This window comes from Geodermatophilus saharensis, from assembly GCF_900188205.1.
Lineage (GTDB): Bacteria > Actinomycetota > Actinomycetes > Mycobacteriales > Geodermatophilaceae > Geodermatophilus > Geodermatophilus saharensis.
In genome coordinates this window covers 171,930-229,600 of sequence record NZ_FZOH01000009.1, presented here as the reverse complement: position 1 = coordinate 229,600, position 57,671 = coordinate 171,930, and the positions used below count along the sequence as shown (strand labels likewise).

General features: G+C 74.5%; 44 protein-coding genes, 2 pseudogenes and 1 other annotated feature (1 of these 47 only partly in view). Of the genes and pseudogenes, 29 read left to right on the top strand and 17 right to left on the bottom strand.

Annotated features, from left to right (window positions below; translation table 11 throughout):
• The 3 genes in view from CHC04_RS20130 to CHC04_RS20120 are tightly spaced (at most 4 nt apart) and all read left to right on the top strand, a layout consistent with a single transcriptional unit that may run on beyond the window.
• On the top strand, positions 1 to 1,809 hold the 3' portion of the coding sequence (locus CHC04_RS20130) for a 2Fe-2S iron-sulfur cluster-binding protein (RefSeq protein WP_089405721.1). Its footprint begins 1,059 nt before the window's first position; 1,809 of the gene's 2,868 nt are visible here — the last part of the coding sequence; its start codon lies off the left edge, out of view; the stop codon is at positions 1,807 to 1,809.
• A complete protein-coding gene (locus tag CHC04_RS20125) occupies positions 1,802 to 2,392 on the top strand; it encodes a sarcosine oxidase subunit gamma (protein WP_089405720.1) in 591 nt (196 codons plus the stop codon). Before CHC04_RS20130 ends, CHC04_RS20125 begins: the two co-directional genes overlap by 8 nt.
• A 4-nt stretch (positions 2,393 to 2,396) precedes the next feature.
• Entirely contained in the window at positions 2,397 to 4,862 is a 2,466-nt protein-coding gene (locus tag CHC04_RS20120) for a GcvT family protein (RefSeq protein ID WP_089405719.1), read from the top strand.
• Positions 4,863 to 4,960: 98 nt separating this feature from the next.
• Here the strand turns inward: CHC04_RS20120 and CHC04_RS20115 are convergent, their stop codons facing one another.
• Positions 4,961 to 5,626: a GntR family transcriptional regulator gene (locus CHC04_RS20115; protein WP_245817533.1), complete on the bottom strand. Its 666-nt coding sequence runs from the start codon at positions 5,624 to 5,626 to the stop codon at positions 4,961 to 4,963.
• A 139-nt stretch (positions 5,627 to 5,765) separates the two neighbouring features.
• Between CHC04_RS20115 and CHC04_RS20110 the strand changes: the two genes are divergently transcribed.
• Together CHC04_RS20110 and purU are read left to right on the top strand one after the other, a co-directional pair.
• Positions 5,766 to 7,139 (top strand): L-serine ammonia-lyase, encoded by a 1,374-nt coding sequence (locus CHC04_RS20110; protein ID WP_089405717.1) that lies wholly within the window; start codon positions 5,766 to 5,768, stop codon positions 7,137 to 7,139.
• Between the two features lie 10 nt (positions 7,140 to 7,149).
• Positions 7,150 to 7,998 (top strand): formyltetrahydrofolate deformylase, encoded by an 849-nt coding sequence (gene purU, locus CHC04_RS20105; RefSeq protein ID WP_089405716.1) that lies wholly within the window; start codon positions 7,150 to 7,152, stop codon positions 7,996 to 7,998.
• Between the two features lie 51 nt (positions 7,999 to 8,049).
• On the opposite strand, the gene CHC04_RS20100 is transcribed toward purU, so the two are convergent.
• Together CHC04_RS20100 and CHC04_RS20095 are read right to left on the bottom strand one after the other, a co-directional pair.
• Entirely contained in the window at positions 8,050 to 9,450 is a 1,401-nt protein-coding gene (locus tag CHC04_RS20100) for a threonine/serine exporter family protein (RefSeq protein ID WP_089405715.1), read from the bottom strand.
• 60 nt (positions 9,451 to 9,510) lie between these two features.
• Positions 9,511 to 11,364, bottom strand: coding sequence for a glycoside hydrolase family 15 protein (locus tag CHC04_RS20095; RefSeq protein ID WP_089405714.1), 1,854 nt, complete (start codon positions 11,362 to 11,364; stop codon positions 9,511 to 9,513).
• A 229-nt stretch (positions 11,365 to 11,593) separates the two neighbouring features.
• Between CHC04_RS20095 and CHC04_RS20090 the strand changes: the two genes are divergently transcribed.
• From CHC04_RS20090 to CHC04_RS25095, 6 genes and pseudogenes are all read left to right on the top strand, one after another.
• Entirely contained in the window at positions 11,594 to 12,316 is a 723-nt protein-coding gene (locus CHC04_RS20090; protein ID WP_089405713.1) for a PASTA domain-containing protein, read from the top strand.
• 139 nt (positions 12,317 to 12,455) lie between these two features.
• A complete protein-coding gene (locus tag CHC04_RS20085) occupies positions 12,456 to 13,619 on the top strand; it encodes an ABC transporter ATP-binding protein (protein ID WP_089405712.1) in 1,164 nt (387 codons plus the stop codon).
• 149 nt (positions 13,620 to 13,768) lie between these two features.
• A complete protein-coding gene (locus CHC04_RS20080; protein WP_089405711.1) occupies positions 13,769 to 15,292 on the top strand; it encodes an amino acid permease in 1,524 nt (507 codons plus the stop codon).
• Between the two features lie 89 nt (positions 15,293 to 15,381).
• Entirely contained in the window at positions 15,382 to 15,909 is a 528-nt protein-coding gene (locus tag CHC04_RS20075) for a hypothetical protein (protein WP_089405710.1), read from the top strand.
• A 340-nt stretch (positions 15,910 to 16,249) separates the two neighbouring features.
• A pseudogene (locus CHC04_RS25620) lies at positions 16,250 to 16,630 on the top strand (enoyl-CoA hydratase/isomerase family protein); the annotation flags it as partial.
• A gap of 32 nt (positions 16,631 to 16,662) precedes the next feature.
• Entirely contained in the window at positions 16,663 to 16,830 is a 168-nt protein-coding gene (locus tag CHC04_RS25095; protein ID WP_245817531.1) for a hypothetical protein, read from the top strand.
• Positions 16,831 to 16,860: 30 nt separating this feature from the next.
• Here CHC04_RS25095 and CHC04_RS20065 read toward each other — a convergent pair whose 3' ends face one another.
• Positions 16,861 to 17,142, bottom strand: a complete 282-nt coding sequence (locus tag CHC04_RS20065) for an IS3 family transposase (RefSeq protein ID WP_089405709.1) — start codon at positions 17,140 to 17,142, stop codon at positions 16,861 to 16,863.
• Positions 17,067 to 17,181 (bottom strand) — a sequence feature (AL1L pseudoknot). It overlaps the preceding gene by 76 nt.
• Positions 17,139 to 17,459, bottom strand: coding sequence for a transposase (locus CHC04_RS20060; RefSeq protein ID WP_176450110.1), 321 nt, complete (start codon positions 17,457 to 17,459; stop codon positions 17,139 to 17,141). (Overlaps the previous feature by 43 nt.) Before CHC04_RS20060 ends, CHC04_RS20065 begins: the two co-directional genes overlap by 4 nt.
• A gap of 538 nt (positions 17,460 to 17,997) precedes the next feature.
• Here CHC04_RS20060 and CHC04_RS20055 point away from each other — a divergent pair.
• Positions 17,998 to 21,513, top strand: coding sequence for an NACHT domain-containing protein (locus CHC04_RS20055; protein ID WP_089405707.1), 3,516 nt, complete (start codon positions 17,998 to 18,000; stop codon positions 21,511 to 21,513).
• A gap of 191 nt (positions 21,514 to 21,704) precedes the next feature.
• On the opposite strand, the pseudogene CHC04_RS20050 reads toward CHC04_RS20055, so the two are convergent.
• The 6 genes and pseudogenes from CHC04_RS20050 to CHC04_RS20025 all read right to left on the bottom strand — a co-directional run bounded on the left by CHC04_RS20050 (position 21,705) and on the right by CHC04_RS20025 (position 28,025).
• Positions 21,705 to 22,666: pseudogene (locus tag CHC04_RS20050) on the bottom strand (IS481 family transposase).
• Positions 22,667 to 23,431: 765 nt separating this feature from the next.
• Positions 23,432 to 23,707 (bottom strand): type II toxin-antitoxin system RelE family toxin, encoded by a 276-nt coding sequence (locus tag CHC04_RS20045; RefSeq protein WP_089405706.1) that lies wholly within the window; start codon positions 23,705 to 23,707, stop codon positions 23,432 to 23,434.
• Positions 23,704 to 24,051, bottom strand: a complete 348-nt coding sequence (locus CHC04_RS20040; protein WP_245817529.1) for a type II toxin-antitoxin system Phd/YefM family antitoxin — start codon at positions 24,049 to 24,051, stop codon at positions 23,704 to 23,706. Before CHC04_RS20040 ends, CHC04_RS20045 begins: the two co-directional genes overlap by 4 nt.
• A 191-nt stretch (positions 24,052 to 24,242) precedes the next feature.
• Entirely contained in the window at positions 24,243 to 25,310 is a 1,068-nt protein-coding gene (locus tag CHC04_RS20035) for a DNA polymerase domain-containing protein (RefSeq protein ID WP_089405705.1), read from the bottom strand.
• Between the two features lie 23 nt (positions 25,311 to 25,333).
• Entirely contained in the window at positions 25,334 to 26,905 is a 1,572-nt protein-coding gene (locus CHC04_RS20030; RefSeq protein WP_089405755.1) for an alpha/beta hydrolase, read from the bottom strand.
• A 49-nt stretch (positions 26,906 to 26,954) separates the two neighbouring features.
• A complete protein-coding gene (locus CHC04_RS20025) occupies positions 26,955 to 28,025 on the bottom strand; it encodes an ATP-dependent DNA ligase (RefSeq protein ID WP_089405704.1) in 1,071 nt (356 codons plus the stop codon).
• Positions 28,026 to 28,133: 108 nt separating this feature from the next.
• Here CHC04_RS20025 and CHC04_RS20020 point away from each other — a divergent pair, with 108 nt between their 5' ends.
• A complete protein-coding gene (locus CHC04_RS20020) occupies positions 28,134 to 30,695 on the top strand; it encodes an ATP-binding protein (RefSeq protein WP_089405703.1) in 2,562 nt (853 codons plus the stop codon).
• Positions 30,696 to 30,698: 3 nt separating this feature from the next.
• Here the strand turns inward: CHC04_RS20020 and CHC04_RS20015 are convergent, their stop codons facing one another.
• Positions 30,699 to 31,064, bottom strand: a complete 366-nt coding sequence (locus tag CHC04_RS20015; protein WP_089405702.1) for a DsrE family protein — start codon at positions 31,062 to 31,064, stop codon at positions 30,699 to 30,701.
• A gap of 188 nt (positions 31,065 to 31,252) precedes the next feature.
• Here CHC04_RS20015 and CHC04_RS20010 point away from each other — a divergent pair, with 188 nt between their 5' ends.
• Both CHC04_RS20010 and CHC04_RS20005 read left to right on the top strand, forming a co-directional pair.
• Complete coding sequence (locus tag CHC04_RS20010; protein ID WP_089405701.1) at positions 31,253 to 31,486, top strand: type II toxin-antitoxin system Phd/YefM family antitoxin; 234 nt, start codon at positions 31,253 to 31,255, stop codon at positions 31,484 to 31,486.
• Complete coding sequence (locus tag CHC04_RS20005) at positions 31,483 to 31,869, top strand: type II toxin-antitoxin system VapC family toxin (RefSeq protein ID WP_089405700.1); 387 nt, start codon at positions 31,483 to 31,485, stop codon at positions 31,867 to 31,869. The genes CHC04_RS20010 and CHC04_RS20005 overlap by 4 nt, the downstream gene beginning before the upstream one ends.
• A 9-nt stretch (positions 31,870 to 31,878) precedes the next feature.
• On the opposite strand, the gene CHC04_RS20000 is transcribed toward CHC04_RS20005, so the two are convergent.
• The 4 genes from CHC04_RS20000 to glgX form a co-directional block, all read right to left on the bottom strand.
• Positions 31,879 to 32,601, bottom strand: a complete 723-nt coding sequence (locus tag CHC04_RS20000; protein WP_089405699.1) for a dihydrofolate reductase family protein — start codon at positions 32,599 to 32,601, stop codon at positions 31,879 to 31,881.
• Positions 32,601 to 34,349 carry a malto-oligosyltrehalose trehalohydrolase gene (treZ, locus tag CHC04_RS19995; protein ID WP_089405698.1) on the bottom strand — a complete coding sequence of 583 codons (1,749 nt, stop codon included), beginning with the start codon at positions 34,347 to 34,349 and terminating at the stop codon, positions 32,601 to 32,603. Before treZ ends, CHC04_RS20000 begins: the two co-directional genes overlap by 1 nt.
• A gap of 101 nt (positions 34,350 to 34,450) precedes the next feature.
• Positions 34,451 to 36,775, bottom strand: a complete 2,325-nt coding sequence (treY, locus tag CHC04_RS19990; RefSeq protein WP_089405697.1) for a malto-oligosyltrehalose synthase — start codon at positions 36,773 to 36,775, stop codon at positions 34,451 to 34,453.
• A 2-nt stretch (positions 36,776 to 36,777) separates the two neighbouring features.
• Positions 36,778 to 38,892 (bottom strand): glycogen debranching protein GlgX, encoded by a 2,115-nt coding sequence (glgX, locus tag CHC04_RS19985; RefSeq protein WP_089405696.1) that lies wholly within the window; start codon positions 38,890 to 38,892, stop codon positions 36,778 to 36,780.
• A 505-nt stretch (positions 38,893 to 39,397) separates the two neighbouring features.
• Between glgX and uvrB the strand changes: the two genes are divergently transcribed.
• The 9 genes from uvrB to CHC04_RS19945 all read left to right on the top strand — a co-directional run bounded on the left by uvrB (position 39,398) and on the right by CHC04_RS19945 (position 50,749).
• The gene (gene uvrB / locus CHC04_RS19980; RefSeq protein ID WP_089405695.1) at positions 39,398 to 41,509 is read left to right on the top strand and encodes an excinuclease ABC subunit UvrB; all 2,112 of its coding nucleotides are present in this window, start codon (positions 39,398 to 39,400) and stop codon (positions 41,507 to 41,509) included.
• Between the two features lie 365 nt (positions 41,510 to 41,874).
• Positions 41,875 to 42,972 (top strand): TerC family protein, encoded by a 1,098-nt coding sequence (locus tag CHC04_RS19975; RefSeq protein ID WP_089405694.1) that lies wholly within the window; start codon positions 41,875 to 41,877, stop codon positions 42,970 to 42,972.
• Positions 42,973 to 43,219: 247 nt separating this feature from the next.
• The gene (locus CHC04_RS19970; RefSeq protein ID WP_089405693.1) at positions 43,220 to 43,801 is read left to right on the top strand and encodes a TerD family protein; all 582 of its coding nucleotides are present in this window, start codon (positions 43,220 to 43,222) and stop codon (positions 43,799 to 43,801) included.
• Between the two features lie 199 nt (positions 43,802 to 44,000).
• The gene (locus tag CHC04_RS19965) at positions 44,001 to 45,383 is read left to right on the top strand and encodes a VWA domain-containing protein (RefSeq protein WP_089405692.1); all 1,383 of its coding nucleotides are present in this window, start codon (positions 44,001 to 44,003) and stop codon (positions 45,381 to 45,383) included.
• 71 nt (positions 45,384 to 45,454) lie between these two features.
• On the top strand, positions 45,455 to 46,657 hold the full coding sequence (locus CHC04_RS19960) for an HpcH/HpaI aldolase/citrate lyase family protein (protein WP_089405691.1): 1,203 nt from the start codon (positions 45,455 to 45,457) through the stop codon (positions 46,655 to 46,657).
• A complete protein-coding gene (locus CHC04_RS24630; RefSeq protein WP_217897467.1) occupies positions 46,654 to 47,925 on the top strand; it encodes a phosphoribosyltransferase domain-containing protein in 1,272 nt (423 codons plus the stop codon). The genes CHC04_RS19960 and CHC04_RS24630 overlap by 4 nt, the downstream gene beginning before the upstream one ends.
• Entirely contained in the window at positions 47,922 to 49,049 is a 1,128-nt protein-coding gene (locus CHC04_RS24625; RefSeq protein WP_217897466.1) for a cysteine protease StiP family protein, read from the top strand. Before CHC04_RS24630 ends, CHC04_RS24625 begins: the two co-directional genes overlap by 4 nt.
• Positions 49,046 to 49,852: an HAD family hydrolase gene (locus CHC04_RS19950; RefSeq protein ID WP_089405689.1), complete on the top strand. Its 807-nt coding sequence runs from the start codon at positions 49,046 to 49,048 to the stop codon at positions 49,850 to 49,852. Before CHC04_RS24625 ends, CHC04_RS19950 begins: the two co-directional genes overlap by 4 nt.
• A gap of 21 nt (positions 49,853 to 49,873) precedes the next feature.
• On the top strand, positions 49,874 to 50,749 hold the full coding sequence (locus CHC04_RS19945) for a proline dehydrogenase family protein (RefSeq protein WP_089405688.1): 876 nt from the start codon (positions 49,874 to 49,876) through the stop codon (positions 50,747 to 50,749).
• Between the two features lie 8 nt (positions 50,750 to 50,757).
• On the opposite strand, the gene CHC04_RS19940 is transcribed toward CHC04_RS19945, so the two are convergent.
• On the bottom strand, positions 50,758 to 52,029 hold the full coding sequence (locus CHC04_RS19940; RefSeq protein ID WP_089405687.1) for a hypothetical protein: 1,272 nt from the start codon (positions 52,027 to 52,029) through the stop codon (positions 50,758 to 50,760).
• Positions 52,030 to 52,265: 236 nt separating this feature from the next.
• On the opposite strand from CHC04_RS19940, the gene CHC04_RS19935 reads away from it, so the two are divergent.
• From CHC04_RS19935 to CHC04_RS19915, 5 genes are all read left to right on the top strand, one after another.
• Positions 52,266 to 53,372, top strand: a complete 1,107-nt coding sequence (locus CHC04_RS19935; protein ID WP_217897465.1) for a DUF475 domain-containing protein — start codon at positions 52,266 to 52,268, stop codon at positions 53,370 to 53,372.
• 141 nt (positions 53,373 to 53,513) lie between these two features.
• Positions 53,514 to 54,131, top strand: a complete 618-nt coding sequence (locus CHC04_RS19930; protein ID WP_089405686.1) for an AIM24 family protein — start codon at positions 53,514 to 53,516, stop codon at positions 54,129 to 54,131.
• A gap of 3 nt (positions 54,132 to 54,134) precedes the next feature.
• Positions 54,135 to 54,779, top strand: a complete 645-nt coding sequence (locus CHC04_RS19925; RefSeq protein ID WP_089405685.1) for an AIM24 family protein — start codon at positions 54,135 to 54,137, stop codon at positions 54,777 to 54,779.
• A 10-nt stretch (positions 54,780 to 54,789) separates the two neighbouring features.
• Positions 54,790 to 55,776 carry an AIM24 family protein gene (locus CHC04_RS19920; protein WP_217897464.1) on the top strand — a complete coding sequence of 329 codons (987 nt, stop codon included), beginning with the start codon at positions 54,790 to 54,792 and terminating at the stop codon, positions 55,774 to 55,776.
• 72 nt (positions 55,777 to 55,848) lie between these two features.
• Positions 55,849 to 57,612 (top strand): S9 family peptidase, encoded by a 1,764-nt coding sequence (locus CHC04_RS19915; RefSeq protein WP_089405684.1) that lies wholly within the window; start codon positions 55,849 to 55,851, stop codon positions 57,610 to 57,612.
• Positions 57,613 to 57,671 lie beyond the last annotated feature (59 nt).

Sequence of the window (57,671 nt, the reverse complement as noted above, 5' to 3'; positions counted from 1 at the left end):
GGCGCCTCGACCGCGATCGGCTGCGACCTGCTGCTGGTCAGCGGGGGCTGGAACCCCGCGGTGCACCTGTTCAGCCAGGCCCGCGGCCGGCTGCGCTACGACGAGGTCCTCGGCGCGTTCCTCCCCGGCGAGGAGCTCGACGGCCTGGCCGTCGCCGGCTCGGCCGCCGGCGTGTTCGACCTGGCCGGGTGCCTGGCCGACGGGCAGCGGGTGGCCCGCGCCGCGCTGAGCGCGCTGGCCGTCCCGCCGGCGGCCGACGACCGGCTGCCCGCCGCCCCGGCGCCCGTCGTCCCGGCCGCGCCCGTGGTGCTGTGGCGGGTGCCGGACACCTCCGGTGCGGAGGGGACCACCTCGTTCGTCGACCTGCAGCGCGACGCCACGGTCGCCGACATCGTCCGCGCGGTCGGCGCGGGCCTGCGCTCCCTCGAGCACGTCAAGCGGTACACGACCATCGGGACGGCGCACGACCAGGGCAAGACCTCCGGCGTCCTCACCTCGGGGATCGTCGCCGAGCTGCTCGGGGTCCCGGTGCAGGACACCGGGACGACGACCTTCCGGCCGCCCTACACCCCGGTCGCCTTCGCCGCGCTGGCCGGCCGCGACCGGGGCCGGCTGTTCGACCCCGAGCGGGTGACCGCCCTGCACGAGTGGCACGTGGCGGCGGGCGCGGTCTTCGAGGACGTCGGCCAGTGGAAGCGTCCGCGCTACTACCCGCAGCCCGGCGAGGACATGGCGGCCGCGGTCCTGCGGGAGTGCGCCGCGGCCCGCACCGGCGTCGGGATCCTCGACGGATCCACCCTCGGCAAGATCGACGTCCAGGGCCCGGACGCCGCCGTCCTCCTGGACCGGCTCTACACGAACCTGATGAGCAGCCTGAAGGTCGGCTCCGTGCGCTACGGGGTCATGTGCGGCGTCGACGGCATGGTCATCGACGACGGCACGGTGCTCCGCCTGGCCGAGGACCGCTTCCTCGTCCTCACCACCACCGGGGGCGCGGCCACGGTCCTCGACTGGATGGAGGAGTGGGTCCAGACCGAGTGGCCCGACCTGCGGGTGCACTGCACCTCGGTCACCGAGCAGTGGGTCACCTTCCCCGTGGTCGGTCCCCGCTCCCGCGACGTCGTCGGCTCCCTGTTCCCGGACGTCGACGTCTCCACCGAGGCGTTCCCGTTCATGACCTGGCGGGACACCGCCCTCGAGGGAGTGCCGGTCCGGCTGGCCCGGATCAGCTTCTCCGGCGAGCTGGCCTACGAGGTCTACGTCAACCCCTGGTACGCGGTGGCGGTCTGGGAGCGGCTGCTCGAGGCCGGCCGGCCGCACGGCATCACGCCCTACGGCACGGAGACGATGCACGTCCTCCGCGCGGAGAAGGGCTACCCGATCATCGGGCAGGACACCGACGGCACCGTCACCCCGCACGACCTGGGCATGGCGTGGGCGGTCTCGAAGAAGAAGCCCGACTTCATCGGCAAGCGGTCCTTCACCCGCCCGGCCAACGCCGACCCGCTGCGCAAGCAGCTGGTCGGGCTGCTGCCCGTCGACCGGCAGACGGTGCTGCCGGAGGGCTCGCAGATCGTGGAGTTCCGCGCCGACGGCGAGCTGCCGCCCCCGCCGGTGCCGATGCTCGGCCACGTCACGTCGAGCTACCGCAGCGCCGAGCTCGCCCGGCCCTTCGCCCTGGCGCTGGTCAAGGGCGGCCGGGAGCGCATCGGCGACACCGTCCACGTGCCCGTGGGCGGCACCCTCGTCCCGGTCGAGGTCACCGGGGCGGTGCTGGTCGACCCCGAAGGAGCCCGTCGCGATGGCTGAGCTGCTGCGCACCCACCCGCTGCAGGCGTGGGCCGGCGCCTTCGAGCGCCTGCCCGACACCGTGCGGCTCACCGCCGAGCCGTACGTCGCGATGGTCGACGTCCGGCTGAGCGCCGTCGGCGCCGAGGCGTCGGCCGCGCTCGGCCTGGACCTGCCCACGGCGGCCAACACCTGGGTGCCGACCGACGACGGACGCGCGGTCTGGCTCGGCCCCGACGAGTGGCTGCTGACCAGCACCACGGAGGCTCCCGAGGAGCTCGAGGCCCGCGTCCGCGCGGCGGTCCTCCCGCTGGGTGGCTCGGCGGCGGACGTCTCCGCCCAGCGGATCGGGCTCCGGCTGACCGGCGCCCGGGTGCGCGACGTCCTCGCCACGGGCTGCTCGATCGACCTGCACCCACGCGTGTTCGGCCGGGGACGCAGCGCACAGACCACGCTCGGCCAGGCCGGCGTCGTGCTGCTGTCCCTCTCCGACGGCGGTGACGACCACGTCGTCCTCGTCCGGTCCTCCTTCGCCGGCTACCTCGCCGACTGGCTGCTCGACGCGGCCCTCGAGTTCACCCCCACCACCGCCCGTCAGGAGTAGAGCCATGCCCACCACGCCTCGTGTGGTCGTCATCGGAGCGGGGATCGTCGGCGCCAACCTGGCCGACGAGCTGACCGCCCGTGGCTGGGACCGCGTCACCGTGGTCGACCAGGGGCCCCTCCCGCTGACCGGGGGCTCCACGTCGCACGCGCCCGGGCTGGTCTTCCAGACCAACGCGTCGAAGACGATGACCGCCTTCGCGAGCTACACGGTCGAGAAGTTCCTGGGCCTCGACGTCGACGGCGCCTGGTGCTTCAACCAGGTCGGCGGACTGGAGGTCGCCACCACGCCGGAGCGGCTCGCCGACCTGCACCGCAAGCAGGGCTGGGCCACCTCGTGGGGCGTCGAGGCGCAGGTGGTCGACGTCGACGAGTGCGTGCGGCTGCACCCGCTGGTCGACCGCGACCGCATCCTCGGCGGCCTGCACATCCCCAGCGACGGCCTGGCCAAGGCGTCCCGGGCGGTCGTCGCCCTGGCTCGCCGCGCCGAGGCGCGGGGCGCCCGGTTCCAGGGCTCCACCCGGGTGACCGGCATCGAGCAGGCCGGTGGCCGGGTGACCGGCGTCCGCACGTCGGACGGGGTCATCCCCGCCGACCTGGTCGTCTCCTGCGCCGGCTTCTGGGGCGTGGAGCTCGGCGCGATGGTCGGGATGGACGTCCCGCTGCTGCCGCTGGCCCACCAGTTCGTCTGGACCGGCCAGGTGCCCGACCTGGTCGGCCGCAACGACGAGCTCAGCGAGGCCAGCCTGCCGATCCTGCGCCACCAGGACCAGGACCTCTACTACCGGGAGCGCGCCGACCGCCTGGGCATCGGCTCCTACGCCCACCGGCCGATGCCGGTCGACCTGCGCGAGCTGCCCCAGGGGGACGGCGTGCGGGAGTCGTCGATGCCCTCGATGCTGCCCTTCACCGAGGAGGACTTCGCCCCGGCCTGGGAGCAGAGCCGGTTGCTGCTGCCCTCGCTGCGCGCCTCCAAGATCGACACCGGCTTCAACGGGATCTTCTCGTTCACCCCGGACGGCGGCCCGCTGATCGGGGAGTCGCGGGACGTGGCCGGCTTCTGGATCGCCGAGGCGGTCTGGGTCACCCACTCCGCCGGGGTCGGCCGGGCGGTGGCCCAGCTCCTCGTCGACGGCCGCTCCGAGATCGACCTGCACGGCTGCGACGTGCACCGCTTCGAGGACGTCCAGCTCGCCCCGGAGTACGTCAGCGAGACCTCCCAGCAGAACTTCGTCGAGGTCTACGACGTGCTGCACCCGCTCGAGCCGCGGCGGTCCCCGCGCGACCTGCGGGTCAGCCCCTTCCACGCCCGGCAGCAGGAGCTCGGCGCGGTCTTCCTCGAGGCCGCCGGCTGGGAGCGGCCGCACTGGTACGAGGCCAACGCACACCTGGTCGACGAGCTCCCCGCCGAGTGGGTGCCGCCGGAGCGTGACGACTGGTCGGCGCGGTACTGGTCACCAATCGCGGCGGCCGAGGCGTGGCGGACCCGCACCGCCGTGGCCCTCTACGACATGACGCCGCTCAAGCGGCTCGAGGTCAGCGGCCCTGGCGCCCTGGCCCTGCTGCAGCGGCTGACGACCGGCGAGATGGACAAGTCCGTCGGGTCGGTGACGTACACGCTCGCCCTCGACGAGGCCGGTGGCATCCGCAGCGACCTCACGGTGGCCCGGCTGGGGGAGCAGCTGTTCCAGGTCGGCGCCAACGGCCCCCTCGACCACGACCTCCTCCTGCGCGAGGCGCCGGACGACGGCAGCGTGCAGGTCCGCGACGTCACCGGCGGCACCTGCTGCATCGGGCTGTGGGGTCCGCGCGCCCGCGACCTGGTCCAGCGGGTCAGCGCCGACGACTTCACCGACGACGGGCTGAGGTACTTCCGCGCCACGCGGGCCCGGATCGGGGGAGTGCCGGTCACGGCGATGCGGCTGTCCTACGTCGGCGAGCTCGGCTGGGAGCTCTACACCAGTGCCGACCACGGCCGGCGGCTGTGGGACGTGCTGTGGCGGGCCGGTCAGGACCTCGGTGTCGTCGCGGCGGGCCGGGCCGCGTTCACCAGCCTGCGGCTGGAGAAGGGCTACCGCGCCTGGGGCCACGACATGACCACCGAGCACGACCCCTACGAGGCCGGTCTCGGCTTCGCCGTCCGCAGGAAGAAGCAGGGCCACGTCGGCCAGGCGGCTCTCGCCGGGCGCAGCGCCGACACGGTGAGCCGCCGGCTGTCCTGCCTGACGGTCGACGACGGCCGCAGCGTCGTCCTCGGCTCCGAGCCGGTGTTCGTCGACGGGCGGCCGGCGGGCTACGTGACCAGCGCGGCCTTCGGGCACACCGTCGGCCGGCCGATCGCCTACGCCTGGCTGCCGGCCGCGGCGACGGTCGGCACGGGTGTCGAGATCGAGTACTTCGGCCGCCGCATCCCGGCCACCGTCACCGCCGAGCCGCTCGTCGACCCGGAGATGACGAGGATCCGGCGCTGACGGAGGACCCCCCTTCCCCCGGGTGACGTGCTGGAACGGTCCCGCTTCAGGGTCCCGCGCCGAACGGAGTGAGGCGTGGGGGGAAGGGGGGTCCTTCCTCAGATGACCGCGCGGATCGCCCGCTCGAAGCCCAGGACGTGCTCCCTGGCGAGGTCGTCGGCCCGGTCGGCGTCGCCGGCCGCGATCGCGCGGAGCAGCTCGACGTGCTCCCCGACGTGCTCGTCGACCGTGGGCAGCCGGTCCAGGAACAGGCAGAAGATCCGCGTCGCCAGGTTGTCGTAGCGGATCAGCACGTCCTCGAGGTGGGGGTTGCCGGAGGCCCGGTAGATGGCCCGGTGCACCGCGAGGTCCCACCGCATCAGCTCGGTCCGGTCGGTCCGGTCGACGTCGAGGTGCTGGATGCTCCCGGCCAGCTGCTCGAGCTCGGCCGGCGACGTGCGGGCGGCCCGCTCGGCGGCACGGCGGGCGGCCAGCGGCTCGAGCTGGGCGCGGATGTCGGAGATGTGCGCCAGGTCGGAGATGTCCATGCCGGTCGCGAAGGTCCCGCGCCGGGGGTAGGAGACCACGAGCCGGTCACCCTCCAGGCGCTTGAGCGCCTCCCGCACCGGGGTCCGGCCCACCCCGAGGTCCCCGGCCAGCTCGTCGTCGTCGATCGGGTCGCCCGGGCGGATGTCGAGCATGATCAGCCGGTCCCGGATCGCGACGTAGGCCTTGTCCGCCAGGGAGACGACGGACGAGTCCAGGTCCACGGGGGCAGCGGTCACGGGGGGATCGTAGACGGTGATCGCCGCAGGGCCTTGCCTCGTCAGAGGGATCGACATACCGTGAGCATACCTCTGATATACCACTTGTGTACCTGACGGCGCAGTGGGTGTCGGCGGACCACGGGAGAGGGAGGCACGGGTGACCATCAGCGCCTTCGACCTGTTCACGGTCGGCATCGGCCCGTCGAGCTCGCACACCGTCGGCCCCATGCGCGCGGCCTGCACCTTCGCCTCCCGGCTCCGCGACGAGGGCCTGCTGGCACGGGTCGCGGGGGTGCGCTGCGAGCTGTTCGGGTCGCTCGGCGCCACCGGGCACGGGCACGGCAGCGTCCAGGCCGTCGTCCTCGGCCTCGAGGGGGAGCAGCCCGACCTGGTCGACCCGGTCGCCGCCGGACCACGGGTCGAGGCCGTCCGCCACGAGGGCGAGCTCCTGCTGGCCGGCGAGCAGCCCATCGCCTTCTCGGTCGCCGACGACGTCGTGCTGCACCGCCGCAGACGGCTGGACTTCCACAGCAACGGCATGCTCTTCCGCGCCCTGGACGCCGAGGGCGCCGAGGTCGAGCGGCGCGAGTACTACTCGGTGGGCGGCGGGTTCGTCCTCGACGAGGACGACGCCGGCAACCCGGCGATCGTCGAGGACGCCACCCCCGTCCGGTACCCGTTCCGCACCGGTGAGGAGCTGCTGGCCCGCACCCGGGAGACCGGCCTGCGGATCAGCGACGTCGTGCTGGCCAACGAGCTGGCCTGGCGCAGCGAGGCGGAGGTCCGCGCCGGCCTGCTGCACGTCTGGTCGGTGATGCAGGAGTGCGTCGAGCGGGGCACCCGCACCACCGGCGTCCTGCCCGGGGGACTCAGGGTCCGCCGGCGCGCGGCCGCGCTGCGCGCCCAGCTGGAGGTCTCCCCGGACGAGACCGACCCGCTCCGCGCCATGGAGTGGGTGACCCTCTACGCGCTGGCGGTCAACGAGGAGAACGCCGCCGGCGGCCGGGTGGTGACCGCGCCGACCAACGGCGCCGCCGGCATCGTGCCCGCCGTCCTGCACTACTACCGGGACTTCGTCGGCTCCTACGGCGAGGACGGCGTCGTGCGGTTCCTGCTCACCGCCGCCGCGATCGGGCTGCTGTTCAAGGAGAACGCCTCCATCTCCGGTGCCGAGGTCGGCTGCCAGGGCGAGGTCGGCTCGGCCTGCTCCATGGCCGCCGCGGGTCTCGCCGAGGTGCTCGGCGGGACGCCGGAGCAGGTGGAGAACGCCGCCGAGATCGGCATCGAGCACAACCTGGGCCTGACCTGCGACCCGGTCGGCGGCCTGGTCCAGATCCCCTGCATCGAGCGCAACGCCGTCGGCTCGGTCAAGGCCATCACCGCCGCGCGCATGGCCGTGCGCGGGGACGGACGGCACCACGTCCCGCTGGACAAGGCCATCAAGACGATGCGCGAGACCGGCGCCGACATGAAGGACAAGTACAAGGAGACCGCCCGTGGCGGGCTGGCGCTCAACGTCGTCGAGTGCTGAGGAGGCACCCGTGTCCCACCCGTTCACCCTCACGCTCAGCTGCCAGGAACGCCCGGGCATCGTGCACGCGGTCAGCTCGTTCCTGTTCCAGCACGGCTGCGACATCGTCGAGCACCAGCAGTTCGACGACGCCGTCCGCGGTCAGCTGTTCCTGCGCACCGCCTTCGTCTGCAGCGAGGACGCCGACGCCGCGCGCCTGTCGGCGGACTTCGGCCCGGTCGCCGAGGAGTTCGGCATGGCCCACCGGATCACCGGTGGCGAGCCGCTGCGCGTCCTGGTCATGGTGTCCAAGCTGGGCCACTGCCTGAACGACCTCGTCTTCCGCTGGCGCGCAGGCAGCCTGGGCGCCGAGCTCGTCGCGGTGGTCTCCAACCACGAGGACCTGCGCCCGATGGCGGAGGCCGCCGGTCTCCCGTTCGTCCACGTGCCCGTGAGGCCGGCCACCAAGCGGGAGGCCGAGGCCCGGCTGCTCGAGCTCGTGGACGAGCACCGGGCCGACCTGGTCGTGCTGGCCCGCTACATGCAGATCCTCTCCGACGAGACGTGCGCCGCCCTGTACGGCCGGGCGATCAACATCCACCACTCCTTCCTGCCGGGGTTCAAGGGCGCCAAGCCCTACCACCAGGCCTTCGACCGCGGCGTGAAGCTGGTCGGCGCGACGGCGCACTACGTGACCCCCGACCTCGACGAGGGCCCGATCATCGAGCAGGAGGTCATCCGCATCGACCACACCCACGACCCCCGCGCACTCGCGACGGTCGGCCAGGACGCCGAGGCGCTGGCGCTGTCGCGCGCCGTCCGGTGGCACAGCGAGCAGCGGGTGCTCCTCAACGGGAACAGCACCGTCGTCTTCCGGTGAGCCCGGCGGGCGGGACCCGATCCCGACCGGGGCGGCGTCCGTGCGGTCGGCTCAGTCGGTGGTCAGCGCGCGGCGGCGGACCCGCTCGTCGTAGCGGTCGCGTCCGCCGCGCAGCGGCCGGCCGAGGTGCTCGCCCAGCGTGACACCGGCGGCGAGGGCCAGCCCGACGGCGGCGGCCCCCACGAGGGTGGCGGCCCCCTCCTCGAGGCGGGCCTCGACGACGATCGCGAACAGGCCGTGGTAGACCGCCAGCCCGGGCAGCAGCGGCACGATGCCGCAGACGGCGACGAGCTGCGGAGGGACGCGCAGCCGCCCGGTGAGCACCTCCCCGCAGAAGCCGAGGACGACGGCCGCGATGCCGCCGGCCAGCGGGGGTCCGGCGCCCAGCCCGCCCGCCGCCCACGACGTCGACCAGGCCAGCGCCCCGGCCGCCGCGGCGAGCGCGACGGCGCGCGGCCGCGCGTGGCAGGCCAGGGCCCAGGACCCGGCGATGCCGGCCGACGCGGCCAGCGCGACGGTGAACGAGGTCGCGGCGGAGGTGTCGATGACCTGCAGCGGGAGCCCGGCGCGCTGCGCCAGGTCCAGGACGCCGGCGATGCCCACGACGATGCCGGCGGTCAGGGTCACCACCTCGAAGGCCCTGGCCACGGCCGTCACCGGGAAGCCGTTGATCGCGTCCTGGGCCGCGCTGACCAGGGACAGCCCGGCGAGCAGCACCACGATGCCCGCCGCGACCACCAGGGAGGTCCGGACGTCGACGTCCCAGACGAGCAGCACGACGGCGACCCCGGTGGCCAGCGCGGCCCCGGCGACCTGCTGGAAGAACGGCGGCAGGCTCCGCCGGCCGAGGACGCGCATCACCTGCTCGACCAGGGCGGTGGTCAGGGCCGCGAGCAGGGCCTCCCGCCAGCCGCCGCCGAGGACCAGCCCGAAGCACGCGGCGACGCCCGCCCAGCCCAGCGCGGTCACGCTCCGGCGGTAGGTGGTGGGCGCGGAGACCACCGCGTCGAGCCGGTGGTGCGCCTCCTCGACGTCGAGGTCGCCGGTGCCGACCGCACGGGCCAGGTCGGTGACGCCCTGCAGGCGGGTGTAGTCCAGCCGGCTGCTGCTCACGACCCGCATCGCGGTGAGCGGCACGGCGTTCTCCCGGTCGTAGCTGACCGTGATCGACGTGAACGTGACGTCGACCGAGCAACTGGTGAGCCCGTAGGCGGCGGCCACCCGCAGCACGGTCGCGGTCGCGTCGGCCGCCGACGCCCCGACCGCCAGCATCGACGCCCCGATGCGCAGCGCCAGCCCCAGCGCGGCGTGCGCGGCGAGGTCGTCCATCCGGCTGGCCTGGGCCCGCAGGCCGATCGGCGCGGTCGGTGGGCTGGTCCCCGCGATCGCGCGCCAGGCCCGCTCCGGGAGGCGCGCGGGAGGCAGGGGACGACGCGGGGGCCAGCTGGGCACGCCTCCACGCTAGGTGCGGCGCGATCGTCCGGGTGGGTCCCGGCCGGGGTGGGGCGCGGGTCACGGTGCGGTCCTCCTGGTCGACGGCGGGGGTGCGGGCGCCGCGCGGCTGCCGCCGGTGCGCGGGTCGCCGGTCCGCGCGGCAGCCCGGGAGCCCGAGAGGTGGCGGGCGGTGTTGACCAGCCCGACGTGGCTGAAGGCCTGCGGGGTGTTGCCGACCTGCCGGCCGGCGGCGACGTCGTACTCCTCGCTGAGCAGGCCGAGGTCGTTGCGCAGGCCCAGCAGCCGGGTGAACAGCGCCTCGGCCTCGGCGCGGCGATCGATGCCGGCCAGCGCGTCGGCCAGCCAGAAGCTGCAGGCGAGGAACGCCCCCTCGTCGCCGGGCAGCCCGTCGACCCCGCCGTCGGCGTCGACGCGGTAGCGCAGCAGCAGGCCGTCGTGGTCGAGCTCCCGCTGCACGGTGGTGACGGTGCCGACCACCCGCGGGTCGTCCCAGGGCAGGAAGCCGACCCGGGGCAGGAGCAGCAGCGCGGCGTCGACCCCCGAGGAGCCGTAGAACTGGGTGAAGGTGCCGCGGTCGGCGTCGTACCCCCGGGCGCAGACGTCGTCGTGGATCTCCTGCCGCAACCGCCGCCAGCGGTCGACCGGCCCGTCGAGCCCGAAGTCCTCCACCGCCCGGACGGCGCGGTCGAGCCCCGCCCAGGCCATGACCTTCGAGTGCACGAAGTGCCGCCGGGGGCCGCGGACCTCCCACAGGCCGTTGTCCGGCTGCGACCAGGCGCCCTCGAGGAAGTCCAGCAGGGCGCGCTGCAGGTCCCACCCGTCCTCGGACCCGGCCAGCCCGGAGGTCCGGGCCAGGTGCAGCCCGTCGAGGACCTCGCCCCACACGTCGAGCTGGAACTGGCCGGCCGCGGCGTTGCCCACCCGGACGGGGGCGGCGCCCTGGTACCCGGCCAGCCACGGGACCTCCACCTCGGGGATCCGCCGCGACCCGTCGAGGGCGTACACGATCCGCAGCTGCGCGGGGTCCCCGGCGGCCGCGCGCAGCAGCCAGTCCCGCCAGTCCCGCGCCTCGGCGAGGTAGCCGGTGCCCAGCAGGGCCTGCAGGGTGAAGGTGGCGTCGCGCAGCCAGCAGTAGCGGTAGTCCCAGTTGCGCGACCCGCCGAGCTGCTCGGGCAGCGAGGTGGTGGCCGCGGCGAGGATGCCGCCGGTGGGTGCGTAGGTCAGCGCCTTGAGGGTGAGCAGGGACCGGCGGACGGCGTCCTCCCAGTCGCCGGTGTGGTCGCAGGCGCCGATCCAGTCCGACCAGGCGTCGAGGGTGTCGCGGAGCGCGCGGTGCGGGTCGGCGGCGCAGGGCCGGGGCAGGTGCGAGGGGGCGTGGGTGAGCACGAACGCGACCGACTGCCCGGCCGCCACCTCCAGGTCGGCCCACACGGTCCCGTCACGGTGCTCGAGGGGGACCTCGCTGCGCACCCACACGGCGTCCGGGCCGGCGACGCCCGCGAGCTCGCCGTCGACGGTGCGGATCCACGGCGGGACGGCCCCGTAGTCGAAGCGCAGCACGAGCTCCGTGCGCACCGGCACCCGGCCGGAGACGCCCTCGACGATCCGCACCACGTCGGGGGCCTGCCCGCGCGGCGGCATGAGGTCGACCACCCGCACGGTCCCCTCGGGGGTCTCCCACTCCGTCTCGAGCACCAGCGAGTCCCCGCGGTAGCGGCGGCGCGTGCAGGTCCCGCCACGGCGGGGAGCGAGCACCCAGGAGCCGGCCCGCTCGTCGCCGAGCAGCGCGGCGAAGCAGGCGGGGGAGTCGAACCGTGGCAGGCACAGCCAGTCGATGGTGCCGGTGCGGTCGACCAGGGCGGCGGTCTGCAGGTCGCCGATGAGGCCGTGGTCCTCGATCCGTGCGGTCACGGGGTCCCCCGTCCTGGCCGGTCCTGTAGCGAGACGACGGTCGTCACGGCCTCAGGATCGGGCCCGCAGCCCGCTCGCGGCACCGGCGAGCGGCACCCGCTGCCGGCCCGGACACAGGAACGCGTCGGCGGTGAGAGCACGGCGGTGACGGCGCCATGACGCCGCCCCGACAGAGATGCCGTCCGACGGGCCGCCGTCCTGACCCCGTCGCGGCTCGGGAGGAGCCTCCGTGAACTCCAGCACGAAGATCCACACGTGGGTCACCCTCACCGCCTGGGCCTTCCTGGCCGCGATGGCCGGCTTCGGCGTCCTGTTCGGCCAGGCGGCGGGCCACGACCGCCTCGCCATCGGTCTCACCGCGTTCCTGCTGTTCGTGGCCGCCGGCACGGTGGGCTCGGCCCTCGGCTTCCTCTTCGGCCTGCCGCGCTCGCGGCTGTCCGACCAGGTCACACTGCCCGGGACGTCGGCGGACACCGGGTCGGCCCCGCTGTCCTCGGGTGACCGCTACCTCGCCAACGCCGACCCGATCAAGGTCTCGCACTGGCTGACGACGATCGTGGTCGGGCTGGGGCTGGTGAACCTCGGACACGCCGTCCCCGCGCTCCGGGACCTCGGGGCCGCGCTCCGGGCACCGCTGGGCGGGACGCCACAGGCGGGAGCGGTCGCGCTCGCCATCCTGCTCAGCGGGTCCCTCGCGGGGTTCATGCTCTGTTACCTGTGGACCAGCATGCGCGTCCGGGCGCTCCTCGAGGAGTCCGAACGACGCCAGGAGGTCGTGCCGGACCTCGTGGGTCAGACGGTCGCCGGCGCCGCGACCGTCCTCGGGAACACCGGCCTGGAGCTCGCGCCCGACGGCCTGGCCCCCGACTCGCGGATCGGGTTCCAGTCCCCACCGGCCGGGAAGACCGTGCTCGGCGGCACCGAGGTCACGATCGAGGGCGTGCGCCCGTAGCCCTCGTGCACTGCTCCTCGTGGCGGGCCGCTGGGCACGGCGAGGGACTGCGGCGCGGTGCACACTCCCTCCACGGACGGACGGACGGACGGACGGACGGACGGACGGACGGTCGGGCGGGGCGAGGCGGGCGGGGCCGATGGCGGACACGGGCGTCGAGGGTGTGACCGTGGTCCGCGGCGGCACGACGGTGCTGCGCGACGTGACGCTGCTCGCGGCCGACGGCGAGCTCCTCGTGGTGCTGGGCCCGTCCGGCAGCGGCAAGTCGACGCTGCTGCGCGCCGTCGCGGGGCTCGACGAGGTCCGCTCCGGCGACGTGCTCATCAGGGGCCGCCGGGTCACCCGGGTGCCGTCCGCCGAGCGGCACGTGGCCATGGTGTTCCAGTCCTCCGCCCTGCTCCCGTTCCTCGACGTGGCGCACAACCTCGGGTGGGGCTTGCGCGTGCAGCACCGGCCGGAGGCAGAGGTGCAGCAGCGGGTCAGCGGCCGGGCCCGGCAGCTGCGGCTCGGCCGCCTGCTGGGCCGCCGGCCGCGCGAGCTGTCCGGCGGGGAGCGCGGGCTGGTCGGCATCGGCCGCGCGCTCGTGCAGGTCCCGGACGTCTTCCTGCTCGACGAGCCCCTCGGCGACCTCGACGCCGTGCAGCGCGTCGAGGTGCGCCGGCAGATCGTCGACGTCGTCCGCACCCTCGGCGTCCCCACGCTCTACGTCACGCACGACCCGGCCGAGGGCCTGGTGATCGCCGACCGGGTCGCGCTGCTGCACGAGGGCCGCGTCGTGCAGGTGGGCAGGCCCCGGGAGCTGTACGAGCGGCCGGTGGACGTGTTCGTCGCCGGGTTCATCGGCGACCCGCCGATCGGGCTGCTGCCCGCCCGGCTGGTGTCCGCCGGGGGACAGGCCGGGTTCCGCGTGGGGACCCGGACGCTGCCCCTGTGGCAGCCGGTGCCGCCCCCGCTGCTCGACCACGTCGGCCGCGAGGTGCTCCTCGGCCTGCGTCCCGAGGACGTCCACGACGCCGCGGCCGGCCAGGACCCGGACACCGTCGCGCTGGACGGGGTGGTGAGCCACGTCGAGTACACCGGACGGCACCAGGTGGTCGCGGTCGTGGTGGACGCACCGCCGGACGGTCCGGGCGGGGGAGCGCTCGGCGGAGGGTCCCCCGGCGGCACCCTGCACTCGTTCTACGCCTCGCGGGCGGTGGTCCGCCCCGGGGACGCGGTGCGGGTCACCGTCGACGCGGCCCGCGCGCACGTGTTCGACCCGGCCACGGGCCGGGCGCTCCGGCACCCCCCGGATCGCCGCTGAGGGCCCGCCGTTGCCCGCTGCGCGCCGGACGGCTCCGTACGCGGACCCTCACCGTGCGCAGTCGCTGCAGTGGCGCGAGCCCGGGAGCCGCCCCATCCTTGTCGGCACGCCTGACCCCCACCGACCCGTCGTGCCACGAGGGAGCGGACATGGCTCACGGCCCCGCCGACAGCGGCGACCTCCACAAGGGACTCAAGCAGCGCCACCTCACGATGATCGCGATCGGCGGTGTCATCGGCGCGGGCCTGTTCGTCGGCTCGGGCGCGATCATCGGCGAGGTCGGTCCCGCGGCGTTCCTGACGTACGCCCTGACCGGTGTCCTGATCGTCATGGTCATGCGGATGCTCGGGGAGATGGCGGTGGCCAACCCCTCGACGGGGTCGTTCGCCGACTACGCCCGGCAGTCGCTCGGCGGCTGGGCCGGCTTCAGCGTGGGCTGGCTGTACTGGTACTTCTGGGTGATCGTGGTCGGCTTCGAGGCCGTGGCCGGCGCGGCGATCCTGCAGCGCTGGCTGCCCGACGTGCCGCTGTGGGGGCTGGCGCTGGTCCTCATGGTGCTCATGACGGCGACCAACCTGTTCTCCGTGGCCTCCTACGGGGAGTTCGAGTACTGGTTCGCCGGCGTCAAGGTCTTCGCGATCATCGCGTTCATCGCGCTCGGCACGCTGTTCGTCCTGGGGCTCTGGCCGGGCCGCGACCTGGACTTCTCGAACCTCACCGAGCACGGCGGACTGTTCCCCAACGGCGCCGGCACGCTCGTCTCGGGCATCGTCATCGTGGTCTTCTCGATGGTCGGGGCCGAGATCGCCACCATCGCCGCCGCCGAGTCCGCCGAGCCGGAGCGCGGCATCGCCCGCGCCACGAACTCCGTCGTCTTCCGGATCCTGATCTTCTACGTCGGGTCCATCTTCCTGCTGGCCACCATCCTGCCCTGGAACTCCACCGAGCTCGGTGACTCGCCCTACGTCTCGGCGATGGAGGAGATGGGGATCCCGGCCGCGGCCGAGATCATGAACGCGGTGGTGCTCACCGCCGTCCTGTCCTGCCTGAACTCCGGCCTCTACACGGCCTCGCGCATGCTGTTCGTGCTCGCCGCCCGGCACGAGGCACCCGGCCGGCTGCTCTCGATCAACCGGCGGGGTGTCCCCGCGTGGGCCATCCTCGCGTCCAGCGTCGTCGGGTTCCTCTGCGTGATCGCCGCCTACGTCTCGCCGGACACCGTCTTCCTGTTCCTGCTCAACTCCTCCGGCGCGATCATCCTGTTCGTCTACCTGCTGATCACCCTGTCCCAGCTGCGGATGCGGCCGACGATCCCGCCGGAGCGGCTGCGGGTGAAGATGTGGTTCTACCCGGTCCTGACCCTGCTCACGGCGGCCGCGATCGTCGCGATCCTCGTGCAGATGCTCGTCCGCGAGAGCACCCGGTCGCAGCTCCTGCTGAGCCTGCTCGCCTGGGCGGTCGTGCTCGTCGCCTACGCCCTCCGGCGCCGGGCCATCGGTGCGGCCCACCTGAGCGAGCAGGGGGTCGCCGCGGAGACCCGTGCCGACCGGTGGATGCACGAGCACGGCGCGGTCGTCGACGTCGAGGTCGACGCCGCCGTCGGGGAGGGACGGCTCGACCCCCGCGTCATCCGGCGGATGGACGAGGAGGGCTATCCCAACGAGGCACCGTGACCCGGCTCCCGGCCGCGGGGCCGTTGGGCTCTGGCCGGGGCCCGGGCACGGGTCGACCGTGATCCTCCGTCCGACGCCAGGAGGATCCCGTGCGCACCCGTCGAACCACCACCGCGGCCGCCGCGGCCGCGACCTTCCTCGCGGTCGACACCGCTGCCGCCGGGCCCGCCGCTGCCGCCGACGGACCGGAGCAGGGCACCGTCGACGTCCTCGGCTGCGTCACACCGGAGGCCGGTGGGGACGGCACCACCGAGGTCGTGGAGGGTCCCACCCAGGCCTTCCTCTTCGGCTGGGGAACGGGGACGCGGGGCCTGCTGACCCACTTCCTCAAGAGCCAGGAGACGACCGTCACCGTGCGCTATGACGGGCAGCCGCCGGTCACCCAGGACCTCTCGAACGCCTTCTCGGCGCCGGTCCACGACGAGGCGGGCCCCTGGACGAGCGAGTTGCTGGTCCCCCTGGGCGACCTGGAGGCCGGGGACAGCGTCGAGGTCACTATCGACAGGACGACGACCAAGCCGAGCATGGACCAGCTCAAGGGGGTCTACCGAGGGCTGATCCCGGCCGGCACGACCCTCGCCTCGGGCACCTGCACGATCACCGTCGTCGAGGCGTGACGGGCCGTCGCGGGACGCTCCGTCTGCGCGCACGACGGCCGCGAGCACGAGGTGGCCCTCACCACCGTCGGCACGGTCAGGCGCCCGGGCGCCGGCATCCCGTTCCGGGGACGTCGCCGTGGAGGGTGTGGGTCGCGGCCGTCGTGCGGGGTGGGGGCAGCTCGTGGTCGGACACGGGACCTCCTGGGGGCGGGTCGGGCCGGCCCGTCGACGCCGGGGACTCCGGTGCCCGGGACGCGGTGTACGGAGTGGGACACGGGCCGGGCCCGTCCGGCGGCCCTCGGGTGCTGCGGAGAGACCCGGGACCAGGTCGTCCCTCGGATCCGCGGAGGAGCCCGGCATGAGCACGGTCGCGTACGAGCGGCGCGACGCCGTCGCGCGGATCCGGCTGGCCGATCCGGAGCGGGGCAACCCCCTCACGCCGGCGACGGTCGGGGAGCCCGGTCGCGCCGTGCGCCGGGCTCGCACCGACGACGTGCACGTCCTGGTGCTGTCGGATGCCGGCCGCACCTTCAGCGTGGGCGGGGACGTGTCCGCCTTCGCCGCCGCCGAGGACGTCGAGCAGCTGGTCGAGGACCTGGCCCAGTCGCTGCACCGCGTCGTCAGCGACCTGCACCGGATGGACGCGGTGGTGGTGTCGGTCGTGCAGGGCACCGCCGCCGGCGCCGGCGTGCCGCTGGCCGCGGCGGCCGACCTCGTGCTCGCGGCCGCATCCGCGCGGTTCACCCTCGGTCGGGCTCGCGGACGGCGCAGGTGGCCGCCGAGCACCTGCTCCGCGAGGTCGCCACGCCGGGCGATGAGGCGGCGCTGCGCCGGGAGACCCTGTCGGTCCGGGCCCGGGCCGCCGACCCCGACGGGCAGGAAGGGGTGGTGGCGTTCCTCGCCAAGCGCCCGCCGCGCTTCCCCAGCAGCACGCCCTGACCCCGACGCGTCCCCGTGCGCCGTCGGGAGTCATCGGCCCGCGTCGGCCGAGGGCCGTCGGCGAGGAAGCGGTCCCTGCCGGCGCAGCGCGGCGTGGACCTCGCGGACGCCGTAGACGCCGAAGTTCTCCTCGTGCACCCGTTCGATCCCTCGGGTGGTCGCCGCATCGGACAGCGACCGCGCCGAGGGCGAGCCGGTCTTGGCGGCGTAGTAGGTGCTCGGGACGGTCTTGGTGCCAGCGTCGGTCAGGACCCGGCAGATCGGCTCGACCCCGAAGCGCTCCTGGTGCTCGTCGAGGTAGTCGACGATCACTTCAGTCGGCGGTCGAGCTCCGCCTGAGCGAAGGACGCCGAAGCGGTCTCGAGAATCTCGTTCGCCCGGCGCAGCTCGCGGTTCTCGCGCTCCAGCTCGGCGATCCGCTGTGCGTCGTCGGTCGAGGTGCCCGGTCGGACGCCGCCGTCGACCTCGGCCTGGGTGACCCAGTTGCGCGGCGTCTCGGCATTGATGCCCAGCCGCTTGCCGATCCTGGCCAGCGCACCGGCACGGGCCGCCGGGTCGCTCCGGGCCTCCACCGCCATCCGGGTCGCCCGCTCACGCAGCTCGTCGGGGTACTTCCTCGGTGCCGCCATGACTCTCATCCTCCCGGCGAATGAGAGCCTCCATCAGACCCGGCGCGGGACAGCGGCTGAGTCGGCGTCCCGTCTTACAGGGCGGGTTGGCGCTCCTCGGTGGTGCCAAGGGGTTGCCAGGAGGATGCCCTCCATCTCGGGCACGGGGTCGACCTCATGCGCGACGCCCACCACATGCGCCGTCCGGCAGGCAACAGAGGCCCTGCTGAGCGCGGGCGAGGGTGACGATTCCGTGACGCACCGGTGATGCACTCGTCTCTAAGTTCGACTGCTGCGGCACGCGGCCCTCGGCGTCCCGGGTGCCGCACACGACAACTCCATGCAGCACGAGGGCAGCGAACCGTGCCATCTCAGGTGACCTACCTGGACTGGCCAGCGGTCCACAGAGCAAGGAGACGGACGCCACCCTCCACGGCTATGCAGGGAATGTGGCATGAACGGATCGACCCGAAGGCCCCGGCAAGGGCGTGCTCCGAACCGACTCCGCCTGTACTGGCGGCGGCTGACCCGGTGGGTACGCCGGTCGCTCACGGGGAGCATGGAGAAGGCCCGGACCACACCGGACGAAGTGGGCATCGGCAGGCCGCGGCGCTGGTGGTCCCGGTGGTCGGCGTTGCTCTTCCGCGCGTTCGTGTGCGTGCTCGGCGCAGCGCTGCTCCTCTGGCTCGCCCGTGCGATCTCGGCTCTGTCCAACGACGGGACGGACTTCTTCGGCTGGAACCTCGACAAGGCATGCGCTGACAGAGGGCTCTCGTGCGGGGCGTTGACCGGCTTCGTGCTGCCCTGGCTCTCGCTGGCCCTCGTGACTGCGCTGTTCCTCATCGGCCGCCTCTGGCTTGTTCCGCGGCAGCGGAGGAAGCGGTCGATCGACGCGCCACACGAGATAGTGCCGACCGCCGGGGCCATCGCGGGAGAGGTCGTCGGCCGCGACGAGCTGTGCAAGGTCTTGATGGACAGCGTGCACATGCGCGACGGCCGCCGGCCGCAACTGCTCATGGGCGGAGTGGGCACGGGGAAGACGGCCGTCCTGGTGCAGCTCGCCCAAATGCTCGCGCGGCACAAGGCGACCCCGGTCGCCATCCGGTTGCGTGACGTCAAGAAGGACTTCCGGTTCAGCGACGAGGCGCGCGAGCAGTTCCTGAGCCAGGTCCACGGCCGGCTGCTGTCCAGTGCCGAGGGGGACCGGATCTGGCAGTACCTCCGTCAGGACGACAGGGTCGTCGTCCTCGCCGACGGCCTGGAGGAGGCGCTGAGCCAGGACGAGCACCGCGACGACCACATCCGGATCGCCCTCACCCGGGCGAAGGAGGAGAAGCTGCCCTTGGTGATCGCGTCGCGGCCGCACGACTCCCTCCGCGGGATGGACGCGTCGATCCTCGAACTGGAACCGATGAGCGAGGAGGCGGCGCTCCAGTACCTGGGCAGCGGTGACGTCCAGGGCGACCCCAGGAGGGTGGACTGGATCGTCGAGACGGCGGGCGTCGCGGAGGCGCCGTTGTACCTGCGGATCGCGCACGAACTGAACAAGGAGCGACTGCTCAGTCATCTCGTCAGTGATGACGACGAGCCGGATGGCACGGTCAACACGAGGCAGCTCGACCGTTCCGCGTTGCGGCGCAACCTCCTCGACACCTGGAACTCCGCGCTGATCCGGGGGCGCCTGTACGGGCATCTTCCCCTGACCAGGGACCAGCGACGAGCGACGGTCACGTTCGTGGCAGCTCTCGCCTGCGCCGGGCTGCAGCAGGACCGACTGGAGGTTGGCTACCGGGAGGCGCTGGTCCTCGGAACCGACGGCGAGAGGGTGGCCGTCGACCACATCCCGCCCGGCGCGGACCACTGGCTGACCGATCTGTTCGCCATCCCGGGCCTCACGGCATGGGTGAGAGCCACGCTGCCCCCGCTCGAGGACCTCGGCGGTCAGGTGACCACGCGCCTGGCTGCCACCTGGGGAACCCAACTGGGTCTGCTGGAGGTGCGCGGCGAGACGGTCCGGTTCCAGCACAGCGTCCTGCAGGCCTATCTGGGATCGCTCGCACTGGAAGAGCTGCTCAAGGACCCACGCAACCGGGACGCATTCCTGACGCCCGCGTTCGAGGGCCACGGGCGCCCGGGGCGAGAGCTGCTGATCGCCTTGGTGCTCCTGTCCCGGCATTCGGCGGCCAAGCGCCTGGCCGGCGGGGTGTCCGCCTCGGCGATGGAGGCCCGTGAGATCGAGGCGGCGGGCCTGGGCCGGCTGGTGGGTTACCTGGAGGCACAGGCGGACAGGCACGCCTTCGACAGCAAGGGGCTCGACATCCTCGCCGCCGCGCTGGAGATCGACGCGGTCCTGCCGGCGGACGCCCGGCGGCAGAAACACCTGGCCTGGACCGCCGCGCAACGGTGGGCGTCCGTCCGGGCCACCGACCTGCGCACCCTCGAAGAGGCCAAGCTCGGGTTCATCTACCGCTTCGGCGAAGCGCTCCGCGAGGTCGATCGGCTGACCAAGGCGGCGCACCCGCAGATGCTGCCCAAGCCCGCGCCCCCGATGGAGGGGGAGGACCATCCGCATCGGGCGGACGTGCGGCAGGCCTACCGGGAACTGTTCAGGATCGGCTTCGAGGAGCCGGCGTCATATCCCGTGCGGCACGCCGTGGCCCAGGAGCTGGGGGCCGGTGGGGTCACGGCGTTCCTGGCGCTCCGACCGGACTTCCAGGAGGCTATCGAGGCACTCGACACCGGGGCGTGGCAGCGGAACGAGGTGGTGTGGCGGAAGATCGTCATGTCGGCGTGGCTGGCGCCGCTCTTCCTCGGGGCTACTCGGAAGGAGTCGCTCAGCGGAGGTGGCGAGCGGGTCGAGCAGCTCACGCCCACGGAGAACCTCGCGCGGTGGATGGGCCGGGTCGGCCGGCCCGAGGTGCGAGATCGGTGGCAGGCGGCGGGCGGCCGTGACGGCGAGCCCCGCGTCCAGAGCGGGCCGAGGAGGGCGGTTGCGCCCGCCGTGGAAACGTCGGACGGCGAAGCGCTGGGCGAGCGGGCGCTGGACAGGCCGGTGCACGACCCGGAGGCCGTGCACCACGAGAACCCGGGCAGCCCGTGGCCGGGCTCGCGATGGCGGCCTGCCGAGCTGCCCGTCTCGATCGAGGTGGCCCTAGCGCAAGGGTTCAAGTACGCCGCGAACCGGCGCGAGCGGCACCCGCGCGCACAGGCGGAGGGGCGGGGCGATCTCGCCGAGAATGCTCTGGAACTGCTCAAGCGGAGCGGCTTCTGGTTCTCCCAGCTGACCCTGCTGCAGGCGCTGGGCTTGTGGGCGCTGCCCGATGAGCCCGAGGGTCGGGGCGGCGGCAAACGCATACCGGGGCCCTCGACGCGTGACGTCGACGGATCGGACATCCGCGCGCGGGTGCACCACTGGGTGGACGTCGCAGGCAGCCTCCGCGACGAAGGGCGGGAGCCGCGTGACCAGGGTTCGGCTCCCCGGACGCACCGCTTCGTCGTGGAAGCGGGAGAACTGGTCATCCGGGCGCTGAGGAGCAGTCGGCCGGAGCGGTTCATGTGGATCGACGAGCACGGCGTGACGTCCAAGATCGGGGCGAGTGCCATCAACCGCGCGGAGCTGCGCAAGCACCACCTCTGGATCCCCCCGTCGGTGGGCTGGAGCGCGCTGCACCCCCGCGCCCAGCAACTGGTGGCGGACATCCTCATCCTCATGAACCTCGCCGATCGGGGCGACGATCCGCGGCGGCGCGAGGCCAGGCTGGCGCGCGCCAATCGTCGAGACCTCCCGCCGTGTATCACCAAGGACCGGAAGCGACTCGACCCCAACCGGGAGATCGGGGTGGCCGAGGGGTCCCAGCCCGGCAAGACCTGCCCAGGTGAGTGCGACTTCGACCTTTGTCCCTATCCCCCCAAAGGTGAGGTCAACTACCACGCAGAACTCACGGAAGCATTCTGCAGACGACAGCAGACGCTGCTGGGGTACGGCTTCCGCCGCAGGCGCAGGCCCTGGCAGGCGATGTTGCCGGGAGACTTGACGGATTTCTGGGGAGAAATGGCGCGACGGGCGCGCCGGTGATTCCTCCGCGCGGGATGCGGTGGCGAATGGGTGTGCCTCCCGGATTGCCGCGTGACGGCCGGCAATGGTGGACGGATGCCACGGTCAGTACTGCTCACCGAGGTCGATCGGCGACGCTGGAGTTGTTGCTATCCAGCCCGACGCTGCCCGGGAACGTCTACGCCGGGACCATGGTTAGGTGTACCCGGCCGTCAGGTTGGTGCCAGGCGGCTGATCGGTGGAAGGCCGCCGAGTGCTGAGTGGCGGCGTTGAGTGTCGTAGTGCTCGAGCCAGGGCGCGAGGACGGCGGCGCGCTGGTCGTTGCTGGTGAAGGCCTGCCGATAGGCCCACTCGGTGGCCAGGGTGCGGTTGAGCCGTTCGACCTTGCGGTTCTGCCAGGGGCAGTGCGGGCGGATGAACGTCCGCCGCGCGCCCAGTCGGGCACACACGGCCTTGATCGAGTGCCGGTAGGCCCGGGCGTTTTCGGTCATCACCCGCGCGATCCGGTCGATGCCGTGGTCGGCGAAGTAGGCCGCGGCGCGGGTCAGAAACGCCGCGCAGGTGGGTCCCTGCTCGTCGGTGAGGATCTCGGAGTAGGCCAGCCGGGAGTGGTCATCGACCAGTGAGTGCACGTAGTCGAAGCCGACCCGGCTGGCCCGATGCCGGCTGGTGCTGCCGGCGGCCCGGCCGTGCGCGCGCCAGCCGCCACCGTCGGGGATGCGCGCGAGCTTCTTGACGTCCATGTGCACCAGCTCGCCGGGGCGGGCGCGCTCGCAGCGGGTTGTGGTGGCCCTCGACGCTCGAATGGCCTGTCCGGTCATCGGATCGAAGGCGGCCAACCGGGGCTGCCCGCGGCGGGTCAGGACGCGGGAGACGGTGCGCGCCGGCACGTCGAGCTCGGCGCCGATCCAGGCCGGCCCGGCGCGCACGCTCGCGCAGCTCGACGATGTCGTCCTCCCCATCGGCCGGCGTGCGCCCGGGGCTGGTGTGCGGGCGGCTGGACCGATCGGCCAGCCCGGCCTCACCCTCGTCCTCAAAGCGCGATCCACATCCGCACGCACTTGCGGGGGATCCCCATCGCCGCGGCGATGTGGGCCTTCTTCCAGCCGTTTCACCACCGGTGGACGATCAGCTTCCGGCCGTGCACGGTGGTGCGGGCATTACGGTGGGACACGAGTACCTCCGAGCAGGGACTGGGCCTTCGACAAGCCACACCCCACTCGGAGGTTCTCCTTCGTTCGAGCCCGGTCCGCCGTCACCAACGTCCTGACCCAGTACACCTAGGCACAGTGTCCACACGCGCATCCCGCGCAGCCGGGCGCCGACGGTGGCGGGCTCGCACGTCTCGGCCAGCTGGGCCAGCCAGGCGCTGGTCGCGCGCCTGGTCAGCTCCTCTAACGTCGCCGGCGGCGCGCGGTCGACCAGCCAGCGGGTGAAGTACTCCACGCTCTGGCCGTACAGCTCGATCGTCCGCGTCGCCTTGGCGGCGGCGCGTAGGTGCCGCCGGAACGACGCCAGCAGGTCCTCCAGGCGGATCGCCACGGCGGGAGGTGATCGGGCGAGTCACCGCTGTGCTACCCATCCGCCAGCAGCCGGATCAGGCGTTCTCGCTGGTAGGACGCCGGGCGCGGCTCGGCTGGACCCGCATCGGCTCGCCCGGCATCTTCGGGGAGCGAACCACGAGAGCGCTGTCCAGAGCGGCAGAAGGCCAGGTCGCCCGTGAGCGAAATCGGGTGGGCTCTCGGGCGAGTTCCCGCCCCCGGAGATCGCCCGGATGCCGTCCCGTGCCCTCCCGGTCCTGATCCGCGTCCTTTCGTCGAGCCGGCCATCCATCCGTCTGGTACGGGCGTCGAGAGGGGCACCGACCGCGGGCCTCCCCGCTGTGTCCGAAGAGGAGCGCAGCGCTTCCGCCCACGCCATGCCGGCGCGGAGATACCGGTCAGCCGTAGACGTCGGCGCGGTGCGAGATGCGCACGACCCTGACGAGGATCTCGTCGTCGTGGATCGAGTAGACGACGCGGTACTGGCCCCGTCGCGCGGACCAGTAGCCCTCGAGATCGAAGCGCAGCGGCTTCCCGACGCGGTAGGGGTCCGCGGCCAGCGGCCCGAAGAGGAAGTCGACGACCGCGACAGCCACCGCCTCGGGGAGGTCGCGCTCGACGGCACGCTTGGCCGCCGCCGAGAGGACGACGGTGAACCGATGAGGACCGGTCACCGGCGGCGGGCCGCGAGTGCGGCCCGCACCTCGGCCTCGCCGTAGACCTCACCGGCGGCCATCGCCTCCTCGGCCTGCCTGATGTCCGAGCGCGCTCGAGGATCGGAGAGGATCTCCAGGGTCTCCATCAGGGACTCGTAGTCCTCGACGGCGAGGATGACCGCGACCGGGCTGCCGTTCCTGGTGACGGTGACGCGTTCGTGCGTGCCGGCGACCTCGTCGATCACCTGACTGAAGTGTGCCTTGACCGCCGCCAGCGATTGCGTCGTCATGACCTCAATCGTGGTCAGCTCGCCAGCCGCGGTCAAGGAGCTCGGCCGGGGGCTGGGCAGCTCGTCGAGCACCTGCTCGCGACCGAGAGGCGATCAGCGAGCGGGGAACAGTGGACGCTCCAGCCGCTGCGCTCGATCGTCCACGGTGTCAGGAATCGGTTCCGGGCGCTCGGAAAGGAGACCGTAGGAGTACGCCCGATCCACTGCAGGACGTGGGTTGTCTGTCGAGTGAGCTGTGTGCGTCGCTGGCGCCGAGCGCCGAATCACTCGTTCGCACTGGCAGGGCGCCGGGCGCGGCTCGGCTGCACCCGCATCGGCTCGCCCGGCATCTTCGGGTAGTCCGGCGGATAGGGCAGGTCACCGAGGCCCTGGTCGGAGGCCTGGCGCTCGGCCAGCTCCAGCAGCGGCTCGATGCCGAAGGCGTGCCCGGCCAGCCCGGCGTGCCTGTCACCGACGGCGCGGAACCGCTCCGGCATCGTCAGCACGGTGAAGTCGGTGGGGTGGACGTCGGGCAGCTCGTCCCAGTCCAGCGGGGCGCTCACCGGCGCGTGCGGCTTGGGCCGGATGGAGTAGGCCGAGGCGATGGTGCGGTCCCGGGCCATCTGGTTGTAGTCGATGAAGATCTTCTCGCCGCGCTCCTCCTTCCACCACGACATCGTCACGCGGTCGGGCAGGCGCCGTTCCAGCTCCCGGCCGAACGCGATGACCGCCCGGCGCACGTCGGTGAACGTCCAGCGCGGCTGGATCGGCACGTACACGTGCACCCCCCGCCCGCCGGAGGTCTTCGGCCAGCCCTCCATGCCGAGCTCGTGCAGCAGCTCCCGCACGTGCGGAGCCACCCACACCGCGTCGGCGAAGTCGGTGCCCGGCTGCGGGTCGAGGTCGATGCGGATCTGGTTCGGGGACTCGACGTCGGTCTTGTCCACCGGCCACGGGTGGAAGGTGAGCGTCCCGAGGTTGGCGCACCACGCGACGACGGCGACGGAGTCCGGCGCGATCTCGTCGGCGGTCCGGCCGCTGGGGAAGGTGATGTGCGCCGTCGGCACCCACTCGGGGGCGTTCTTGGGCACCCGCTTCTGGTAGAAGGCGTCGCCGGTGTTGTCCACCCGGGTCGAGAGCCGGGCGCCCTCGAAGACCCCGCCGGGCCAGCGCTCGAGCGTCGTCGGGCGGTCCCGCAGCGCGAACAGGATCCCCTCGCCGACGGCGACGAAGTACTCGACGACGTCGATCTTGCGGATGCCGCGCTCGGCGAAGTACGGCTTCTCCGGGTTGGAGACACGCACCTCGTGCCCGTCGACGGTCAGGACCACCGCGTCTCTGCTGCTGGCCACCCATCAGCTCCTCGGGTCGGGGGTCAGGCCGGGCACGTGAGCCCGTCCTGCGGTGCGGTGAGGTCGACGAGGTAGGCGTTCACCGCGTCGGTGACGCACGGCGTCTTCGGGTAGGCGGTGTGGCCCTGGCCCTGCCAGACCAGCAGCACCCCGGCGGTGAGGTCCTCGGCCATGTCCTCCGCGCCCGGCAGCGGCGTCACCGGGTCTCCGGCGTTGCCGACGACGAGGATCGGCGCGCTGCCCTCGGCGTCGCGCTCCGGCAACGGCGTGCGCGGGGCCTCCCACACCGAGCAGGTGTAGAGGCCCGAGGCCGCACCGGCGCCGAAGAGCGGGTAGCGGGTGGCCCAGTCCTGCGCGAGCGCCAGCACCTGCTCCCGCGAGTACGTCTCGTCCTCGGGGGTGTCGGCGCAGTTGATGGCGATGCTGGCGTCGGTCTGGTTGGTGTAGGCGCCGTCGGAGAGCCGGCCGGTGTAGCGGTCGGCCAGGGAGAACAGCCCCGCGGCGTCGCCGTTGTTCCGTGCCGCGGCCAGTGACTGCGACAGCTGCGGCCACGAGCCGGGGTCGTACATCGCCGCCAGCACCGCCGTGAGGATCACCCCGGGCGTCGCCGTCCGGTCCCCGCCCGCGGAGCTGGGGATCGGCGTGCCGGCGGCCTGGGCGAGCAGGTCCTCGAGGAAGCGGCGCGGGTCGGCGCCGAGCGGGCAGCCGGAGACCAGGCCGGTGCAGTTGGCCGCGAACGCGTCGAAGGAGGCCTCCAGCCCGGCGGCCTGCGACTCGACCCGGGTCTGCGCGTCGGCGTCGGGGTCGACGGCGGCGTCGAGCACCAGCGCCCGCACGTTCTCCGGGTACAGCTCGGCGTAGGTGCTGCCCAGCGTCGTGCCGTAGGAGTAGCCGAGGTAGCTGAGCTGCTCGTCGCCGAGCGACTCGCGCACCAGGTCCATGTCCCGGGCGGTGTCGACGGTGTTGAAGGCGCCCAGCGCGTCGCCGTACTCGTCGGCGCAGGCCTCGGCGACCTCGTCGGTGAGCGCCAGGACCTCGTCCATCTGCTCCTGGGTGGTCGGGCGCGGCTCGGCGGCGGTGAGCCGGTCCTTCAGCTCGGCCGGGATGCACTCCACCGGCGTGGACAGGCCGACGCCGCGCGGGTCGACGCCGACGAGGTCGAAGCGGCGCAGCACGTCCTCGGGCATCGACAGGGCCAGGCTCAGAGCCGCGTCGGCCCCCGAGCCGCCGGGGCCGCCGGGGTTGACCAGCAGCGACCCGATCCGGTCGGTCTGCCCCGCGAGCCGGGCGCGCACGAGGAACAGCGGCAGCGTGGCGCCGTCGGCCTCGTCGTGGTCGATGGGGACCTCGGTGCGGCCGCACTCGAAGAGCAGGTCGCGCTCGCTGCCGGGCGTGCCGGCGATCAGCTGGGAGATCTGCGCGTCGCAGTCGGTCCACGTGATCGGCGCGGCCTCGGCCTCCGTCGCGGACCCCGCCGACGACGACGCCGCGGCCGACGAGGAGGCCCGGTCGGCCGACTCCGAGAAGGAGGTGCAGCCGGTGACCGCCAGGAGCAGCCCGGTGGAGGCGGCGAGCACACCGCGGCGCAGACGCATGATCACGAGGGTAGGAGGCGGACCGGACCGGCCCCGCCGCAGGGACCGGTCATCCGGCGAAGACCTCGGCGAGGTCGTAGCGGACGGGGACCTCCAGCTGGTCGTAGGTGCAGCTCTCGGCGTCGCGGTCGGGGCGCCAGCGCAGGAACTGCCCGGTGTGCCGCAGCCGCCGGCCCTCCAGCTGGTCGTACTTGACCTCCACGACCAGCTCGGGCCGCAGGGGCACCCAGGACAGGTCCTTCTTGGCGTTCCACCGGCTCTGCGCGCCGGGCATGCGGTGCTCGCCGTCGGCCTGCAGCTCGGCGTTCGCCCAGTCCTGCCACGGGTGCCCGTCGAGCGCCTGGGCCCGGTAGGGCGCCAGCTCCTCGACCAGCTCGGCCCGCCGCGCCATGGGGAAGGAGGCGACCACGCCGATGTGCTGCAGGCCGCCGTCGTCGTAGAGGCCCAGCAGCAGCGACCCCACCACCGGCCCGCTCTTGTGCCAGCGGAACCCGGCGACCACGCAGTCGGCGGTGCGCACGTGCTTGACCTTGGTCATGAGCCGCTGGTCGGGGCCGTAGGGGAGGTCGGGGGCCTTGGCGACGACGCCGTCGAGCCCGGCGCCCTCGAACTCCTCGAACCAGCGCTGCGCGGTGGCGGCGTCCTGCGTCACCGCCGTCACGTGCACCCGCTCGTGGCTGCCGGTGAGCAGCTCGCGCAGCCGCGCCCGGCGCTCGGCGAACGGCGTCTCCATGAGCGACTCGTCGCCGACGGCCAGCAGGTCGAAGGCGACGAAGTGCGCCGGCGTCTGCTCGGCGAGCAGGTCCACCCGCGACTTCGCCGGGTGGATGCGCTGCAGCAGCGACTCGAAGTGCAGCCGGTCGCCCTGCGGCACGACGATCTCGCCGTCGACGACGCACCGCTCGGGCAGCGCCTCCTTCACCGCCGCCACGACCTCGGGGAAGTAGCGGGTGAGCGGGCGCTCGTTGCGGCTGCCGAGCTCCACCTCGTCGCCGTCGCGGAAGACGATGCAGCGGAACCCGTCCCACTTGGGCTCGTAGATCAGCCCGTCGGCGGTGGGCAGCGTCGTCGTGGCCTTGGCCAGCATCGGCCTCACCGGGGGGAGAACGGGCAGGTCCATGCCCGCCAGTCAAGCAGCGGGGGCCGACGGCGCACACGCCGCCGTCGACCGAACGGGTGGCGCGCCGCGGCCTCCCGCGACCGGCGGCGGGTCACTAGCGTCCCCGGCGTGCGCCTGCTCGAGCGGGAGGAGCCGCTCGCCCTGCTCGCCACCGCCGCCCGCGCAGCGGCGGCCGGCCGGGGCGGCGTCGTCCTGGTGACCGGCGAGCCCGGCATCGGCAAGACCGCGCTCGTGGGAGCCCTGGCCGGCCGGCTGGCCGGGGGGCGCGTGCTCACCGGCCAGTGCGACGACCTGACCACCCCGCGGCCCTTCGGTGCCCTGCGCGACGTCGCCCGCGCCGTCGGCGGCCCGCTGGCCGAGGTGCTCGCCGACGGGTCCGCCCCCGCCGCGGTGCACGACGGGCTGCTCGCGGAGCTGGCCGGGCCGGCGCCGACCGTGCTGGTGCTCGAGGACGTGCACTGGGCCGACGACGCCACGGTCGACGCCGTCCGCACGCTCGGCCGCCGGGTGCCCGCGCTGCCCGCCGTCCTGGTGCTGACCTACCGCGACGGCGAGCTCGACGGCGGCGCGCCGCTGCGCCGGGCGCTGGCCGCGCTGCCGCCGCGGGCGGTGACCCGGGTGCCGCTGGCGCCGCTGTCGCGGGCCGCGGTGGCCGAACTCGTCGGTGCCGGTGCCGACCGCGTGCACGCGCTGACCGGCGGCAACCCGTTCCTGGTCACCGAGCTGGCCGCCGAGGGCACCGACGGGCTGCCGCCGTCGGTGCGCGACGCGGTCGCCGGCCGGGTGGCCGCGCTGGCGCCCGACGCCCGGGCCCTGGTCGAACTCGTCTCGGTCGTCCCCGCCCGCACCGGCACCGACGTGCTCGACGCGGCCCTGCCCGGGTGGGAGGCGGCGGCCGCCGAGCCCGAGCGGACGGGGCTGCTGCTCGTCGAGCCGGGCGCGGTCGCCTTCCGGCACGAGCTGGCGCGCACCGCCGTCGCCGGGACGCTGACCGCCGCCGACCGCCGGCGGCTGCACACCACCGTGTTCGCCGCGCTGCAGCGGCTCGGCGCGGACCCGGCCGACCTGGTGCACCACGCCGAGGCCGCGGGCGACGCGACGGCGCTGGCCGCCGCCGCGCTCCCGGCCGCCCGCGGCGCGGCGGCCGCGGGGGCCAACCGGGAGGCCCTCGCCCACTACCGGCGGGCGCTGCCGCTGGCCGGCTCGCTGCCGGGCGCGGAGCGCGCGGCCCTGTACGAGGAGCTGGCGGGCGTCGCCTACCTCACCGGGCGGATCCCCGAGGCGCTGGCGGCCGTCGACGCGGCGGCCGCGGCGCACCGGGCCACCGGCGACGGCCGGGGGCTGGGCCGCTGCGCGCGGGTGCGGTCCCGGCTGCTCTGGTACGCGGGGGACGGCGCGGCCGCCGAGCGGGAGGCCCGGGCCGCGGTCGCGCTGCTCGAGCCGCTGGGCGAGTCCGCCGAGCTCGCCCGCGCGTGCAGCGTCGTCGGCCAGCTGGCGATGCTGGCCGGCCGGTCGGAGGAGGCGCTGACGGAGTCGGCGCGGGCGGCGGACATGGCGCTGCGGGCCGGTGACCGCGCCACGCACGCGCACGCGCTGGTCAACACCGGCAAGGTCCGTGCCACCCGCGACCCCGACGACACCGCGACCATCGAGCAGGCGTTCGCGGCCGCCGACGGCGCCGGCGACCCGCACGAGGCGGTGCGCGCCCTGGTCTGCCGGGCGTGGTCGGAGCTGCTGTGGGTGCGGCCGGGCCCGGCGCGGCGGACGGCGGAGCGGGCCCTGGCCTACGCCGCCGAGCACGAGGTCGACGCGCTGCGCGAGTACACCGAGGTCACCCTGGCCTGGCTGGACGCCCGGGCGGGGGACTGGGCCGGCGCCGAGCGCGTCGCCCGGGCGCAGCTCGAGCGCGGCGTCACGGTCAACCAGATCCTGGCCAAGACCGTGCTCGCCGAGGTCGCCGTCCGCCGGGGCGACGACGACGCGGCGGCCCGTCTGGCCGACGTCGCCGCGCAGTCGTGGGCCACCGCCGAGATGCAGCGGATCGAGCCGGTGCTCGAGCTGCAGGTCGAGCACGCGCTGCTGCACGGGACGCCCATGCCGGTGGACCGGGTGCGGCAGGTCGACGCGCTCGCCCGGGCCACCGACTGGGCGGGGTGGGGCGGCGTGCGCATGGCCGCGTGGGCGGCGGTGGCCGGCTGCCCGGTGGAGTCCTGCGTGCGCGCCGCGCCGCCGCACCGGGCCGTGCTCGACGGCGACTGGCGGGCGGCGGCCGACGCGTTCGGCGCCGTCGGCTGGTCCTACGACCGGGCGCTGTGCCTGTCCGCGCTCGACGACCCCGCCGCGCTGGCCGAGGCCCTGGAGACCGCGCGCGCCCTCGGTGCGGCGCCGCTGGCCGCCCGGGTCACCCGACGGCTGCGGGCGCTGGGGCTGCCCGTCCGGCACGGCCGCCGGGAGACCACCCGCGCGCACCCCGCCGGGCTGACCGCCCGCCAGGAGGAGGTCCTGCGGCTGCTCGCCGAGGGGCTCACCAACGCCGAGATCGCCACGCGCCTGGTCGTGTCCCCGCGGACGGCCGAGCACCACGTGACCGCGGTGCTCGGCCGGCTGGGTGTCCGCGGGCGGCGGGAGGCGATCCGGCGGGCGGGGGAGCTCGGGTTGCTCAGGGGCTGACGGTCAGTAGCTGAACGTCGTCGCCCCCTCGTCGCCGATCCAGTTCCACAGCGGGATGGTGCCGGCGAGCTCGGCGTTCCCGATCAGCTGCCCGGCGTCGAGCTGCTTGGCCTCGACGCAGATCGGGCAGACGAACCAGCGCCCGCCGGCGGCGGCGAAGCGCTCCATCAGCGAGGGCAGCGTCGGGCAGCCGGCGCAGGCGGTGCCGACCGCGGTGCCCTCCAGCGCCAGCCGCACCGCCTCCTTGGCGGCGAAGACCACCGTGTCCCGGCCGGTCTCGGCGGCGCCCACGGCCATCAGCATCGCGACGGTGACCTTCTCCGGGTCCTCGAGACCGGTGGCGAGGCTGACGACGGCCTTGGTGCTCATGCTCTCTCCTGGAGGTGTCGGCCCGCCCGGTCGGCGGGCACGACGACGACGCTAGGGAGCCGCTGACCTGCGGACATGGGTCGCCGACCCCCATGTGAGCGCCGCCGACCCCCACGCGAGGCCCACTGCGGAGGAGGGGACGCTCGCGTCCACCCGGGCGAGATGACCAGCCGACCAGACTAGATGGCATGGCGGTGTCGGTCGGTGTGCACGAGGCGAAGACGCACCTGTCCCGGCTGCTCGAGCGGGTCGCGGCCGGTGAGGAGGTCGAGATCACGAACCGCGGGCGCGTGGTCGCCCGCCTGGTGGCCCCGGCACGACGGACGCCGAACTTCGACTTCGACCGTGGCAACGTGTGGATCGCCGACGACTTCGACGAGCTGCCCGAGGACCTGCAGCGGGCGTTCGAGGGCGAGGAGTGAGGCTCCTCCTGGACACCCACGTCGTCGTGTGGGCCACCCACCGGTCCGCTCGGTTGGGCGTCGGCAGACAGCTGGTCCTCGACGCCGACCAGCGGCTGCTCTCGGCGGTGTGCGTCTGGGAACTGGCGATCGAGCAGGGCCTGGGCAAGCTGACCCTCGGGTCCGACGTCCGCACCTGGACGCGCCGGGCAGCCGCGGAGCTGGCGCTGGACCACCTGCCGGTCACCGCCGAGCACGCCGCCGCCGTCGAGCACCTCCCCGACGTGCACCGCGACCCCTTCGACCGGCTGCTGGTGGCCCAGGCCGTCGCCGAGGGCGCCGTGCTGCTGCCCGCGGACACCCGCCTGGCCGGGTACGGGGACGCCGTCCGCGTCGTCGGCTGAGCCGGGCGGCTACCGGTCGAGCGCGTAGCGGGTGAACAGGACGCCGTCCTCCTCGAGCACCTGCACCAGCCGGGGGCGCACGACGTCGCGCAGCGCCCGGTCGAGCAGCCGGGCCGGCCCGCCGACGAGCGCGGGGGAGACGGTGAGGTCGAGCTCGTCGACCACGCCGGCGTCCAGCGCCGCCGACAGCAGGGACGGGCCGCCCTCGCAGACCAGCTGCTCGAGCCCCCGGTCGGCGAGCCGGTCCAGCGCCAGCGGCAGGTCGACCTCGTCGTCGCCGCAGACGAGCACGTCCACGCCGGTGCCGGCCAGGGCGGCGCGGCGGCCGGCGTCGGCGGCCGCGCAGGTCACCAGCACCGTGGAGGGGACGGCCAGCCGGTCGCCGGGGGCGAGCGACGCCCGCCGGGAGACGACGACGACCGGCGCGGTCCCGGGCCGGCCGAGCTCGGCGCGCAGCCGACCCACCGCGGAGTCGGCGGCCACCGGCCGGTAGCCCTCGGCCGCGGCGGTGCCGTGCCCGACCAGCACGGCGTCGGCGAGCGCCCGCAGCACCCGGAACACCCGCCGGTCCCCCGGGGACCCCAGCCCGGCGCTGCGCCCCTCGACGGAGATCGCGCCGTCGAGGGAGACGACGAAGTCCACCCGCACCGACCGCCCCGGCGGCAGCCGGTAGGCCTCGGCGAGCGCGGCGTCGTCGTCGACCGGGGCGGCCCCGGGGAGCAGCCGGCGCATCAGGTGGCGAGCACGGCCGCGCTCTCGGGCGGCAGCCGCACCGTCTCGCCGTCCAGGGAGGGTTCGTCGGCGGTGGCGAACAGCACGCCGGTGACGGGCCGGTCGAGGTCGACCTCCCGCGGCTCGCCCGACAGGTTGGCCACCACCCGCAGCCGGCCGCGGTGGACGACCAGCAGCCGGTCCTCGTCGTCCCAGCCGACCTCCACCGTCGTCAGGTCGGGGTCGACCAGCTCCGGCTGCGCCCGCCGCAGCGCCAGCAGCGCCCGGGTGGTCGCCAGCAGCGTGGCGTGCGGCTCGCGCTCGACCTCCGACCAGTCCAGCTTCGAGCGGGTGAAGGTCTCGGGGTCCTGCGGGTCGGGCACCTCGTCGGCGTCCCAGCCGTGCTCGGCGAACTCGCCCTTGCGCCCCTCGGCGGTCGCCCGCCCGATGTCCGGGTCGGTGTGGCTGGTGAAGAACTGCCACGGCGTCGCGGCGCCCCACTCCTCGCCCATGAACAGCATCGGGGTGAACGGGCCGGTGAGGACCAGGGTGGCGCCGACGGCGAGCAGGCCCGGGGACAGCGACGCCGACACCCGGTCGCCGATCGCGCGGTTGCCGATCTGGTCGTGGTCCTGCAGGTAGCCGAGGAACTTCCAGCCGGGCAGCCGGGCGGCGTCCACCGGCCGGCCGTGGTGCCGGCGGCGGAAGCTCGACCAGGTGCCGTCGTGGAAGTACGCGCCGGTCAGCGTCTTGGCCAGCCCGGCCAGGCCCGCCTCGGCGAAGTCGGCGTAGTAGCCCTGGCCCTCGCCGGTGAGCACCGCGTGCAGCGCGTGGTGGAAGTCGTCGCTCCACTGCGCGTGGATGCCCGTGCCGTTGGCCGCGCGCGGGGTGACCAGGTGCGGGTCGTTGAGGTCGCTCTCGGCGATGAGCGTGAGCGGCCGGCCGACCGCGGCCGACAGCCGGTCGACCTCCTGGGCCATCTCCTCCAGCACGTGCGTGGCCCGCTCGTCGACCAGCGCGTGGACGGCGTCGAGCCGCAGCCCGTCGACGTGCATGTCGCGCAGCCACATCAGCGCGTTGTCCAGGATGTAGCGGCGCACCTCGTCGGAGTCCGGCCCGGACAGGTTGATCGACGAGCCCCAGGGGCTGGGGCCGCCCTCGCTGAAGACCGGCATGAACAGCGGCAGGTAGTTCCCCGACGGGCCGAGGTGGTTGTAGACGACGTCCTGGATCACGCCGAGGCCGCGCTGGTGGCAGGCGTCGACGAAGCGCTGGTAGGCCGCCGGCCCGCCGTAGCTCTCCTGCACCGTGTACCAGAGGACGCCGTCGTAGCCCCAGTTGTGGGTGCCGTCGAAGCCGTTGACCGGCAGCAGCTCGACGAAGTCGATCCCGAGGTCGACCAGGTGGTCCAGGCGCTCGATCGCCGCGTCGAGGGTGCCCTCGGGCGTGAACGTGCCGACGTGCATCTCGTAGACGACGCCGCCGGCCAGCGGGCGCCCGGTCCAGGCGCCGTCGCCCCACGAGTAGGCCGCGGGGTCGAAGCGGCGGGACGGGCCGTGGACGCCGTCGGGCTGCCGGCGCGAGCGCGGGTCCGGGTACACCTTCTCGTCGTCGCCGAGCAGGTAGCCGTAGTCGGCCTCCGGCGCGGCCTCGACCTCGGCGCGCCACCAGCCGTCGGCGTCGCGGCGCATGTCGTGCACGGCGCCGTCGACCTGCAGGCGCACCCGCTCGGGCACGGGCGCCCAGACGGCGAACTCGGCGGCGGGCATGCAGGGACCTCCTGGGGTGCTGGGGTGGGACCGGTGCTCAGTGCCCGGGCGGGCGCGGGCCAACCGTGGTCCCGGCGCGGCGCGCCGGGACCACGGCCGGCTCAGGCGCGCACGAGCAGCGCGACGGGCAGCCGGTCGAGCAGGCCGGCCAGCGGGACGCCGTCGGCGTCGGACACCACCCGGTCGCCGGTGAGGACGTCGCGCCAGGCCCCGGTGGGCAGGGCCAGCGCGGTGTCCTCCCAGCCGGTGGCGGCCAGCGCCACGGGCAGCCGGGTCGCGACGGTGACGGCGCCGCCCCGGTCGAAGGCGACGGCGTGCTGCGCGGCGCTCCCGCGGGCCGTCACCGGGGTGTAGTCGCCGAACAGCTCCGGGGAGTCCCGCCGCAGCCGCAGCGCCCAGGAGGTGACCAGCAGCTTCGCCGCGCCGGTGTCGTCGACCGCGGGCACCCACCCCCCGTCGAGGCGGCCCAGCAGCCGACGCCGCTCGTCGTAGTCGACCGGACGGCGGTTGTCGGGGTCGACCAGCGAGCGGTCCTCCAGCTCGGTGCCCTGGTAGACGTCGGGCACGCCGGGCATCGTCAGCTGCACGAGCTTCTGCGCCAGCGCGTTGGACCGCCCCGCCGGCGCGATGCGGGCCACGAACGACTCGATCTCGGCGGTGGTCGCCGGGTCGTCGTAGGCGGCGTCGACCACCGCGTGCAGCTGCGCCTCGAAGGCCTCGTCGACGTCGGTCCACGTCGTCGACAGCCCGGCCTCGCGGGCGGCCTTCTCGGCGTAGGCGTGCGCCCGCTCGCGCGACAGCGGCCACGCGCCGACCAGGTTCTGCCACACCAGGTGCGCCAGCGGCCGGTCGGGCAGCGGGTGCCGCGACAGCCAGCCGCGCACCAGGTCGGCCCACTCGGTGGGCACCTCGGCGAGCACGGCCAGCCGGGCGCGGGTGTCCTCGCTGCGCTTGGTGTCGTGCGTGGTCAGCGTGGTCATCGACCGCGGCTTGACCGCCAGCCGCCGCGCCTGCGCCTGGTGGAACTCCTCCACGGTGGCGCCGAAGCGGGCGGGGTCGCCGCCGACCTCGTTGAGCACCACGAACCGCGCCCACCGGTAGTAGGCGCTGTCCTCCACGCCCTTGGCCATCACCGGGCCGCTGGTCTGCTCGAAGCGGGTGGCCGCCTCGGTGCCGGCCCGCGCCAGCACCGGGTGCAGCGCGTCGACCGCCGCCACCAGGTCGGGGCGGCGGTCGCGGACGGCGGCCACCGCGGCGTCGAGGTGCTCGCGGCCGTCGGGCAGGTAGGTGCGGTAGACGGAGAAGGTGGCCAGCAGCTCGGCCAGCGCCTCCCGCTCGGTGCCCTCGTCGATGCCGGGCAGCTCGCCGATGACCCGCACCAGGCGGGCCACCTCCGAACCGAGACTCCCGTCGGTCACCTCGCGCTTGCAGTCGTGCACCAGCTGCGCGTAGTCGACCGGCCGGCCCGACAGCTCGGTGTCCAGCGCGGTCAGCGCCGCCTCGCCGGCCGGGTCGACCAGGACGTCGTCGACCTCGGCCAGCGCGTCGTAGCCGGTGGTGCCGGCGGTCCGCCAGCTCTCCGGGAGGTCCTCGCCGGGCTCGAGGATCTTCTCCACGACCGTCCACCGCCCGCCGGAGGCCTCGGCCAGCCGGTCGAGGTACCCCTTCGGGTCGGCGAGGCCGTCGGGGTGGTCGATCCGCAACCCGTCGACGGCGCCGTCGTGCACCAGCCGCAGCACCAGCTCGTGGGTGGCGCGGAAGACCTCCGGGTCCTCCACCCGCAGCCCGGCGAGGGTGTTGATGGCGAAGAACCGGCGGTAGTTGAGGTCGGTGTCGGCGCGCCGCCAGTCGACCAGCTCGTAGTGCTGCCGGTCGTGCACCTCCTGCGGCGTCCCGTCCCCGGTGCCCGGGGCGATGGGGAAGCGGTTGTCGTAGTAGCGCAGCTCGCCGTCGACGACCTCCAGCTTCTCGACGTCGTCGGCCGACCCCAGCACCGGGATCCGGATCCGGCCGCCGCCGAAGTCCCAGTCGACGTCGAACGCCGACGCGTGGGCGCTGTCGCGGCCGTGCCGCAGCACGTCCCACCACCACGGGGCCTCGGCCGGGTCGGCCACGCCCATGTGGTTGGGCACCAGGTCGAGCACCAGGCCCAGCCCGGCCCCGTGCAGCGCGGCGACGAACCGGTCGAAGCCGGCCTGCCCGCCGCGCGCCTCGTCGACGTGGGCGTGGTCGACGGTGTCGTAGCCGTGCGTGCTGCCCGCCGCCGCCCGCAGCAGCGGCGAGGAGTAGGCGTGGCTGACCCCGAGGTCGGCGAGGTAGCCGGCCACCGCCGCGGCGTCGTCGAGGGTGAAGTCGGCGGTCACCTGCAGCCGGTAGGTCGCCGTCGGGACGTCGCGGCGCCGGTCGGCGCCGGTCGGCTCGCCCACGGTCACGACCGGCGGGGCGCGCTGAGCACGACCATCGAGCGGTCCTGCAGCGTGAGGGTCTCGCCCGGCTTGAGCTCCCGCGCCTCGACCTCGCCCATCTCGGCGGTGTCGAGCACGACGGTCCACGTCCCGGCGTACTCGTCGGACGGCAGGCAGAAGTCCATGGGCTCGTGCGAGGCGTTGAACGCCAGGTAGAAGTGGTCGTCGACGACGTCCTCGCCGCGCTCGTCGGTGGACCGGATGCCGTGCCCGTTGAGGTACATCGCGATCGACTTGGCGAACCCGGCGTCCCAGTCGTCCTCGGTCATCAGGTCACCGGAGGGGGTCAGCCAGGCGACGTCCTGCACCGGGTCGTCCTGGCCCCGGCGCACCGGGCGGCCGTGGAAGAACCGGCGGCGGCGGAAGGTCGGGTGCTCGGCGCGGATGCGGGTCACCAGCTTGGTGAACTCCAGCAGCCCCTCGTCGACCTCGTCCCAGTGGATCCAGGTCAGCGGGGAGTCCTGGCAGTAGCCGTTGTTGTTGCCCTGCTGGGTGCGGCCCAGCTCGTCGCCGTGCAGCAGCATCGGCACGCCCTGCGACAGCATCAGCGTGGCCAGGAAGTTGCGCCGCTGGCGGCCCCGGAGGGTGAGCACCTTCTTGTCGACGGTCTCGCCCTCGACGCCGCAGTTCCAGCTGCGGTTGTGGCTCTCGCCGTCGTTGTTGCCCTCGCCGTTGGCCTCGTTGTGCTTCTCGTTGTAGGAGACGAGGTCGGTGAGGGTGAACCCGTCGTGCGCGGTGACGAAGTTGATGCTCGCCACCGGCCGGCGGCCGGAGTGCTGGTAGAGGTCGGCCGAGCCGGTGAGCCGGCTGGCGAACTCCCCGATCGTCGACGGCTCGCCCCGCCAGAAGTCGCGGACGGTGTCGCGGTACTTGCCGTTCCACTCGGTCCACAGCGCGGGGAAGTTGCCCACCTGGTAGCCGCCCTCGCCGACGTCCCAGGGCTCGGCGATGAGCTTGACCTGGCTGACCACCGGGTCCTGGTGCACCAGGTCGAAGAACGCCGACAGCCGGTCGACGGCGTGCAGCTCGCGGGCCAGCGTCGAGGCGAGGTCGAAGCGGAACCCGTCGACGTGCATCTCGGTGACCCAGTACCGCAGCGAGTCCATGATCAGCTGCAGCGCCTGGGGGGTGCGGGCGTTGAGGGAGTTCCCGGTGCCCGTGTAGTCCATGTAGTACTGCGGGTCGTCCTCGACCAGCCGGTAGTACGCGCGGTTGTCGATGCCCTTGAACGACAGCGTGGGGCCGAGGTGGTTGCCTTCGGCGGTGTGGTTGTAGACCACGTCGAGGATGACCTCGATGCCCGCCTCGTGCAGGGTGCGGACCATCCCCTTGAACTCCTGCACCTGCATGCCGTTGTCGGTGTTGCTCGCGTACTCGTTGTGCGGCGCGAAGAAACCGATCGTGTTGTAGCCCCAGTAGTTGCGCAGGCCCTTCTGCTGCAGGGTGTCGTCCTGCACGAACTGGTGCACCGGCATGAGCTCGATCGCGGTGACGCCGAGGTCCTGCAGGTGGGAGATGACGGCCGGGTGCGCGATGCCGGCGTACGTGCCGCGCAGTTCCTCCGGCACGTCGGGGTGGGTCATCGTCAGGCCCTTGACGTGGGCCTCGTAGATGACGGTCTTGTGGTACGGCGTCCTCGGCGGGCGGTCGACGCCCCAGTCGAAGTAGGGGTTGACCACGACGGACTTCGGCATGTGCGCCGCGGAGTCCTCGTCGTTGCGCTCGCCGCTGGTGAAGTCGTAGCCGAACACCGACGGGTCCCACTGGATCTCGCCGTCGATCGCCTTGGCGTAGGGGTCGAGCAGCAGCTTGTTCGGGTTGCAGCGCAGCCCCTGCCCCGGGTCGTACGGGCCGTGGACGCGGTAGCCGTAGCGCTGCCCGGGCTGGATGCCGGGCAGGAAGGCGTGCCAGACGTAGCCGTCCATCTCGGGCAGCCGGATGCGGGTCTCGGTGCCGGCGTCGTCGAAGAGGCACAGCTCGACCTTCTCGGCGACCTCGCTGAAGATCGCGAAGTTGGTGCCCGTGCCGTCGAACGTGGCTCCGAGGGGATAGGCCGTACCGGGCCACACCTGGTTCATGGACGTGTTTCCTCCTGCGTGGGCGCCCGAGCGAGGTCACGGGGCGCGACGGCCCCCCGCCGCGGCCGTCGGCAGGGGGTCTGGGCACACGGTGCCCGCCGGGTCCCTTGCCCGATCCGGGCGGGTCCACACCTGACGCGGCGGACGTCACGTTCCCGCCGCCGGTGCCCCGCCGCCGGGACGACGCCGGGACGACGCCGGGACGACGCCGGGACGACGCCGGGACGACGACGCCCCCCGGGCCGGGGCCGCGGGGGGCGTCGTGCGCAGGTCCGGCGGAGCCGGGGGAGCGCTGCGGGGGTCCGACCTCGCCCGGCGTCCGGGTGGCACTGGTCCCTGGCGGGGCGCGCTCCTGCGGGACGTCACGCTAGCGGGCCCGCCGCACCGGCACGAGCACCGAGGCCGCTCGTGGTCAAACCCGGGACGTCCCGTCCGTCCCGCCCGTCGCAGCGGGCCGCCCGGATCACACCGGTTCCTGTCGCCGGTCGGTCGTACCGTCGTCCTCGTGCGCGCGACCACCGACATCCGGCCCACCCAGGGGCGCTTCCGCGTCGTCAGCGAGTTCCAGCCCTCGGGTGACCAGCCCGCCGCGATCGAGGCCCTCGCCCGGCGGGTGAACGCCGGCGAGACCGACTCCGTGCTCCTCGGCGCCACCGGTACGGGCAAGTCGGCCACCACGGCCTGGCTCATCGAGCAGGTTCAGCGCCCCACCCTGGTGATGGCGCCGAACAAGACCCTCGCCGCGCAGCTGGCCAACGAGTTCCGCGAGCTGCTGCCGGACAACGCCGTCGAGTACTTCGTCTCCTACTACGACTACTACCAGCCCGAGGCCTACGTCCCGCAGACCGACACCTACATCGAGAAGGACTCCTCGGTCAACGACGAGGTCGAGCGGCTGCGGCACTCGGCCACCCAGGCGCTGCTCACCCGGCGCGACGTCGTCGTGGTCGCCACCGTCTCCTGCATCTACGGCCTGGGCACCCCGCAGGAGTACGTCGACCGGGCGCTGAGGATCTCCGTGGGGGAGGAGCGCGAGCGCGACGAGCTGCTGCGCACGCTCGTCGAGGAGCAGTACACCCGCAACGACCTGTCCTTCACCCGCGGCACGTTCCGGGTGCGCGGCGACACCATCGAGGTCTTCCCGGTCTACGAGGAGCTCGCCGTCCGGATCGAGATGTTCGGCGACGAGGTCGAGCGGCTCTACTACCTGCACCCGCTCACCGGCGAGGTGGTCCGCGAGGTCGAGGAGCTGTTCGTCTTCCCGGCCACCCACTACGTCGCCGGTCCCCAGCGCATGGAGCGCGCCATCGCCTCCATCGAGGCCGAGCTCGAGCAGCGGCTGGCCGAGCTCGAGCGGCAGGGCAAGCTGCTGGAGGCCCAGCGGCTGCGCATGCGCACCACCTACGACATCGAGATGATGCGCCAGGTCGGCTTCTGCTCCGGCATCGAGAACTACTCGCGGCACATCGACGGCCGCGCGCCCGGCAGCGCCGGCGCCTGTCTCATCGACTACTTCCCCGACGACTTCCTGCTCGTCATCGACGAGTCGCACGTCACCGTCCCGCAGATCGGCGGCATGTACGAGGGCGACATGAGCCGCAAGCGGACGCTGGTCGAGCACGGCTTCCGGCTGCCCTCGGCGATGGACAACCGCCCGCTGAAGTGGGAGGAGTTCACCGACCGGATCGGCCAGACGGTGTACCTGTCCGCGACGCCGGGGCCCTACGAGCTCGGCCGGGTGCAGGGCGACGTCGTCGAGCAGGTCATCCGCCCGACCGGCCTGGTCGACCCGGAGGTCGTGGTCAAGCCCACCAAGGGCCAGATCGACGACCTGGTGCACGAGATCCGGGTGCGCACCGAGAAGGACGAGCGGGTCCTGGTCACCACCCTGACCAAGAAGATGGCCGAGGACCTCACCGACTACCTGCTCGAGCTCGGCATCAAGGTGCGCTACCTGCACTCGGAGGTCGACACCCTGCGCCGGGTGGAGCTGCTGCGCGAGCTGCGGCAGGGCGAGTACGACGTCCTGGTCGGCATCAACCTGCTGCGCGAGGGCCTCGACCTGCCCGAGGTGTCGCTCGTGGCGATCCTCGACGCCGACAAGGAGGGCTTCCTGCGCTCGGGCACCTCGCTGATCCAGACGATCGGCCGGGCGGCCCGCAACGTGTCGGGGCAGGTGCACATGTACGCCGACACCGTGACGCCGTCGATGGCCCAGGCGATCGACGAGACCAACCGGCGCCGCGAGAAGCAGATCGCCTACAACCGCGAGCGCGGCATCGACCCGCAGCCCCTCCGGAAGAAGATCGTCGACATCCTCGACGGCATCTACCGCGAGGCCGAGGACGGCGGCGCGGAGCTCGTCGGGGGCTCGGGCCGGCAGCAGTCCCGCGGCAAGGCGCCGGTCCCCGGGCTGTCGTCGAAGACCAAGGGCAAGGCCGGTGCGATCGACGTCGCGGGCCTGCCCCGCGCCGAGCTGGCCGACCTGATCACCCAGATGAACGAGCAGATGCTGGCCGCCGCCCGCGAGCTGCAGTTCGAGGTGGCCGCGCGGCTGCGCGACGAGCTGGCCGAGCTGAAGAAGGAGCTGCGCCAGCTCGACGCCGCACACGCCTGACGAAGGGCCCTCCTGCCCCCACCGCTCGCAGGCCCGCGGCGGGACCCTGCAGGAGGGCCGTTCCCGCACCTCACCTGCTCGGCGCGGGTCCCCGGAGGGTGGCCGGTCCACCCGGGCCCGGAGCGGACGCGACCGTCCGCTCCGGCCGGGAACCCGGGACGGTGCGCCGGCCGTTGACCGTCGTGGATCCCCTCGTGCGGCGCTGGCGGCCGTCCGGGCCCGGGTCCGGCGTGGAGGGGAGTATCCCGACGCGGTGGTGTCGTCAGCACGGGCAGCAACGCCCCGGCGCCATCGGTCGACCGCTCGCGGTCGGCGGGAGAGACCTCCGGTACTGACAGCTGCCAGTGGACCGGAGGAACCGCCTGATGGACGTCCCGCTCTGGGTGTGGGGGATCACCGTCGCCGCGATCGTCGGGATGATCGCGTTCGACTTCGTCGGCCACGTGCGCACGCCGCACGCCCCCACGCTGCGCGAGTCGGCGACGTGGTCGGCGATCTACGTCGCGCTGGCCATCGTCTTCGGGATCCTGGTGTGGGTCTTCGCCGGCGGACAGTTCGGCGGTGAGTACTTCGCCGGCTACATCACCGAGAAGAGCCTCTCGGTGGACAACCTGTTCGTCTTCGTCCTGATCATGGCCAGCTTCGCGGTGCCGCGGGAGCTGCAGCAGAAGGTGCTGCTGTTCGGCATCGCCTTCGCCCTGGTGCTGCGGACGGTGTTCATCTTCCTCGGCGCCGCGGCCATCGAGAACTTCAGCTGGGTCTTCTACCTGTTCGGCGCGTTCCTCATCTACACCGCCGTCGCGCAGGCCCGGGCCAGCGGCCACGACGACGACGAGTTCAAGGAGAACGCGTTCCTGCGGCTCACCCGCAAGATCGTGCCGACGACGCAGGAGTACCACTCCGACCGGCTGACCACGAAGATCGACGGCCGGCGGTTCATCACCCCGCTGGCCATCGCGCTGGTCGCCATCGGCAGCGCCGACATCCTCTTCGCCGTCGACTCGATCCCGGCGATCTTCGGCCTGACGCAGGAGACCTTCCTCGTCTTCACCGCCAACGCCTTCAGCCTGCTGGGCCTGCGCCAGCTGTTCTTCCTCATCGACGGCCTGCTCGACCGGCTGGTCTACCTGCACTACGGCCTGGCGGTCATCCTCGGCTTCATCGGGATCAAGCTGCTCATCCACGCGCTGCACGAGAACGAGCTGCCGTTCATCAACGGCGGCGAGCACGTCACCGCCATCCCCGAGGTGCCCACCTGGCTGTCGCTCGCGGTCATCGTGGTGACGCTGTTCATCACCACGGTCGCGAGCCTCGCGCGCAGCCGCCGCGACGCCCGGGAGGCGGCCGCGCAGGGCACCGTCGGCCGGGGTGCGGCCGCGGTGGCGGGCGAGACCGGCGTGCCGACCGCGGAGCGGCAGGGCGAGGAGCAGCCGCGTCCCGCGCGGCCCGCGCCCCCGGCCTGACCGGGCCGGGCAGGCCGCGCCGGCGGTGACCCGTCCGCGTCACGGCACCTGTTGCTCCCGGTGACCGTGCGGCAGTATCCGAGACACCTCCGCTCCGCTGGGTGCCCGACCGGCACCCCGCGCAGCGGGACCGGGGGACAGCGCCGGGCGCCCGCGCCTGCGCACCCGCCGGTGACGCCGGCCCGTCCGGCGTGCTCGCCAGCGGCGACCGCCGCTGCGCGACCCGACAGACATGGGAGTCCAACAGATGGGTGTCAGCCTCTCCAAGGGCGGGAACGTCTCGCTGACCAAGGAGGCGCCGGGCCTGACCGCGGTGAACGTGGGCCTCGGCTGGGACGTCAACACGTTCTCCGGGGGCGACTTCGACCTCGACGCGTCGGCGATCATGCTCGACGCCGGCGGCAGGGTCACCCCCGACGACTCGGGCTTCGTCTTCTTCAACAACCTCCGCAGCCCCGACGGCTCGGTCGTCCACGTCGGTGACAACCTCACCGGCCAGGGCGAGGGCGACGACGAGGTCATCCAGGTGAACCTGGCCGGCGTGCCGCCGACGGTCGACAAGATCGTCTTCCCGGTGTCGATCTACGACGCGGACAACCGCAAGCAGAACTTCGGCGCGGTGCGCAACGCGTTCATCCGCATCGTCAACCAGGCCAACGGCCAGGAGATCGCCCGCTACGACCTCACCGAGGACGCCTCGGTCGAGACCGCCATGGTCTTCGGTGAGCTCTACCGCAACGGCGCCGACTGGAAGTTCCGCGCCGTCGGCCAGGGCTACGCCTCGGGCCTGCGCGGCATCGCCCAGGACTTCGGCGTCAACGTCGGCTGACCCACCACCGGGCCCGGACGGCACCCGTCCGGGCCCGGTGCCGCCCCGCGCGCCGATCCCTCCCGTTCCGGGCCCGCCCGACGTACTGTCCGCGCGCTTCCGCACCCGCCCGAGACCGGAGGTCCGACCCCGCCATGCCCGCTGACGTGCCCGCCGTCCACCCGCGCACCGCCCGCTCCTCCGGCTGAGCGGCAGCAGCGTGGTCCACGTCCTCACCCGCGGCGGCAACGTCGGCCTGGCCCAGGCCGGCCTGACCGGTCCCGTCGTCGTCACCCTCACCTGGAACCCGGCGCCCGGCGTCGACGCCGACCTCTCGGCGTTCCTCACCACCGGCGCCGGCCGGGTCCGCAGCGACGACGACTTCGTCTTCTACAACCAGCCCGCCGGCGCCGGCGGCGCGGTGCGCCACCTCGGCAAGTCCACCCGCGGCGGCGGGACCGTCGACCAGGTCCGCATCGACCCCGCCGCGCTGCCCGCCGACGTGGAGAAGGTCGTCATCGGCGCCTCCCTCGACGGCGCGGGCACCTTCGGCGCGCTCACCGGCCTCGCCGTCGAGGTGGCCCCCGACGGCGGCGCCCCGGCCGCGGTGCGCTGCGAGCTGGCCGCCGGGCCGGAGACCGCCCTGGTCTTCGCCGAGGTCTACCGCCGCGGCGGCGAGTGGAAGGTCCGCGCGGTCGGGCAGGGCTACACCGGCGGCCTGGCGGCCATGGCCACCGACGTCGGCGTCAGCGTCGACGACGAGCCTGCCGCTGCCCCCGCCGCCGCACCGGCCCCCGCCGCCGCACCGTCCGCCCCGCCCCCGCCGGCGGCACCGCCGGTCAGCATGGAGAAGCGCCGGCTGGTCGACCTGGAGAAGAAGCTGTCGGCGCAGGCGCCGCAGATGCTCAGCCTGGTCAAGACCGCCGGCGTCAGCCTGCAGAAGCGGGGCCTGGGCGAGCACACCGCCCGCGTCGCGCTGGTGCTCGACATCTCCGGCTCGATGGCCGCGCTGTACCGCGCCGGCGCCGTGCAGCGGCTGGCCGAGCGGGTGCTCGCGCTGGGACTGCGCTTCGACGACGACGGCGTCGTGGACGTCTTCCTCTTCGGCAAGGACGTGCACCGGCCCGAGCCGGGGCTGCGACTGGAGGGCCACCAGCAGTACATCGCCGAGCTCACCCACCGGTACCCGCTGGAGTACGACACCCGCTACGGCGCCGCGATGGCCGCCGTCCGCCAGGCCTACTTCGGCGACAGCCGCGAGCGCGCCGAGCCCCAGCCGGCGCAGGTGCCCGTCTACGTCATGTTCCTGACCGACGGGGCGCCCAGTGACAAGGCGGTGGCCACCCGGCAGATCCGTGCGGCGTCCTACGAGCCGGTGTTCTGGCAGTTCATGGGCATCGGCCCGGAGCGGCAGTTCTCCTACCTGCAGCGGCTCGACGACCTCGAGGGCCGGTTCACCGACAACGCCGACTTCTTCGCCGTCGACCAGGACGACCTCATGGGCCGCCGGCCGATCGGCGACGACGCGCTGTTCGACCGGCTGATGACCGAGTACCCCGGCTGGCTGCAGCGGGCGCGGGCCCAGGGCCTGCTGCGTCCCTGACCCCCCGAGACCACACCGGCCGTCCAGGCCGCATCCAGCCCACATCCAGCAGAGGGTGAGAGGGATCGACCGTGCGCCACTTCGCCTACCTGACCGACGACGAGCGCGAGCGGCTCTTCGCCGTCCCGCCGGGGGAGATCGGCCCCGCCACGCCGCGCGCCATGCTCGCCCTGGCCCTCGGCGCGACCCTCTACAGCCCCGGCACCCGGCCGTCCCTGGACGCCGACGCCGCCCGGGCCGCCGCCGCGGGCGCCACGAGCACCGTGTGGTGCCTGGAGGACGCCATCCCGCACGCCGCCGTGGGGGAGGCCGAGGCCAACGTCGTCGCCGCGCTGCAGCGGATCGACCGGCGGGTCACCGAGGGCGACCCGGCGCCGCTGCCGCTGGTGTTCGTGCGGGTGCGCACGCCGGAGCAGATCCGCTCGATCGCCGTCGGGGCGGGACCGGCGCTGGCCCGGCTGACCGGGTTCAGCCTGCCCAAGGCCACCGGCGCGACCCTCGGGCCGATGCTCGAGGCGATCGCCGAGGTCACCGCCGACACCGGGCACCCGCTCTACGGCATGCCGATCCTCGAGACGCCCGACCTCGCGTGGCGGGAGACCCGCGCCGAGGCGCTGGCCGCCCTCGCCGCGGTCGTCGACGCCCACCGCGAGCAGGTGCTGTGCCTGCGCGTGGGCGGCACCGACCTGTCGGGGCTGTTCGGCCTGCGCCGCGACCGCGACACCACGATCTGGGACGTCGCCGTCGTGCGGGACTGCCTGGCCGACGTGGTCAACCGGTTCACCCGCGGCGGCGAGCACGTGGTCACCGGCGCGGTGTGGGAGCACATCCCCGGCCCCCGGCTGTTCAAGCCGCAGCTGCGCCAGTCCCCGTTCACCGAGCAGCACGAGGGCCGGCTGCGGCAGCGGATGATCGCCGGCGACCTCGACGGCCTGGTGCGCGAGGTCGCCCTCGACAAGGCCAACGGGGTGCTCGGCAAGACCGTGATCCACCCGGCGCACGTCTCGGTGGTCAACGCGCTGCTGACCGTCTCGCGCACCGAGTACGACGACGCCCTCGAGATCCTCACCGCACGCGGCCAGGGCGGCATCGCGGTCTCCGGCAACGGCCGGATGAACGAGATCGGACCGCACGCGCTGTGGGCGGAGCTGATCAGCCGCCGCGCCGCCGTCTACGGCGTGGTCGCCGACGAGGCGGCGCTGGTCGACCTGCTGTCGGCCGGGGAGCGCCGGGTGGCGGAGGTCTTCGCCGGCGGCGAGGTCCGCCGCGCGTGACCGCCACGATCGTCCCGGCGGGTCTCGCCGGCACCGTCTCCGCGCTGCTCGACGTCGGGGTGTCCGACCCCGGCCGCTTCGCGCGGCTGTGCGGCCTGGCGCTGCGGGACAACCCGCGCCGGGCCCACCTCGTCGTCTCCCGCGTCCTCGGCAAGCACGTGCCGGTCGCCCCCGCCGAGGTCCTGGCTGCCGCGCACGCCGTCGGTGACGCCGTGGCCGCCGTCCTGGGCGGGGAGGTGCCCGGCCTGGTGATCGGCTACTGCGAGACCGCCACCGGACTCGGGCACGCCGCCGCCGCACGGCTCGGTGCGGCCGCGCTGTCGACCACGCGACGGGTCCACCCGGGCGTGCCGGTGGCGGCCGCGTTCGAGGAGGAGCACTCCCACGCCGTCGCCCACGCCCTGCAGCCGGCCGGCCCCGTGGGCCTCGACGCGCCCGGCCCGCTGGTGCTCGTCGACGACGAGCTGACCAGCGGGCGCACCGCGCTCAACACCGTCGCCGAGCTGCACGCCCGCTGGCCGCGGGAGCGCTACGTCGTCGGCACCCTGCTCGACGCCCGCCCGCCCGCGGCGCGGGCCGCCTTCGCCGAGCGCGCCGCCGCGCTGGGCGTGCGGGTCGACGTCGCCGCCGTCCTCACCACCGCGCTCACCCTCCCCGACGACGTCCTGGCGCGCGCCGCGGCCGCCCGAGCCGCGCTGCCCGCCCCGGCGCCGATCCCGGCCGGCGCTCCCGGCGCGGTGCGGGTGCACGAGGGACTGTGGCCGGCGGGCGCGCCGACCACGGCCCGCCACGGGCTGACCGCCGCCGGGACCGCCCGGCTGCACGCGGCCGCCGGCACCGCGGCCGCCGCGCTCGCGCCGGCGCTGGCCGGCAGCCGCGGGGTCCTCGTGCTCGGCACCGAGGAGTTCGTGTACGCGCCCACCGTGCTCGCCGCCGCCCTCGCCGGGCGGCTGGCGGGCGTCCCCGTCACCACCCAGTCGACCACCCGGAGCCCCGTGCACGCCGCCGACGACCCCGGCTACGCCCTGCGCCGCAGCCTGTCCTTCCCCGCGCCGGACGACCCGTCCCGCACCTCGCGGGTGCACAACCTCGCCGATCCCGCCGCCGTCCCGGCGCACGGTCCCTGGTCGGACCTGCGCGCCGACGACGTCGTGGTCGTCGTCGACGCCCCGGCCGCCGACGCTGCCCCGCTGGCGCAGGCGCTGCGCCCCTTCGCCGCCCGCGCCGTCCACGTGGTCCCGGTGCCGCTCTGGGAGCCCGCACCGTGACCGCGCTGCAGCCCCCGCTCACGGCCGCCGTCCCCGGCCGGTTCGGCTCCTACCCGGCCGAGGACGTCACCTGGCTGCTCACCGACCTGTCCGGCGTGGCGCTCGAGCGCGGCACCGAGGACCGCGAGGAGGCCATCCAGTCGGGCACCCACTACTCGGAGATGCTGCCGGTCGAGTACCAGCCCGACGACGCCTACCTCGCGCTGTTCACGACCGCGCTGGAGCAGTCGGCCGGCCGGCTCGCCGACGCCGTCGCCCGGGTCGGGGAGCTGGTGTGGGACGCCGCGGCCGCGGCCGGGCACCGGCCGGTGCTGGTCTCGCTGGCCCGCGCCGGCACCCCGATCGGGGTGCTGCTGCGCCGCTGGTACCGGGCCTCGCGCGGCGTCGACGTGCCGCACTACACGATCTCGATCATCCGCGGCCGGGGCATCGACGAGGTGGCGATGGCGCACGTGCTCGCCCGCCACCCGGCCGGCGCGCTGCGGTTCGTCGACGGCTGGACCGGCAAGGGCGCCATCCAGCGGCAGCTGACCGAGGCCGTCGCCGGCTGGGTCGCCGCGCACCCGGAGGACGCCGCCCTCGACGACCGGCTCGCCGTGCTCGCCGACCCCGGCGTCTGCACCGAGCTGTACGGCACCCGCGACGACTTCCTCATCCCCAGCGCCTGCCTCAACAGCACGGTGTCCGGGCTGGTGTCGCGGACGGTGCTGCGCGAGGACCTCATCGGCCCCGGCATGTTCCACGGCGCGAAGTACTACGCCGAGCTCGCCGGCTCCGACGTGTCGGAGCTGTTCGTCGACACCGTCGCCGCCGCCTTCCCCACCCGGCCCCCGGCCGACGACGTCCCCGCCGCGCGGCGCCGGCCGACCTGGGCCGGGTGGGCGGCGGTGGAGCGGATCGCGGCCGACCACGGCGTCGCCGACGTCAACCTGGTCAAGCCCGGCGTGGGGGAGACCACCCGGGTGCTGCTGCGCCGCGTGCCCTGGCAGGTGCTGGTCCGGCCCGACCGCGCCGCCGACCTGCGGCACGTCGTCGCCCTCGCGCAGGCCCGCGGGGTGCCGCTGGTGGAGGTGCCCGGCCTGCCCTACTCCTGCGTCGGGCTGATCCGGCCGGTGACCCGGTGACCGCGGTCCTCCCCGCCACCCTCGCCGCCGTCGACCTCGACCGGACGCTGATCTACTCCGCGTCCGCGGCCGGGGGCACCGACGGGCTGGCAGTCGTCGAGCACCTCGACGGCGCCCCGCTGAGCCACGCCACGCCGGTCTCCTGGGAGCTGCTGGCCGAGCTCGGCCGCCGCGCCCTCGTCGTCCCGGTGACCACCCGCACCGCCGCCCAGTACGAGCGGGTGCGGCTGCCGCTGGTGCCCCGCTACGCGCTGTGCGGCAACGGCGGCGTCCTCCTCGTCGACGGCGTCCGCGACCCCGACTGGGACGCCTGGGCGGCGGCCACCGCGGCGCAGGCGGCGCCGCTGGCCGAGCTGCTCGCCCCGCTGGAGGCGGTGGCCGGCGAGCCGTGGGTGCGCACCGTGCGCCCGGCCGAGGGCCTGTTCGGCTACCTCGTGGCGCACACCCGCGAGGGCATCCCGGCGGACTGGCTGGTTGCCACCACCGCCGCCGCGAGCGCCGCGGGCGCCACGCTGAGCGTGCAGGGCCGCAAGGTCTACGTCGTCCCCGCCGGGCTGTCGAAGGCCGGCGGGCTGCTGCGGCTGCGCCGGCTGCTGGCGGGGGAGGGGCCCGCGCCGCGGCTGCTGTGCGCCGGCGACAGCCTGCTCGACGCGCCGATGCTGCTCGCCGCCGACGCCGCCGTCCGGCCCGCGCACGGCGAGCTGCACGAGCAGGGCTGGACCGGCAGCCGGGTGGCCGTCACCGCGGCCACCGGCGCGGCGGCGGGGGAGGAGATCGTCCGCTGGCTGCTCGAGCGGGCCTGAGGCCTCTGGCAGGGTGACCGCGTGGGTCTCGACCGCGCGGTGCTTTTCCGGCTGGCGACGAGCGAGCGGTTCGAGCGCGCCGTCCGCGCCGTGCCGGGCGGGGAGGAGCTCAGCCGGCGGGCGGCCTCCCGCTACGTGGCCGGCCAGGGCAGCGGCGAGGCGCTGACCGTCGCCGGCCGGCTGCTCGCCGCCGGGCACGGCGTCAGCGTCGACCTCTTCGGCGAGGGGGTGTCCGACGTCGGCACCGCGGCCGGCGTCGCCGAGCGGTACCGCTCCCTGGCCGCCGCGCTGCCCCCGCCCCCGGCCGACGCCTGGCTGTCGGTCGACCTGACCCACCTGGCGCTCGACGTCGACCCGGCCGGCACCGCCGACCGGCTCGCCGCCGTCGCGGGCGCGCTGCCCCCGGGCCGGCGGGTGCAGGTGGGCGCCGAGGACGCCGCCCGGACCGGCGCGGTGTGGGGCTGCGTCCTCGACGTCGCCGGCCGCGGGCTCGCCGACCGGCTGGGCGCCACCGTGCAGGCCAACCTGCTGCGCTCGCCCGGCGACGTCGACGCGCTCGTCGACGCCGGCGTCCACGTGCGGCTGGTCAAGGGCGCCTACGTCGAGCGGTCCGGGGCGCACCCCTACGGCGAGCCCACCGACGTCGCCTACCTGCGGCTGGGCGCGCACCTGGCCGGACGGCGGGCGCAGTGGTCGATGGCCACCCACGACGGGCGGCTGCGCGAGGCGCTGCTCCTGCTCGGCGGGGCGGGGACCGTCGAGCAGCTGCTGGGCGTGCGGCCCGACGTCCTCGCCGACCTCCGGCGCCGCGGCGTCCCGACCCGGGTGTACGTGCCCTACGGCGAGGACTGGTTCCGCTACTGGATGCGGCGGCTGGCCGAGTCCCGCGGCGCGTGAGACGGCCGCTACTCCGCCCGGGCGGTGCGCACCAGCCCGGCCAGGCCCTGCTCGATCGACTCCGCCTCGCGCAGCACCGCGCCCCAGTCCGGCCGGTCGCCCCGGGCCGCCGCCTCCAGCGCGGGCAGCCGCCGGGCGAGGTCCTCGAAGGTCCGGCGGTAGCGGCGGCCCCGCTCCTCGGGCAGCCCGGCGAGGAACCGCCGCGCGTCGACGACGCCGCGCTGCACCCCGGCCAGCAGCGACCCCGGATCGGCCCGGACGGCGTCGAGCCGCGCCAGCCGCCCGGTCGCCGCGCGCACCTCGTCGTCGACCCGGCCGGCCGCCGCGCGGACCCGCGCCAGCTGCGCGGCGGCCTCCGGCACGTCGAGGACGGGCGCGGCCAGCGCCGCCTCCAGCGCGCCGAGCGCCGCGTCGGCCGCAGCGAGCGCCTCGGCCGCCCGCTGCGGAGCCCGTTCGACGTCGGCCCACGCCGACAGCGGATAGCGCCGCCGCAGTTCGCTCATCACCGGCGCCAGCCGCTCGTGCCGCGTGCCCAGCGCCTCCCGGCGGGTGCGCACCGACGCCGCGCCCCGGCGCACCTCGGCGGCCCGCTCGGGGAGCCTCCGGAGCCGGTCGGCGGCGGCGTCGGCCCCCCGGCGGGCCCGCTCGGCCGCGGCGACGGCGTCGGCGGCCCGGCGCTGCGCCAGGGCGGTCTCGGCGCCGGCCAGCGCGGCAGCGGCGTCGTCGAGCAGGGCCGGCACCCCGGGGTCGGTGAGCTCGGCGGAGGAGGCGGCGGCCAGCGCGGTCCGGGCGTCGGCGAGCGCGGCGGAGGCGGCGGACACCGCCGTCCGGGCGGTGGCGCGCACGCGGGCGGCGGCGGCGAGCACCTCGCCGTACTGCTCCCGGAAGCGCCGCACCTGGTCGAGGACGCCGCGCAGCGCGGTCGCGGCGGCGCCCAGCTCCCGCGTCGCGGCGTGGGCGCGGGCCGGCTCGTCGACGTCGTCGTGCCGGGCGACGGCCTGCAGGTAGGAGCCGATGACGGCGTCGGCGTGCGTCGACAGGGCGTGCCAGTCGCGCGCCAGCTCCGGCGGGACGGCGACCGCACGCCGGCCCCGCGGGCCACCGGCGGTGGCGCCGGCCTCCTCGGCGGCGGCCATCGCGTCGGGCAGGTCGGCCAGCGCCGCGTCCAGCTCGAGCATCGCCGCGGCGGCGGCCTCGCGCGCCGCGACCGCCTCGCGCCGCCCCGCCTCCCGGTCGCGCCGCCACCAGCGGGGAGCGGGGTTCCCACCGAGCCCGCCCACGACCGTCTCCCTCCGTGCCGCCGGCGCGCCCGCGCCCCGGCGTCGTGCCTACCACGTCGGGGCCGGGCTCTCCCGCGGGCGTGGCACCGCTCACCCGTCCGGCGCGCCGGGGCGGGAACGTCCGCCGGTGCGGGGACGTTGGACACCCTCGGACTCGTCTGCCGGCCGACCCGGCCCGGTGCTCTCCGCGCCGCACTCGTCGCCGCCTCGCCCGTCAGGCGTCGGAAAGGAACCTGATGCTCCGCTACTTCGGCTTCTCCGTCGGTCTGACGGTGGCCGCGCTCGTCACCGCCGTGTTCTTCGGCGGACCGGCCGCACTCCTCGCCGTCGCCGTCCTCGGCGTGCTCGAGGTGTGCCTGTCGTTCGACAACGCCGTGGTCAACGCCAAGGTGCTGCGCCGGATGAGCCCGCTGTGGCGCAAGCTGTTCCTCTACGTCGGCATCTTCATCGCCGTGTTCGGCATGCGGCTGCTGCTGCCGATCGTGCTGGTGTCGGTCACCGCGGGCCTGTCGATCCCCGAGGTCTGGGACCTCGCGCTGACCGACCAGCAGGCCTACGGCGAGAACGTCGAGGCCGCGGCCGAGGCGATCTACACCTTCGGTGGCATCTTCCTGCTGATGATCTTCCTCAACTTCCTCTTCGACGAGGAGCGGGAGATCCACTGGCTGTCGTGGCTGGAGCGGCCGCTGGCCAAGGCCGGCAAGCTGCCCTACCTAGCCATCGTGATCGCGCTGGCGGTCATCTACGTCGGGTCGCAGATCGCCGACGACGACAAGTACGCCACCGTGCTGGTCTCCGGCATCGCCGGCCTGTTCACCTACCTGCTCATCGGCGGCCTCAACGAGCTCATGGAGGCCCCGGAGGAGGACGACGCCGACGACGTCACCGCGACCGGCGGGTCGACCACCGGCACCGCCACCAAGGCCGTCGCCGGCGCGGGCGCCGCGGCGTTCCTCTACCTGGAGGTGCTCGACGCGTCCTTCTCCTTCGACGGCGTCATCGGCGCCTTCGCCATCAGCAGCGACATCTTCATCATCGCGCTGGGCCTGGGTATCGGCGCCTTCTGGGTGCGGTCGCTGACCATCTACATGGTCGACAAGGGCACGCTCGACGAGTACCGCTACCTGGAGCACGGCGCCATGTGGGCCATCGGCTTCCTCGCCGCGATCATGATCCTCGAGCTGCGGTTCCACATCAGCGAGTACGTGACCGGCCTGACCGGGCTGCTGTTCATCGTCGCCGCGGTCATCAGCAGCGTCGTGGAGTCCCGTCGGGAGCGGGCCGCCGAGCCCGTCCCCGCCGCGGAGCACCGGGACGAGGAGATCGCCGCCGGCCGGCGCTGACACGGCCGGCACACCAGCGGCCCCGGGCACCGCCCCGGGGCCGCTGGTGCGTCCGGGACGCGCCGGGACGCAGCACCTACCGCGCGGGGAGGTCGCCGGATACGGTCCCGCCGGTCCCGACCCCCGTCCCGAGAGGCATCCGTGGCACTGCTCACCGCCCACAAACGCGTCCTGCACGCCGACCTGCAGGGCGACCGCATCCGGGCCGCCAGCGGCTCGATGGTCGCCTTCGAGGGCAACGTCGACTTCAAGAGCTCCGGCATGGGCGGGGGCGGCGGCATGCGGGCGGCGCTCAAGCGCGCCGTCGCCGGGGAGAGCCTCTCCCTCATGGACTGCGCCGGCCACGGCCGGGTCTACCTCGCGCTCGACGCGATGGACGTCCTCGTCGTCGACCTCGCCGGCGACACCCTCACCGTGGAGAGCGAGCACATCCTGGCCCACACCGAGCAGCTGCGCCTCGACGTCCAGTTCGCCGGCCTGCGCGGGATGACCAGCGGCCACGGCCTGGCGACGACGACGGTCACCGGGCACGGGCAGGTCGCGATCGTCTCCGAGGGCCCGGTCATGGCGCTGGAGGTCGCACCCGGCGCCGACCTCGTCGTCGACCCCGACGCCTACGTCGGCTCCCGCGGCCAGCTGTCGATGAACCTGGTGTCGGGCGTCTCGTGGAAGTCGCTCGTCGGCGAGGACGCCGGCGAGCCGTTCTCCCTCCGGTTCACCGGCTCCGGCCTGGTGCTCGTCCAGTCCGCGGAGCGCTGAGCCATGCCCTTCGAGACCGTCAACAGCAAGGTCGTGCGCGCGCACGTCAGCCCCGGCACCCCGGTGCTCGCCCGCCGCGGCTCGATGCTCGGCTACTCCGGGCAGGTCGCCTTCCGCCCCGTCCACGGGCAGGGCCGCGGCATCGGCGGCATGGTCGGCGCGGCGATGTCGGGCGAGTCCAACCCGATGATGGCCACCGAGGGCACCGGCCAGGTGCTCTACGGCCACAAGGGCCTGCACGTCACCGTCCTCGAGCTCGACGGCGGCGCGCCGCTGGTGTGCGAGGCCGACCGGCTGCTGGCGCACGACGCGACGCTGCAGACCAGCGTGCAGTTCCTCGGCTCCGGAGGCCTGAAGTCCGCGATCAGCGGCGCGATGACCGGGCAGGGCCTGTTCACCACCAACGTCCACGGTCGCGGCGCAGTCGCGCTGCTCTCGCACGGCGGCGCCTTCCCGCTGCAGCTGCAGGGGCAGCAGATCGGCGTCGACCCGCAGGCCTACGTCGGGCACGTCGGGCAGCTCACCGTGGACCTCGCGGCCAAGGTCGGCTTCCGCGACGTCGTGGGCCGCGGGTCCGGCGAGGCGTTCCAGTTGCGGATCGGCGGTCACGGCACCGTGTACGTGCAGGCCAGCGAGAAGAAGTTCTGAGGGCGACGAGATGACCTACCCACCCGGCAACCCCTACGGCCAGCCGCAGGGCAACCCCTACGGCGGGCAGCAGGGCAACCCCTACGGCCAGCCCTACGGCCAGCCGCAGCCCCACGGCGGGCAGCCCCAGCCCTACGGGCAGCCGCAGCCCCCGTACGGCCAGCCCCAGCCCGGGTACGGCCAGCCGCCGCCCGGGTACGGCCAGCCGCCGCCGTACTCCGGCCAGCCGGCGCCCGGCGGTCAGCCGAGCTGGCAGCCGAGCACGCTCAACCCGCACACGCTGCCCGACGACGACAACGTCAACCCCTACGTGTTCTGCATCGCCCTCACCGGCGGTGAGTGGTTCATGAGCAAGGGCGCGATGCTGGCCTACTACGGCGACGTCCGGTTCGACGCCGTCACCGAGTACTCCTCGGTGCAGGCCTGGGTCGCCTCCCGGTTCTCCAGCCCCGTCTACATCTCCGACTGGGTGGTCGCGCAGGGCCACGGCAAGCTGCTCATCGGCGACCGCGGGTTCGACCTGAACTCCTACGACCTCGACGACGGCAACCTCACGATCAAGGCGAGCAACCTCTGCGCGTTCTCCAAGCAGCTGGAGCTCAAGCAGTCGATCGTGCCCGGCTTCGTCACCCTCATCGGCACGGGCAAGTTCATCGCCTCGTCCAACGGGCCGGTGATCTTCGTCGAGCCGCCGTTCCGGGCCGACCCCGACGCGCTGCTCGGCTGGGCCGACTGCCCGTCGCCGTCGGTGCACCACGACGCGCAGTGGATGACGCAGAACCTGCGCGGGATGATCTCCGGCGCGCTCGGCCGGGCCTCCGGTGAGGAGCGGCAGTACGACTTCACCGGGCAGGGCACGATCCTGCTGCAGTCCTCCGAGGTCGCCCGCGAGGACCCGGCGGTGCTGCGGCTGGTCGAGTCGCAGACGCAGCTGCTCACCAACAGCCAGGCCGGCTCGCTCGGCCAGCGGCTGATCGCCCGGGCCCAGCAGCAGTAGGCCGGTTTCCCGCGGCCCGGGTCCCGCGGGGACCCGGGCCGCGGGTGACCGCTGCACTACGCTCGGTGCGCCATGCGGCCCGCCGACCTCGCCCTCGTGCGCACGCCGGGCGCGCCCACCGTGTCACCGGACGGGCGGATGGCGGTGGTCGCCGTCGACCGGCCCGATCCCCGCACCGGCGCTCCCCTCGGGCAGCTGTGGGCGGTGCCCACCGACGGCTCCGCACCGCCCCGCGCGCTCACCTCCGGCGCCACCGACTCCGCGCCGGCCTTCTCGCCCGACGGCCGCTGGCTGGCCTACCTGTCCGCCGTCCCCGGTGACCCGCCGCAGGTGCACCTGCTGCCCACCGCCGGCGGCGCGCCCCGCCGGCTCACCGACGCCCCGCTGGGCGCCGGCGCGCCGGTGTGGTCCCCGGACTCCCGGCGGCTGGCCTGGGTCGCCCCCGTGCCCGACCCCGACGACGGGCCGCGGCTGGTCACCGGGCCGAGCACCCGCGCCGGCGTCCCGCGGACCTGCGTGGTCGTCCTCGACCTGCCCCCGGACCCGCTCGACGACACCGCGCCGCCCGCGCCGCGGCAGCTCACCGACGGCACCGCCTCCGACGCCGACGTCGCCTGGTCGCCCGACGGCGCCGCCCTCGCCTTCGTCTCCGCCCGGCACCCCGGTGCCGACCGCGACCGCGTCCGCGACGTGTACCTGGTCCCGCTCACCGGCGGCCGGCCGCGGCGGGTCACCCGCAGCAGCGGCGAGTGCCGGCAGCCGGTGTTCGACGCCTCCGGCACCACCCTCTGCGTCACCGCGCGCCCCGACCTGGGCCCCGACGGCCTCGACCTCGCCGCGTCGTCCCCGGCGCTGTGCCGGGTGCGGGTGTCCGGGGGCGAGCTCGAGCCACTGCTCGACGGCGTCGTCCACGACGGCGCGCCGGCGCTCGCCCCGGACGGCGGGGCGGTGCTGGTCGGCGTCGCGCGGCAGGGCGCGGTGGAGCTCGTGCGGGTGCCGCTCGACGGCGGCCCGCCCGCGGCGCTGGTCGACGGCCCGTTCACCGTGCGCGGCTGCGCCGCCGCGGCGGGGGTGGTCGTGGCGACCGTCGCCCACGACCGCTCCGCGGGGGAGCTGGTGGCGATCACGCCCGGCCGGCGCCGGCTGCTCACCGGCTTCGGCTCCGCGCTCGGTGCCACGGGCCGGCTGCACCGCACCGAGCAGCGCGCCGTCGTCGCGCCGGACGGCACCGAGCGCCGGCTGTGGGTGACCGTGCCCCCGGGGCCGGGTCCCCACCCGGTGCTGGTGGCCGTGACCGGCGGGCGGGCGCCCGGCTGGTCGCTGGCGGACGACGTGCAGGTGCTCGCCTCGGCCGGATACGCGGCGCTGCGCTGCGACGGCGACGTGCTCCCCCTGCTCGACGCCGCCCTCGCCGACCCGGCCCTCGACGCCGGCCGGGTCGGGCTCACCGGCGGGCCGGGCGCCGCGGCGCTGCTGACCCGCACCGACCGGTTCGCCGCCGCCGTCGTCGACTGGACCGACGCAGCGCCCGACGCGGACCCGGACGACGTCCCCCTCGACACGGGCGCCGTCGTCACGCCCACGCTGGGGGTGCAGGACGAGCGCTGCCCGGCAGGGGAGGGCCGGCGGCTGTTCGCCGCGCTCCAGCGGCGCCGGGTGCCCGGCGCGCTGCTGCTCGTCCCCGGTGACGGCACCCGGCACCGCCCGGCCCGGTTCGAGCACCTGCTCGACTGGTGGGACCGCTGGCTGCCCGTCGCGCCGCCGGGCACCGGCGATCCCGAGGACGACGACGTGGTGCACGGGCCGCAGGAGGGCGGCGCGGACCGCGGGCCGTGAGGGCCCCTAGGGTCAGGGCACGTACCCGCCGCTCAGCGAGCAGGGCCCCGTGCGCCGGG

Bases quoted from the DNA above. Each gene is read 5' to 3' on its own strand.
- CHC04_RS20125 (WP_089405720.1), top strand. From the start codon at position 1,802: ATGGCTGAGCTGCTGCGCACCCACCCGCTGCAGGCGTGGGCCGGCGCC.
- CHC04_RS20120 (WP_089405719.1), top strand. From the start codon at position 2,397: ATGCCCACCACGCCTCGTGTGGTCGTCATCGGAGCGGGGATCGTCGGC.
- CHC04_RS20085 (WP_089405712.1), top strand. From the start codon at position 12,456: ATGGCGGACACGGGCGTCGAGGGTGTGACCGTGGTCCGCGGCGGCACG.
- CHC04_RS20080 (WP_089405711.1), top strand. From the start codon at position 13,769: ATGGCTCACGGCCCCGCCGACAGCGGCGACCTCCACAAGGGACTCAAG.
- CHC04_RS20060 (WP_176450110.1), bottom strand. From the start codon at position 17,459: ATGGCGGCACCGAGGAAGTACCCCGACGAGCTGCGTGAGCGGGCGACC.
- CHC04_RS20055 (WP_089405707.1), top strand. From the start codon at position 17,998: ATGGAGAAGGCCCGGACCACACCGGACGAAGTGGGCATCGGCAGGCCG.
- CHC04_RS20030 (WP_089405755.1), bottom strand. From the start codon at position 26,905: ATGCGTCTGCGCCGCGGTGTGCTCGCCGCCTCCACCGGGCTGCTCCTG.
- CHC04_RS20025 (WP_089405704.1), bottom strand. From the start codon at position 28,025: ATGGACCTGCCCGTTCTCCCCCCGGTGAGGCCGATGCTGGCCAAGGCC.
- CHC04_RS20015 (WP_089405702.1), bottom strand. From the start codon at position 31,064: ATGAGCACCAAGGCCGTCGTCAGCCTCGCCACCGGTCTCGAGGACCCG.
- CHC04_RS20010 (WP_089405701.1), top strand. From the start codon at position 31,253: ATGGCGGTGTCGGTCGGTGTGCACGAGGCGAAGACGCACCTGTCCCGG.
- CHC04_RS20000 (WP_089405699.1), bottom strand. From the start codon at position 32,601: ATGCGCCGGCTGCTCCCCGGGGCCGCCCCGGTCGACGACGACGCCGCG.
- treZ (WP_089405698.1), bottom strand. From the start codon at position 34,349: ATGCCCGCCGCCGAGTTCGCCGTCTGGGCGCCCGTGCCCGAGCGGGTG.
- glgX (WP_089405696.1), bottom strand. From the start codon at position 38,892: ATGAACCAGGTGTGGCCCGGTACGGCCTATCCCCTCGGAGCCACGTTC.
- CHC04_RS19975 (WP_089405694.1), top strand. From the start codon at position 41,875: ATGGACGTCCCGCTCTGGGTGTGGGGGATCACCGTCGCCGCGATCGTC.
- CHC04_RS19970 (WP_089405693.1), top strand. From the start codon at position 43,220: ATGGGTGTCAGCCTCTCCAAGGGCGGGAACGTCTCGCTGACCAAGGAG.
- CHC04_RS19935 (WP_217897465.1), top strand. From the start codon at position 52,266: ATGCTCCGCTACTTCGGCTTCTCCGTCGGTCTGACGGTGGCCGCGCTC.
- CHC04_RS19925 (WP_089405685.1), top strand. From the start codon at position 54,135: ATGCCCTTCGAGACCGTCAACAGCAAGGTCGTGCGCGCGCACGTCAGC.
- CHC04_RS19920 (WP_217897464.1), top strand. From the start codon at position 54,790: ATGACCTACCCACCCGGCAACCCCTACGGCCAGCCGCAGGGCAACCCC.
- CHC04_RS19915 (WP_089405684.1), top strand. From the start codon at position 55,849: ATGCGGCCCGCCGACCTCGCCCTCGTGCGCACGCCGGGCGCGCCCACC.